The 56,596-nt window shown below is 46.2% G+C and carries 60 protein-coding genes (2 of these 60 cut by a window edge); 39 read left to right on the forward strand and 21 right to left on the reverse strand.

All coding sequences use genetic code 11. The features are described from left to right. The 18 genes from recG to A7sIIA15_RS02835 form a co-directional block, all read left to right on the forward strand. Positions 1-1,559: the 3' portion of an ATP-dependent DNA helicase RecG gene (gene recG, locus A7sIIA15_RS02750; protein WP_095685681.1), read on the forward strand. The gene continues 613 nt to the left of window position 1, outside the view; only the last 1,559 of its 2,172 coding nucleotides appear in the window; its start codon lies off the left edge, out of view; the stop codon is at positions 1,557-1,559. Between the two features lie 4 nt (positions 1,560-1,563). Then, positions 1,564-2,142: a 16S rRNA (guanine(966)-N(2))-methyltransferase RsmD gene (rsmD, locus tag A7sIIA15_RS02755; protein ID WP_095685682.1), complete on the forward strand. Its 579-nt coding sequence runs from the start codon at positions 1,564-1,566 to the stop codon at positions 2,140-2,142. Positions 2,143-2,171: 29 nt separating this feature from the next. Further along, positions 2,172-2,651 carry a pantetheine-phosphate adenylyltransferase gene (coaD, locus tag A7sIIA15_RS02760; RefSeq protein WP_095685683.1) on the forward strand — a complete coding sequence of 160 codons (480 nt, stop codon included), beginning with the start codon at positions 2,172-2,174 and terminating at the stop codon, positions 2,649-2,651. Positions 2,652-2,654: 3 nt separating this feature from the next. Then, on the forward strand, positions 2,655-3,137 hold the full coding sequence (locus A7sIIA15_RS02765; protein WP_095685684.1) for an ATP synthase subunit B family protein: 483 nt from the start codon (positions 2,655-2,657) through the stop codon (positions 3,135-3,137). A gap of 5 nt (positions 3,138-3,142) precedes the next feature. Continuing rightward, on the forward strand, positions 3,143-3,709 hold the full coding sequence (locus tag A7sIIA15_RS02770; protein ID WP_095685685.1) for a YceD family protein: 567 nt from the start codon (positions 3,143-3,145) through the stop codon (positions 3,707-3,709). 92 nt (positions 3,710-3,801) lie between these two features. After that, positions 3,802-3,975 (forward strand): 50S ribosomal protein L32, encoded by a 174-nt coding sequence (rpmF, locus tag A7sIIA15_RS02775; protein ID WP_029168532.1) that lies wholly within the window; start codon positions 3,802-3,804, stop codon positions 3,973-3,975. A gap of 11 nt (positions 3,976-3,986) precedes the next feature. Continuing rightward, complete coding sequence (rnc, locus tag A7sIIA15_RS02780) at positions 3,987-4,664, forward strand: ribonuclease III (RefSeq protein WP_095685686.1); 678 nt, start codon at positions 3,987-3,989, stop codon at positions 4,662-4,664. A 55-nt stretch (positions 4,665-4,719) separates the two neighbouring features. Beyond that, positions 4,720-8,241 carry a chromosome segregation protein SMC gene (smc, locus tag A7sIIA15_RS02785; protein ID WP_095685687.1) on the forward strand — a complete coding sequence of 1,174 codons (3,522 nt, stop codon included), beginning with the start codon at positions 4,720-4,722 and terminating at the stop codon, positions 8,239-8,241. Between the two features lie 13 nt (positions 8,242-8,254). After that, the gene (ftsY, locus tag A7sIIA15_RS02790) at positions 8,255-9,091 is read left to right on the forward strand and encodes a signal recognition particle-docking protein FtsY (RefSeq protein WP_095685688.1); all 837 of its coding nucleotides are present in this window, start codon (positions 8,255-8,257) and stop codon (positions 9,089-9,091) included. Between the two features lie 135 nt (positions 9,092-9,226). Further along, a complete protein-coding gene (locus tag A7sIIA15_RS02795; RefSeq protein ID WP_095685689.1) occupies positions 9,227-10,528 on the forward strand; it encodes an ammonium transporter in 1,302 nt (433 codons plus the stop codon). After that, positions 10,528-10,866: a P-II family nitrogen regulator gene (locus tag A7sIIA15_RS02800; protein ID WP_095685690.1), complete on the forward strand. Its 339-nt coding sequence runs from the start codon at positions 10,528-10,530 to the stop codon at positions 10,864-10,866. Before A7sIIA15_RS02795 ends, A7sIIA15_RS02800 begins: the two co-directional genes overlap by 1 nt. Before the next feature lie 87 nt (positions 10,867-10,953). Next, positions 10,954-12,390 carry a signal recognition particle protein gene (ffh, locus tag A7sIIA15_RS02805; protein ID WP_095685691.1) on the forward strand — a complete coding sequence of 479 codons (1,437 nt, stop codon included), beginning with the start codon at positions 10,954-10,956 and terminating at the stop codon, positions 12,388-12,390. Between the two features lie 163 nt (positions 12,391-12,553). Continuing rightward, entirely contained in the window at positions 12,554-13,108 is a 555-nt protein-coding gene (gene rpsP, locus A7sIIA15_RS02810) for a 30S ribosomal protein S16 (RefSeq protein WP_095685692.1), read from the forward strand. Positions 13,109-13,110: 2 nt separating this feature from the next. Continuing rightward, on the forward strand, positions 13,111-13,350 hold the full coding sequence (locus tag A7sIIA15_RS02815) for an RNA-binding protein (RefSeq protein ID WP_017955926.1): 240 nt from the start codon (positions 13,111-13,113) through the stop codon (positions 13,348-13,350). A 2-nt stretch (positions 13,351-13,352) separates the two neighbouring features. Then, positions 13,353-13,856: a ribosome maturation factor RimM gene (rimM, locus tag A7sIIA15_RS02820; RefSeq protein WP_095685693.1), complete on the forward strand. Its 504-nt coding sequence runs from the start codon at positions 13,353-13,355 to the stop codon at positions 13,854-13,856. Next, a complete protein-coding gene (gene trmD, locus A7sIIA15_RS02825; protein WP_095685694.1) occupies positions 13,853-14,521 on the forward strand; it encodes a tRNA (guanosine(37)-N1)-methyltransferase TrmD in 669 nt (222 codons plus the stop codon). The genes rimM and trmD overlap by 4 nt, the downstream gene beginning before the upstream one ends. A gap of 38 nt (positions 14,522-14,559) precedes the next feature. Then, positions 14,560-15,528 carry an acyl-ACP desaturase gene (locus tag A7sIIA15_RS02830; protein ID WP_095685695.1) on the forward strand — a complete coding sequence of 323 codons (969 nt, stop codon included), beginning with the start codon at positions 14,560-14,562 and terminating at the stop codon, positions 15,526-15,528. Positions 15,529-15,538: 10 nt separating this feature from the next. Then, on the forward strand, positions 15,539-16,267 hold the full coding sequence (locus A7sIIA15_RS02835) for a type 1 glutamine amidotransferase (protein WP_095685696.1): 729 nt from the start codon (positions 15,539-15,541) through the stop codon (positions 16,265-16,267). On the opposite strand, the gene A7sIIA15_RS02840 is transcribed toward A7sIIA15_RS02835, so the two are convergent. From A7sIIA15_RS02840 to A7sIIA15_RS02850, 3 genes are all read right to left on the reverse strand, one after another. Beyond that, positions 16,268-17,626: an aldehyde dehydrogenase family protein gene (locus A7sIIA15_RS02840; RefSeq protein WP_095685697.1), complete on the reverse strand. Its 1,359-nt coding sequence runs from the start codon at positions 17,624-17,626 to the stop codon at positions 16,268-16,270. A 6-nt stretch (positions 17,627-17,632) separates the two neighbouring features. Next, positions 17,633-18,991, reverse strand: a complete 1,359-nt coding sequence (locus tag A7sIIA15_RS02845) for a glutamine synthetase family protein (RefSeq protein WP_095685698.1) — start codon at positions 18,989-18,991, stop codon at positions 17,633-17,635. A 95-nt stretch (positions 18,992-19,086) separates the two neighbouring features. Next, on the reverse strand, positions 19,087-20,643 hold the full coding sequence (locus A7sIIA15_RS02850; protein ID WP_420021906.1) for an amino acid permease: 1,557 nt from the start codon (positions 20,641-20,643) through the stop codon (positions 19,087-19,089). Between the two features lie 56 nt (positions 20,644-20,699). On the opposite strand from A7sIIA15_RS02850, the gene A7sIIA15_RS02855 reads away from it, so the two are divergent. From A7sIIA15_RS02855 to A7sIIA15_RS02880, 6 genes are all read left to right on the forward strand, one after another. Continuing rightward, on the forward strand, positions 20,700-21,440 hold the full coding sequence (locus A7sIIA15_RS02855; protein ID WP_223298288.1) for a class II glutamine amidotransferase: 741 nt from the start codon (positions 20,700-20,702) through the stop codon (positions 21,438-21,440). A gap of 22 nt (positions 21,441-21,462) precedes the next feature. Next, on the forward strand, positions 21,463-22,884 hold the full coding sequence (gene miaB, locus A7sIIA15_RS02860) for a tRNA (N6-isopentenyl adenosine(37)-C2)-methylthiotransferase MiaB (protein WP_095685700.1): 1,422 nt from the start codon (positions 21,463-21,465) through the stop codon (positions 22,882-22,884). Then, entirely contained in the window at positions 22,881-23,786 is a 906-nt protein-coding gene (gene miaA, locus A7sIIA15_RS02865; protein ID WP_095685701.1) for a tRNA (adenosine(37)-N6)-dimethylallyltransferase MiaA, read from the forward strand. Before miaB ends, miaA begins: the two co-directional genes overlap by 4 nt. Before the next feature lie 5 nt (positions 23,787-23,791). Then, positions 23,792-24,589, forward strand: coding sequence for a diaminopimelate epimerase (dapF, locus tag A7sIIA15_RS02870; RefSeq protein WP_095685702.1), 798 nt, complete (start codon positions 23,792-23,794; stop codon positions 24,587-24,589). Then, positions 24,582-26,048, forward strand: a complete 1,467-nt coding sequence (hflX, locus tag A7sIIA15_RS02875) for a GTPase HflX (RefSeq protein ID WP_095685703.1) — start codon at positions 24,582-24,584, stop codon at positions 26,046-26,048. Before dapF ends, hflX begins: the two co-directional genes overlap by 8 nt. Before the next feature lie 95 nt (positions 26,049-26,143). Then, positions 26,144-26,440: a DUF4193 domain-containing protein gene (locus tag A7sIIA15_RS02880; RefSeq protein ID WP_018206714.1), complete on the forward strand. Its 297-nt coding sequence runs from the start codon at positions 26,144-26,146 to the stop codon at positions 26,438-26,440. Here the strand turns inward: A7sIIA15_RS02880 and A7sIIA15_RS02885 are convergent. Beyond that, positions 26,437-26,871, reverse strand: a complete 435-nt coding sequence (locus tag A7sIIA15_RS02885; protein ID WP_095685704.1) for a DUF3093 domain-containing protein — start codon at positions 26,869-26,871, stop codon at positions 26,437-26,439. The genes A7sIIA15_RS02880 and A7sIIA15_RS02885 overlap by 4 nt on opposite strands. A 31-nt stretch (positions 26,872-26,902) precedes the next feature. Here A7sIIA15_RS02885 and A7sIIA15_RS02890 point away from each other — a divergent pair, with 31 nt between their 5' ends. The 3 genes from A7sIIA15_RS02890 to A7sIIA15_RS02900 are packed head-to-tail and all read left to right on the forward strand — an operon-like array spanning position 26,903 to position 28,545. After that, positions 26,903-27,487: a PaaI family thioesterase gene (locus tag A7sIIA15_RS02890; protein WP_095685705.1), complete on the forward strand. Its 585-nt coding sequence runs from the start codon at positions 26,903-26,905 to the stop codon at positions 27,485-27,487. Further along, the gene (gene dut / locus A7sIIA15_RS02895) at positions 27,488-27,931 is read left to right on the forward strand and encodes a dUTP diphosphatase (RefSeq protein ID WP_095685706.1); all 444 of its coding nucleotides are present in this window, start codon (positions 27,488-27,490) and stop codon (positions 27,929-27,931) included. Continuing rightward, entirely contained in the window at positions 27,928-28,545 is a 618-nt protein-coding gene (locus A7sIIA15_RS02900; RefSeq protein ID WP_095685707.1) for a DUF3159 domain-containing protein, read from the forward strand. The genes dut and A7sIIA15_RS02900 overlap by 4 nt, the downstream gene beginning before the upstream one ends. Here the strand turns inward: A7sIIA15_RS02900 and A7sIIA15_RS02905 are convergent. Together A7sIIA15_RS02905 and A7sIIA15_RS02910 are read right to left on the reverse strand one after the other, a co-directional pair. Then, on the reverse strand, positions 28,538-29,197 hold the full coding sequence (locus tag A7sIIA15_RS02905; RefSeq protein ID WP_095685708.1) for a potassium channel family protein: 660 nt from the start codon (positions 29,195-29,197) through the stop codon (positions 28,538-28,540). The genes A7sIIA15_RS02900 and A7sIIA15_RS02905 overlap by 8 nt on opposite strands. Further along, a complete protein-coding gene (locus A7sIIA15_RS02910; RefSeq protein WP_095685709.1) occupies positions 29,194-29,862 on the reverse strand; it encodes a potassium channel family protein in 669 nt (222 codons plus the stop codon). The genes A7sIIA15_RS02905 and A7sIIA15_RS02910 overlap by 4 nt, the downstream gene beginning before the upstream one ends. A gap of 44 nt (positions 29,863-29,906) precedes the next feature. Between A7sIIA15_RS02910 and A7sIIA15_RS02915 the strand changes: the two genes are divergently transcribed. The 3 genes from A7sIIA15_RS02915 to dxs are packed head-to-tail and all read left to right on the forward strand — an operon-like array spanning position 29,907 to position 35,730. Beyond that, the gene (locus tag A7sIIA15_RS02915) at positions 29,907-31,109 is read left to right on the forward strand and encodes a class I SAM-dependent RNA methyltransferase (RefSeq protein WP_223298289.1); all 1,203 of its coding nucleotides are present in this window, start codon (positions 29,907-29,909) and stop codon (positions 31,107-31,109) included. 34 nt (positions 31,110-31,143) lie between these two features. Further along, positions 31,144-33,792 (forward strand): aconitate hydratase AcnA, encoded by a 2,649-nt coding sequence (acnA, locus tag A7sIIA15_RS02920; RefSeq protein WP_095685711.1) that lies wholly within the window; start codon positions 31,144-31,146, stop codon positions 33,790-33,792. Between the two features lie 18 nt (positions 33,793-33,810). After that, positions 33,811-35,730, forward strand: coding sequence for a 1-deoxy-D-xylulose-5-phosphate synthase (dxs, locus tag A7sIIA15_RS02925; protein ID WP_095685712.1), 1,920 nt, complete (start codon positions 33,811-33,813; stop codon positions 35,728-35,730). On the opposite strand, the gene A7sIIA15_RS02930 is transcribed toward dxs, so the two are convergent. The 5 genes from A7sIIA15_RS02930 to A7sIIA15_RS02950 form a co-directional block, all read right to left on the reverse strand. Next, complete coding sequence (locus A7sIIA15_RS02930; RefSeq protein ID WP_095685713.1) at positions 35,672-37,780, reverse strand: 3-hydroxyacyl-CoA dehydrogenase NAD-binding domain-containing protein; 2,109 nt, start codon at positions 37,778-37,780, stop codon at positions 35,672-35,674. The two genes, dxs and A7sIIA15_RS02930, sit on opposite strands and share 59 nt — an antisense overlap. Beyond that, on the reverse strand, positions 37,781-38,971 hold the full coding sequence (locus A7sIIA15_RS02935; RefSeq protein WP_095685714.1) for a thiolase family protein: 1,191 nt from the start codon (positions 38,969-38,971) through the stop codon (positions 37,781-37,783). 66 nt (positions 38,972-39,037) lie between these two features. Then, complete coding sequence (gene efeU, locus A7sIIA15_RS02940; RefSeq protein WP_095685715.1) at positions 39,038-39,856, reverse strand: iron uptake transporter permease EfeU; 819 nt, start codon at positions 39,854-39,856, stop codon at positions 39,038-39,040. A 53-nt stretch (positions 39,857-39,909) separates the two neighbouring features. Beyond that, positions 39,910-41,199 (reverse strand): HRDC domain-containing protein, encoded by a 1,290-nt coding sequence (locus A7sIIA15_RS02945; RefSeq protein ID WP_095685716.1) that lies wholly within the window; start codon positions 41,197-41,199, stop codon positions 39,910-39,912. Positions 41,200-41,207: 8 nt separating this feature from the next. Then, positions 41,208-41,786, reverse strand: coding sequence for a DUF3000 domain-containing protein (locus A7sIIA15_RS02950; RefSeq protein WP_095685717.1), 579 nt, complete (start codon positions 41,784-41,786; stop codon positions 41,208-41,210). 61 nt (positions 41,787-41,847) lie between these two features. On the opposite strand from A7sIIA15_RS02950, the gene A7sIIA15_RS02955 reads away from it, so the two are divergent. Continuing rightward, positions 41,848-42,687 (forward strand): DMT family transporter, encoded by an 840-nt coding sequence (locus tag A7sIIA15_RS02955; RefSeq protein WP_095686432.1) that lies wholly within the window; start codon positions 41,848-41,850, stop codon positions 42,685-42,687. Here A7sIIA15_RS02955 and A7sIIA15_RS02960 read toward each other — a convergent pair. Further along, the gene (locus tag A7sIIA15_RS02960; RefSeq protein ID WP_095686433.1) at positions 42,684-43,175 is read right to left on the reverse strand and encodes a dihydrofolate reductase family protein; all 492 of its coding nucleotides are present in this window, start codon (positions 43,173-43,175) and stop codon (positions 42,684-42,686) included. The genes A7sIIA15_RS02955 and A7sIIA15_RS02960 overlap by 4 nt on opposite strands. Before the next feature lie 92 nt (positions 43,176-43,267). Between A7sIIA15_RS02960 and A7sIIA15_RS02965 the strand changes: the two genes are divergently transcribed. Together A7sIIA15_RS02965 and A7sIIA15_RS02970 are read left to right on the forward strand one after the other, a co-directional pair. Then, positions 43,268-44,272 (forward strand): C40 family peptidase, encoded by a 1,005-nt coding sequence (locus A7sIIA15_RS02965; RefSeq protein ID WP_095685718.1) that lies wholly within the window; start codon positions 43,268-43,270, stop codon positions 44,270-44,272. After that, on the forward strand, positions 44,253-45,404 hold the full coding sequence (locus A7sIIA15_RS02970) for a glycosyltransferase family 4 protein (protein ID WP_095685719.1): 1,152 nt from the start codon (positions 44,253-44,255) through the stop codon (positions 45,402-45,404). The genes A7sIIA15_RS02965 and A7sIIA15_RS02970 overlap by 20 nt, the downstream gene beginning before the upstream one ends. Here the strand turns inward: A7sIIA15_RS02970 and A7sIIA15_RS02975 are convergent. Genes A7sIIA15_RS02975 through A7sIIA15_RS02985 form a run of 3 tightly spaced genes read right to left on the reverse strand, consistent with a single transcriptional unit; the run spans position 45,390 to position 48,272 of the window. After that, the gene (locus A7sIIA15_RS02975) at positions 45,390-45,998 is read right to left on the reverse strand and encodes a response regulator transcription factor (protein WP_095685720.1); all 609 of its coding nucleotides are present in this window, start codon (positions 45,996-45,998) and stop codon (positions 45,390-45,392) included. The two genes, A7sIIA15_RS02970 and A7sIIA15_RS02975, sit on opposite strands and share 15 nt — an antisense overlap. Then, positions 45,995-46,504: a sensor histidine kinase gene (locus A7sIIA15_RS02980; RefSeq protein WP_190279147.1), complete on the reverse strand. Its 510-nt coding sequence runs from the start codon at positions 46,502-46,504 to the stop codon at positions 45,995-45,997. The genes A7sIIA15_RS02975 and A7sIIA15_RS02980 overlap by 4 nt, the downstream gene beginning before the upstream one ends. Continuing rightward, on the reverse strand, positions 46,482-48,272 hold the full coding sequence (locus A7sIIA15_RS02985) for an AMP-dependent synthetase/ligase (RefSeq protein ID WP_095685722.1): 1,791 nt from the start codon (positions 48,270-48,272) through the stop codon (positions 46,482-46,484). The genes A7sIIA15_RS02980 and A7sIIA15_RS02985 overlap by 23 nt, the downstream gene beginning before the upstream one ends. A gap of 54 nt (positions 48,273-48,326) precedes the next feature. Between A7sIIA15_RS02985 and A7sIIA15_RS02990 the strand changes: the two genes are divergently transcribed. Further along, complete coding sequence (locus A7sIIA15_RS02990) at positions 48,327-48,764, forward strand: SRPBCC family protein (protein ID WP_095685723.1); 438 nt, start codon at positions 48,327-48,329, stop codon at positions 48,762-48,764. Positions 48,765-48,774: 10 nt separating this feature from the next. Beyond that, complete coding sequence (locus tag A7sIIA15_RS02995; RefSeq protein ID WP_095685724.1) at positions 48,775-49,719, forward strand: ROK family glucokinase; 945 nt, start codon at positions 48,775-48,777, stop codon at positions 49,717-49,719. Here the strand turns inward: A7sIIA15_RS02995 and A7sIIA15_RS03000 are convergent. After that, positions 49,716-50,699 (reverse strand): Gfo/Idh/MocA family protein, encoded by a 984-nt coding sequence (locus tag A7sIIA15_RS03000; protein WP_223298290.1) that lies wholly within the window; start codon positions 50,697-50,699, stop codon positions 49,716-49,718. The genes A7sIIA15_RS02995 and A7sIIA15_RS03000 overlap by 4 nt on opposite strands. Next, the gene (locus tag A7sIIA15_RS03005) at positions 50,696-50,962 is read right to left on the reverse strand and encodes a hypothetical protein (RefSeq protein ID WP_095685725.1); all 267 of its coding nucleotides are present in this window, start codon (positions 50,960-50,962) and stop codon (positions 50,696-50,698) included. Before A7sIIA15_RS03005 ends, A7sIIA15_RS03000 begins: the two co-directional genes overlap by 4 nt. A 44-nt stretch (positions 50,963-51,006) precedes the next feature. Between A7sIIA15_RS03005 and A7sIIA15_RS03010 the strand changes: the two genes are divergently transcribed. Continuing rightward, a complete protein-coding gene (locus tag A7sIIA15_RS03010) occupies positions 51,007-51,708 on the forward strand; it encodes a lysophospholipid acyltransferase family protein (RefSeq protein ID WP_223298291.1) in 702 nt (233 codons plus the stop codon). Here A7sIIA15_RS03010 and A7sIIA15_RS03015 read toward each other — a convergent pair. Both A7sIIA15_RS03015 and A7sIIA15_RS03020 read right to left on the reverse strand, forming a co-directional pair. Continuing rightward, positions 51,705-52,388 (reverse strand): PD-(D/E)XK nuclease family protein, encoded by a 684-nt coding sequence (locus A7sIIA15_RS03015; RefSeq protein WP_095685726.1) that lies wholly within the window; start codon positions 52,386-52,388, stop codon positions 51,705-51,707. The genes A7sIIA15_RS03010 and A7sIIA15_RS03015 overlap by 4 nt on opposite strands. A 15-nt stretch (positions 52,389-52,403) precedes the next feature. After that, complete coding sequence (locus A7sIIA15_RS03020) at positions 52,404-53,048, reverse strand: LysE family translocator (RefSeq protein ID WP_190279148.1); 645 nt, start codon at positions 53,046-53,048, stop codon at positions 52,404-52,406. A 210-nt stretch (positions 53,049-53,258) separates the two neighbouring features. Here A7sIIA15_RS03020 and A7sIIA15_RS03025 point away from each other — a divergent pair, with 210 nt between their 5' ends. Further along, positions 53,259-53,789 (forward strand): PadR family transcriptional regulator, encoded by a 531-nt coding sequence (locus A7sIIA15_RS03025; RefSeq protein ID WP_095685727.1) that lies wholly within the window; start codon positions 53,259-53,261, stop codon positions 53,787-53,789. Between the two features lies 1 nt (position 53,790). Continuing rightward, positions 53,791-54,888: an inositol-3-phosphate synthase gene (locus tag A7sIIA15_RS03030; protein WP_190279149.1), complete on the forward strand. Its 1,098-nt coding sequence runs from the start codon at positions 53,791-53,793 to the stop codon at positions 54,886-54,888. Positions 54,889-54,967: 79 nt separating this feature from the next. Here A7sIIA15_RS03030 and A7sIIA15_RS03035 read toward each other — a convergent pair whose 3' ends face one another. Beyond that, entirely contained in the window at positions 54,968-55,546 is a 579-nt protein-coding gene (locus tag A7sIIA15_RS03035; RefSeq protein ID WP_095685728.1) for a hypothetical protein, read from the reverse strand. A gap of 162 nt (positions 55,547-55,708) precedes the next feature. Further along, positions 55,709-56,029: a helix-turn-helix domain-containing protein gene (locus A7sIIA15_RS03040; RefSeq protein WP_095685729.1), complete on the reverse strand. Its 321-nt coding sequence runs from the start codon at positions 56,027-56,029 to the stop codon at positions 55,709-55,711. A 75-nt stretch (positions 56,030-56,104) separates the two neighbouring features. On the opposite strand from A7sIIA15_RS03040, the gene A7sIIA15_RS03045 reads away from it, so the two are divergent. Continuing rightward, positions 56,105-56,596, forward strand: the 5' portion of a protein-coding gene (locus A7sIIA15_RS03045; protein WP_095685730.1) for an enoyl-CoA hydratase-related protein. It continues 255 nt past the right edge of the window; the window shows 492 of its 747 coding nt (coding positions 1-492); it begins with the start codon at positions 56,105-56,107; its stop codon lies off the right edge, out of view.

Here is a 56,596-nt window from a genome sequence, read left to right on the forward strand (position 1 = left end):
ACCGCCCAGCTGATCTTGATTCAGCAGAAAGTGCACGTGAGCGTTTAACTTTCGATGAAGCTTTCTTGCTTCAATCACTTCTGGTCTTGCGCCGCAATGAGTTAAGAAAGCTCAACACTGCATCTCGCAAAGTGATCAAAGGTGGAATTCTTGATTCCTTTGATGCCTCATTGCCTTTCCAATTAACTGGTGGACAAAAGAGCGTATGCGCTGAAATTGAAGCCGATTTAGCCCAAGACCATCCGATGCATCGCTTGCTGCAAGGTGAAGTTGGTTCAGGTAAAACTATTGTGGCGCTGCGTGCAATGTTGGCCGTTGTTGATAGCGGGGGACAAGCAGCTCTGCTTGCACCAACTGAAGTTCTAGCTGCCCAGCATTTGCGCACAATAGAAAAACTCTTAGGTCCGCTGGCACAAGGTGGAACTCTGGGATCGCACGAAGGTGCAACGCAAGTAACTCTCATTACTGGATCCCAAAACGCTGCAGCACGCAAAGCAGCCCTTGCGCTAGCTGCATCTGGTGATGCAGGAATCGTTATTGGCACACATGCATTGCTCGGTGAGAAAGTAGAGTTTAAGGATTTAGGTCTCATTGTCGTTGATGAACAGCACCGCTTTGGTGTTGAACAGCGTGATGCTCTAAAAGAGAAAGCACAAAAGCCTCCACATCTACTTGTCATGACTGCAACGCCAATTCCTCGCACAGTTGCAATGACAGTCTTTGGTGATTTAGATGTTTCAACGTTGCGCGAGCTTCCACTCGGACGCCAGCCCATCACAACACATGTCATTCCTGTCATGGAGAAGCCAACGTATTTAGAACGTGCTTGGGCACGCATCCAAGAAGAAGTAGGACAAGGTCATCAGGCATACGTTGTTGCACCACGTATTACTGCCGGAAGTGATGAGAACGCCGATATTGATTTCCTCTTTGGCACAGAATCCAGTGATATTGCATCGGTTGAAGAGCTGGCACCTCGCCTGCATGGGGGAGATTTAGCAGGATTGCGCGTTGCAATGTTGCATGGGCGCCTTAGCAGTGAAGAAAAAGAAAGCACCATGAAAGCCTTTGCTGCCGGTGAGATAGATGTATTGGTTTCGACCACAGTAATTGAAGTGGGCGTGGATGTTGCAAATGCAACGATTATGGTGATTATGGATGCTGATCGATTTGGTGTTTCACAGCTTCACCAGTTGCGCGGTCGTGTGGGACGCGGAACTTCACCGGGGCTGTGTTTACTAGTAACAAATGCCATTGCCGAAACTCCCGCACGCGAACGCTTAGATGCTGTGGCTGGCACTGTTGATGGATTTGAACTCTCTCGTATCGATCTAGAACAGCGACGAGAAGGAGATGTTTTAGGTGCATCCCAATCTGGAACTCAGTCACACTTGCGCTTACTTCGAGTACTACGCGATGAGGAATTAATCGAGAAGGCTAGAACTGCTGCCCAGGATTTGATTGCGACATCATTGGATTTAACAAGTTATCCTGCGCTTAAGAAAGAATTGAGCGCTATGGCTAATGATATGGCCGTGGATTATTTGGATAAGGGTTGATGCGTTGAGAATCATTGCAGGCGTTGCTAAAGGTCGCACTCTGGGCACAGTTGCCGGTGCTACACGCCCAACTTCAGATCGCGCGCGCGAAGGCTTGTTCTCCTCCCTGTTATCTGAGTTCGGTGATTTTCTAGGGCTTCACGTTCTAGATTTATATGGAGGATCTGGGGCAATAGCACTTGAGGCTCTCTCACGCGGAGCAACTCTTGTTCATATCGTTGAAAAAGATCCCGAGGCGCAAAAGACAATTGAGAACAACTATGAGCTGGTCAATAAAAATAGGCCTGCAGGAAAGTTTCATCTCTACTCAATGTCAGCTCAAAGATTTGTGAGCGATGCACCAAAAGAGAAATACCACATTGTTTATGTTGACCCGCCCTTTGATTTTTCAGATATTGAGGTTCAAGAGATTTTAAGTAAGTTACATGCAGGCTCTTTCCTTAAAGATGATGCAGTGATTGCAGTTGAGCGCACGGCAAAGCGTTCAAATTTTTCATGGCCAGAAGGCTTTAGCGCAGTGCGCGAACGCAACTATGGGCAGGCCACGATTTTCTATGGCAATTACACGCCTGAGAATGGATAACTGACCCATCTCTTGCTAGCGTTTAGACCATGAGACGCGCGGTTTGTCCTGGATCCTTTGATCCAATCACTTTTGGTCATCTCGACATCATTGCTCGCGCAAGTGCTCACTTTGATCATGTTGTGATTGCAGTGCTTGAAAATCGAACAAAATCCTCTCTATTTTCAGTTGCTGAGCGCATTGAGATGATCCAGGAAACTACCTCTCACTTATCTAATGTGAGCGTTGATTCATGGTCAGGTTTACTCGTTGACTACTGCAAGAGCAATTCGATTCAAGCCATCGTCAAGGGATTGCGCGCAGTGAGCGATTTTGATTACGAACTTCAAATGGCCCAAGTAAATCTGCAAGGCTCAGGGGTTGAAACCATGTTCATGGCAACCTCACCAGTCCATTCATTCTTATCTTCATCATTAGTGAAAGAGCTCGCCCACTATGGGGGAGATGTTTCTACGATGGTGCCAGCATCGATAAATGCAGCACTCAAACTTCGAGTAGGCGGGAAGTAAAAAATGGATTCAGTTGAAAAGTTAACATCTGCAATCACTATGGTTGAAGAGGCTCGTGGTGTTCCACTTTCTGCTAGCTGTGTAGTGCACCGCGGTGAAATGCTAGAACTGCTCGATGAAGCACGTGCTGCACTTCCTAACGATCTTGAATCGGCGCAAAAACTTATCGCTGCTCGTGATGCCATCATTGAAGAAGGCCGTGTTAGTGCTGAGCAGATGATCGCTATGGCTAGAGAAGATGTGGCCAGAATGGTTGAACAGACCTCAATCGTTCAAATGGCACGTGATGAAGCTCGCAAGATTCTCGATGAAGCTCGCACATTAGGTGATCAAGAGAAGCAAGAAGTTGAGGAATATATCGATGGTCGTTTGGCCACGTTAGAAGTAATTTTGAATAAGACTCAAGATGCAGTTGCACGTGGCCGTGAGCGCCTTGCTGGTGCAAATGATAAAGATGTTCTTTCGCAACTCTCAGATGCCGACTAACTCCTATGGCACGCCTACCGGAGCCTTTTAAGTTCAACACCCATGAACTTGCACGCCGTGCAGGGGAGATGAAGGAGTATGAACTCGACATCGAACTTCTAGAAAAACTGGGAGTTGAGCTCATATCCGTTCCTGCCGGAGAAGTAATTGAGGTAGATGCCCGCCTGGAATCAGTTACAGAAGGCATATTGCTCACTGCAGATATCTTTGCAATCGCTAAAGGTGAATGCACCCGCTGCTTAGATCCAGTTGAAATAGAGATTGAACGTAAGGTGCAAGAGCTCTACTACTACGCACAGAAGTTAGAGCGACCAAAGAAGAAGAAAAGAAACGATGATGAGGATGATTTAGGCGAAGATGATGAGTTGATGATGGATGGCGACATTATGGATTTAGAGCCACCTATCCGAGATGCCATCGTTCTCGACCTTCCGATTAATCCACTCTGCAGTGATGATTGCCCTGGGCTATGTCCTGAGTGCGGTGGTAAGTGGGCCGAGCTGCCAGCAGAGCACGCTCATGAGGTTATCGATGCCCGCTGGGCCTCCTTAAATGGGCTGGATCTGGAGTAAGGCGGCCGATTTCAAGAATTAGCCCTTTTGGGGGATACTTACCCCTTGCAGCCACCGCTGCTTTTAGAAATAGATAAGAAGAGGTTCGAACCGTGCCAGTACCAAAGCGAAAAATGTCGCGTTCAAAGACGCGCTCACGCCGTAGCCAGTGGAAGACAACTGCTGCCTCTTTAGCAACATGCGGACAATGCCAATCACCAAAGCTTCAACACACAGCATGTCCAACATGCGGTACATATAACCGCCGCCAAGTTCTAGAGGTTTGATCGTTAGTTCTATGCTCAATGAAGCGTTGGGGGTTGAACTTGAACCCTCACTTCTGGAGTTAGCTTTTACACATCGCTCATTTGCTTATGAATCTGCAAGCAAAGAAACTAACGAGCGTCTTGAATTTCTTGGAGATTCCGTTCTCGGTTTAATTGTTACCGAAGAACTCTACAAACGTTATCCCGATTTAGATGAATCACGTTTATCACCGTTGCGCTCAGGTGTGGTTAACATGCGTGCGCTCGCAGACATTGCGCGCACATTAGAACTTGGTCAATATATTCGCCTTGGAAAAGGTGAAGAAGTTACAAATGGCCGTGATAAAAACTCACTCCTTGCCGATGCGCTAGAAGCCTTAATTGGAGCCATTTATCTTCAGTGTGGCTTTGAGAAATGCACTGAAATTGTGCGGCGATTGATTTCATCAACTATGGATTCAGCCGTTGCGCGCGGAGCAGGTTTAGATGGCAAGACGGCCCTTCAAGAGTTAGCGGCCAGCCTTGGAAAAGGTGCACCTGAATACGTTGTTACTGAACAGGGCCCAGATCACGATAAAGATTTCACGGCTACGGCAATGGTTGCTGGAAACGCTGTGGCGGTGGGAACCGGAAAGAGCAAGCGAGAAGCTGAGCAAGTAGCTGCCCGTATTGCATATGAAACTCTAAAAACTGAGCTGCCCGAGCAGTAATATCGCCAAAAACAAGCAGGCGGCGCGATAGGTTTACCGCGTGTATCTCAAGAGCATGACCTTAAAGGGCTTCAAGTCCTTTGCCTCCAGCACTACCTTGCGTCTTGAGCCAGGAATTACCTGCGTTGTCGGTCCTAATGGTTCAGGTAAAAGTAACGTTGTTGATGCTCTGACATGGGTTATGGGTGAACAGGGCGCAAAATCCCTTCGCGGCGGCAAGATGGAAGATGTTATTTTCGCTGGAACTAGCGGACGTGCACCACTTGGACGCGCAGAAGTTTCATTAACAATTGATAACACTGATGGCGCACTACCTATCGATTACACCGAAGTAACTATTTCTCGCATTCTTTTCCGTAATGGCCAATCTGAATATCAAATTAACGGTGAAGCTTCCCGATTGCTCGATATTCAAGAACTACTCAGTGACTCAGGTATTGGCCGCGAAATGCACGTCATTGTTGGCCAGGGCCAGCTAGATGCAATTTTGATGGCAACGCCTGAAGAGCGTCGTGGATTTATTGAAGAAGCTGCAGGCGTTCTCAAGCACCGCAAGCGTAAAGAAAAAGCTTTGCGCAAACTTGATTCTATGCAAGCCAACATGGCACGTGTTCAAGATCTAACTGTTGAACTTCGTCGCCAACTTCGCCCACTAGGTAAGCAAGCAGAAGTTGCCAAGAAGGCAGCAACTATTCAGGCCGATCTTCGTGATGCAAAACTACGTTTGTTTGCCGATGACTTTATTTCGATGTCTCGCACACTCGATGCAGAGGTAGCCGATGAAACTGCATTACGTCAAAAGCGTGCGGAAGTTGATAGAGAACTTGAAACAATTCGATCTCGTGAAGAAGCATTGGATGCACAGTCGGCAGTTGAAACACCACTACTTGTACAAGCACAAGAAACGTATTACCAGTTAAATTCTTTACGGGAAAAGTTCCGTGGAACACAAAGCCTGGCACAAGAGCGCTCACGCTTTCTTAATGAGGAAGCAGAAGAAGCCCGTTCAGCTGGTCGCGATCCAGAGGCCTTAGAAAAAGAAGCTCAAGTTCTGCGCAATGAAGAAAACGCGTTGAGAAACAACATCAATGATTCTCGCACGGCGCTAGCCGCAGCAACCACTGCACTTGCAAATGCCGAACAAGCGCTAAAGATGGATGAAGACAAAATCGCTGCAGCAATGCGCGCTATCGCCGATGCTCGCGAAGGAACCGCCCGCCAAGAGGGTCATATCAAATCCCTCCAGGCCCGTCTTGAAGCTATCGCAGAAGAAATCGCACGCCTTACAAAAGCCCGTGATGATGCCCAACATCGCGCCGATAGTGCATCACGTGAATACGCATCCTTTGAACTTGAAATTGCTAGCGCTGACTCTGGTGAACTAGGTCTTGATTCTGCTTTTGAAACCGCTAAGTCTGCACTGGATGCTTCAAAGTCTAAATTAAATGCTCTGGTTGATTCTGAGCGTGCTGCAGATCGTGAGCGAAATACCGTTGAATCTAAGTTAGAAGCGATGAAGTTAACTTCACAAAATCGCGATGGGGCATCTGCTCTTATGCGCGATTCACGCGGAGTTCATATCCTGGGCTCCATTGCTTCCCTGATTGAAATTGATAACGGTTGGGAGTCAGCAGCAGCTGCAGCTCTTGGATCATTAGCCGATGCCATCGTGGTTCAAGATTTATCATCAGCAGTAACTGCGTTAACAACTTTGCGCGATCAAAACTTAGGCCAGGCTGATGTCTTGGTATATGAAGCCGGCAATAGTGGAAACTCAAATATTCCTGCCGGTTTGAACGCTCTTGCTTCCCATATACGCTCACATTCAATTGGTGATCTCATTTCATCTTTACTTGCTTCAACAGTGGTTGCTGAAAATGCACGTGATGCTGAGGCAATTCTTCGCTCTCATCCATCAGTAACCGTTGTTACACGCGATGGCGATGTAATCACTAAGGCCAGAGCGCGTGGTGGTTCTAAATCTTCATCTTCACTCATTGAAATTAAGGCTTTGATTGAGAGTCTTGAGACCAAGTTGACTGAGATTACTCACACATGTGATCGTCTGAAATTCGAGATTGCAACTGCAACTACTGAGGTTGCAGATCGCCAGAGCTCATTTGATGTTGCACTCTCTAAGCTCAATGAATCAGATGCTCGTATTGCATCCATAACTGAGCAGCTTGCTGTTTCTGGACAGAATATGAAATCTGCTTTAGCTGAAGTTGAGCGCCTTAATACCTCTATACAAGAAGCAAGTTCTGCCAAGAGCCGTGATGAGGGTGAATTAGTCATTGCACAGAACCAGTTGCATCAACAAGGCGCAGTTGCAGAGCCCGATCACACGTTCACTGAAAACTTACGCAATGCTGTCTCACTTGCTCGCACAACCGAAGTTGAGGCTCGACTAGCCGTTAGAACAATCGAAGAGCGCGTGGATTCAGTTGCAGCACGTGCTAAAGCACTTGAAGATTCAGCGCGCAATGAGCGTGAAGCATCTGAGCGGGCAATCGTGCGTCGCGGTGCTCGTGCCCGAGCAGCAGTTATATCTCAAGCCATTGCTGAATCTGCTTACGAAGTACTCATTCATATTGAGCGCTCTATCGCTAAATCTGCAACAGAGCGTGCTCGTTTAGAAGAATCACGCACTGCTAGAGATGGTGAAACTCTCACTGTTCGCACACGTGGCCGTGAATTAACTGCTGAACTTGAACAACTTACTTCTAGTGTTCACAAGGATGAAATTGCACGTGCTGAACAACGCATGCGTATTGAGACGCTTGAGAATAGAACGATGGAAGAGTTTGGCATTGACACAGTTGTACTCGTATCTGAATATGGCCCTGACAAAGATGTTCCAACATTCTTTGAAAATGAAGCTGGGGAGATTGTCACAACCGAGCTCATCCCATACCGCAGAGATCAACAGGAAAAACGCTTGGCTTCAGCTGAGCGCTCTCTGACATTGCTCGGCAAGATTAATCCTTTGGCCTTAGAAGAGTTCTCTTCACTAGAAGAGCGCTTGAAGTTCTTAGCTGAGCAGTTAGAAGATTTGAAGAACACGAAGAAGGATTTGTTGGACATCATTAAAGAAGTTGATGATCGAGTGCAGTCAATCTTCATGGAAGCCTTTGAATCAACAGCAACACATTTTGAAGATATCTTCTCTCGCTTGTTCCCAGGTGGCGATGGTCGCTTGATTTTGACCGATCCAGATAATCCACTGACAAGTGGTGTTGATGTGGAAGCTCGACCACCAGGAAAGCGTATTAAGAGATTGTCTCTGCTCTCTGGTGGAGAGAAGTCATTAACAGCAGTTGCTATGTTGGTTGCAATCTTTAAAGCGCGCCCTAGTCCGTTCTATGTGCTCGATGAAGTTGAAGCGGCCCTTGACGATACTAACCTTGGACGTTTACTAGTGATTTTGGAAGAGCTTCGAGCAAGTTCTCAGCTCATCATCATTACTCACCAAAAGCGCACAATGGAGATTGCTGATGCACTCTATGGCGTGACTATGCGTGGTGATGGAGTAACTGAAGTTATTTCTCAGCGTTTGCGCGAATCTGACGCAAGTTAAGTAACGCTTTCTCATGGGTTTATTTAGCAAATTTATTGCCAAAATCAAGGGAACAAATGATTTTGCACCTGCCGACTGGAAAGAGTTAGAAGAAGAGTTACTTCTCTCTGATTTGGGTCCATCACTGACCAAAGAGTTCTTAGAACAAGCCCGTAAAGTCAAGAGTGAGAACGCTCAAGAGGCACTTTCTCAAATTCTTTCGACGCATCTATCAACTAAAGATCGCGGCGCACTTTTGGGTCAAGAGACAACTGTCATCATGGTTGTTGGCGTTAACGGGACAGGCAAAACAACAAGTGTTGCAAAGCTTGCTGCAAATCTAAAAAAGAGCGGCAAGAATGTTGTGATGGCAGCTGGAGATACTTTCCGAGCCGCAGCCGTTGAGCAGTTGCAAACGTGGGGGATGAGAATTGGTGTTGAGGTAGTTTCGGGTAAAGCAAATGGTGATCCAGCGTCAGTTGCATTTGATGCTGCAAAGAAAGCTCAAGAGAGCAAAGCTGATTTTCTGATTATCGATACAGCAGGGCGTTTGCATAATAAAAATGATTTGATGGCAGAGCTTGAAAAAGTTAAGCGTGTAGTTGAGAAAGTCTTCCCAATCAATGAAGTCTTGTTAGTAATTGATGCAACAACTGGTCAAAATGGTTTGCAGCAAGCAAAGATTTTTACTGAAGCAGTAAAAGTGAGTGGAATTATCCTGACCAAGATTGATGGAAGCGCCCGTGGCGGAGTTGCCCTGGCAATTGAGAAAGAACTCGACATCCCGATTAAATGGATCGGCACGGGGGAGTCTGAATCAGATTTCGCCCATTTTGAAGCCGATAGCTACATCCAGGGCCTGCTTTCGTAACTTAGCCGTAACACTGGAGCGAAATTGTCACGCCCCCGCAATAGTTCACATCATCAGCCGTAACCGGGTCCAGAGAAGGTATGGCCATCTCAAAGGCGAGAAATTTCAAAAACAATCTCGAAAGCAGATGAAAATATGACAGATATTGCGTTGAACTCAGGTGATACAGCCTGGATGTTAGCAAGTACCGCTTTGGTTCTTCTTATGACACCTGGACTTGCCTTTTTCTACGGCGGAATGGTTCGCACTAAGAGCGCACTAAATATGATGCTGATGTCGTTTATAACTATCGGCATAGTTAGCACTCTCTGGGTTATTTACGGTTTCGAATTAGCTTTTGGTTACAAAGCCGATTCACCTTGGTATGGAAATCTTTCGCTCTCTGGCCTAGGTGGAATGGTTAATGATTTGACTAACAATGGTGGTGTTTATCCCATTCCAGTTTTGGTCTTTGCGGCATTTCAATTGATGTTTGCAATCATTACTCCAGCTCTCATCTCTGGCGCAATTGCAGATCGCACAAAGTTCACTGCTTGGGCAGTATTCGTTGCCATTTGGTCAACTATCGTTTACTTCCCAGTTGCACACTGGGTATTTGCATTCGGCAACAAAGTTGGTGACACAGTTACTGGTGCTGGCTTCCTTGCAAGTCAAGGTGTTCAAGACTTTGCTGGTGGCACTGCAGTTCATATCAATGCAGGTGCTGCAGCTTTAGCACTAGCAATTATTCTTGGTAAGCGCGTTGGTTGGCGCAAAGAGTCAATGCGGCCACACTCACTGCCACTAGTTCTTCTTGGTTCAGGTTTGCTTTGGTTTGGTTGGTTTGGTTTCAATGCCGGGTCAGCACTTGCAGCTAATGGAATTGCAGGCCTTGCCCTCCTTAACACTCAAGTTGCAACGGCCGGAGGCCTTGTTGGCTGGTTGTTAATTGAAAAGATTCGCAACGGACATGCCACATCCCTTGGCGCAGCTTCTGGAGCAGTTGCTGGACTCGTTGCAATTACTCCTGCATGTGCTTTCGTTGCACCATGGGCAGCAGTAGTTATCGGACTATTTGCAGGTATTTTCTGTGCACTTGCCGTTGGGTTGAAGTACAAGTTCGGACTTGATGATTCACTCGATGTCGTTGGAGTTCACCTCGTTGGTGGAATCTGGGGATCTTTGGCGGTCGGATTATTCGGCACACAGGTTGTCAATAGCGTTGGCGTGGATGGTCTGTTCTATGGCGGTGGCACAGAGCTACTTACCAAACAAGCTCTAGGTGTTGGCATGGTTGCCCTTTATTCATTCCTAGTCACATTGGTCCTTGGATTCATTATTGAAAAGACAATAGGATTCCGTGTGTCTAAAGATGCTGAAGTGGAAGGTGTGGACTTGTCTGAACATGCCGAGACTGCTTACGAAATGTCTAGTTCTTCCCGAGGAGGTTTATTCTAATGAAGTTGATTACAGCGATTTTGAAACCATCTAAGTTAGAAGATGTAAAAAATGCTCTGCAGGCACATGGTGTTGCCGGAATGACGGTCTCAGAAGCTAGTGGCTTTGGTCGTCAAAAAGGACATACTGAGGTTTATAGAGGTGCTGAATACACAGTGGACCTCATTCCAAAGGTTCGACTTGAAGTTCTTGCAGATGATGCAGAAGCAGCCACAGTTGTCGATGTCATTGTTAAGGCAGCATCAACAGGAACAATTGGTGATGGAAAGATATGGACTACGCCAGTTGATCAAGTAGTCCGTGTGCGCACTGGAGAACGTGGGCCAGAGGCAATCTAAGTTGCTTGTAGGTGAGATTTAAACTAAAGGCGGGCCAGCAAAGTTGGCTCGCCTTTAGTGCAACTGCTCAAGTACTCTTAGCGCCTTATGTTTGAGTCACTCACCTCCAGATTTAGTAGCGCGTTTTCATCGCTGCGCTCTCGCGGCAAGATAAGTAGTGCTGATATCGATGCAACCTGTGCTGAGATTCGACAAGCTTTACTTGAATCAGACGTTGCCCTATCTGTCGTGGAAAGCTTCGTTGAGCAGATACGTGAGAAATCTTTAGCTGCACTGCCAACAATGCAATCTGGAACTAATCAGGGTCAAGCAATATTTGAGATTGTTAACGCATCTCTTATTGAAATTCTCGGGGGAGAAGCGCGCAGGGTTCGCTTTGCAAAGAATCCTCCAACAGTGATTATGTTGGCAGGTTTGCAAGGTGCTGGTAAAACTACTTTGGCCGGAAAGCTTGCCAAGTTTTATGCCGATCAAGGAAATACGCCTCTTCTCGTTGCCTCTGATTTACAACGCCCTAATGCTGTCACCCAACTCCAAGTTGTTGGTGAAAGCATTGGCGTTCCAGTATTTGCACCAGAACCTGGAAATGGTGTTGGCGATCCAGTAAAGGTTGCAAAGAGTGGTATTGAGTTTGCCAAATCAAAGCAATACAACATGGTTATTGTCGATACTGCAGGTCGTTTGGGTATTGATGAAGAGTTAATGAAACAGGCATCAGATATTCGAGATGCCGTTAATCCAGATGAGATTCTCTTTGTAGTTGATGCAATGATCGGTCAAGATGCGGTGAGAACGTCACAAGCATTTTTAGATGGTGTTGGCTTTGATGGTGTAGTTCTAACAAAGTTAGATGGTGATGCTCGCGGTGGTGCGGCGTTATCTATTGCTTCAATCACTAAGCGCCCGATTATGTTTGCATCTACTGGTGAAAAGCTCAGTGATTTTGACATCTTCTATCCAGATCGTATGGCCTCTCGTATTCTTGGTATGGGCGATGTTGCAACTCTTGCCGAGCAAGCCAAAAAGGCTTTTGATGGCGATACATCTGCAAAGCTTGAAGCCAAGTTTGCAAGCGGTGAAGATTTCACATTGGAAGATTTCTTAGAGCAACTTCAGGCCATGTCCAAGATGGGCTCTATGTCTAAGTTATTGGGCATGTTGCCAGGTGCTGGGGCGATGAAGAAACAGATTGAAAACTTTGATGAAGGCGAAATAGTTCGCACAAAAGCAATTGTTCAATCAATGACTCCAATTGAAAGGCGTGATCCAAAGGTTCTCAACGGCTCACGTCGCGCTCGAATTGCACTGGGTTCTGGTCGTAAAGTCTCTGATGTGAACAACTTGGTTGATCGCTTCTCTGCTGCGCAAAAGATGATGAAGCAGGTGAGAAATGGCGGCATGCCACAAGGTATGGGCGGTATGGGTCTTCCTGCGATGCCTAAGGCCTCTATTAAGAGCGCTCCACCCAAGAAGAAGTCCAAATCAGGTAATCCAGCCAAACGCGCCCTGGAAGAGGGGCAGTAAAGCTCGATTTCACCTTTGCCACCCTTAGATGGCAGAATTGGGCACCTGTTGATGGGGCCCTCTACCCCCGTTCAACATCCACGACCGATAGTTGTATGTAATTGATTGCGCACCCCGCTGCGATTGATTTTTATGACACACATAAACAGGAGCACAACCTCACTTGGCTACAAAAATTCGTTTAATGCGCATGGGTAAAATCCGCACACCATTTTTCCGCGTAGTTGTTACAGACTCACGCAAGGCACGTAACGGTCTTTCAATTGAAGAAATTGGCCGTTATGTTCCAGGACAAGAACCATCACTTATTGAGATCAACTCACAGCGTGCTCAGTACTGGCTCGGTGTTGGTGCACAACCATCAGAGGCTGTAGAGGCTCTTCTGAAGGTCACTGGAGATTGGCAAAAATTTAAGGGTCTTCCTGGAACTGAAGGCACACTTCGTGTTGCAGCTCCAAAGGTCGGCAAGCATGTTGCTTACGAAGCAGCTATGAAGCAGGCAATGGATGAACCAAAAGAAGGCGCAACTACTCTTAAGAAGAAAGCACAAGAGAAGTTAGCTGCAAAGGCAAACCCAGTTGTTGAAGAAGCAGTAGTTGCAGCACCAGTTGCTGAAGCTGCAGCGGAGGAAGTTGTTGAAGTAGCAGCAGAGGCAGTAGTTGAAACTCCTGCAGAAGCTGTTGTTGAAACTCCAACTGAAGAAGCGGCTGCCGAATAACAATGATGGATGAAGCCCTAGAGCATTTAGTAAAGGGAATCGTCGATAATCCCGATGATGTAGTTGTTGCTGAAAAGAATCATCGTCGTGGAACAACTCTTGAGGTTCGTGTGAACCCTGAAGATATCGGCAAAGTTATTGGTCGTAATGGTCGCACTGCAAAGGCGCTTCGCACGGTCGTGAGTGCAATTGCAGGACGTACTGTTCGCGTCGATCTCATCGAGACCGACGAAGCACGATAGCAATGCGTTTACTCGTGGGGCGCATCGGTCGCGCCCACGGAATTCTTGGAGAAGCGACGATTGAGGTTCGAACTGATGAACCTGATCGTCGTTTTGCCATTGGTAACAAAGTTCAAACAGATGCCCACGGTGAGCTAACAATTACCTCTGGCCGTGTCCATAACGGCATTTTATTGCTGGGTTTCAATGGCATCACTGATCGCAATGGAATTGAAAAGCTACGTAACACTTTGATTTATTGCGATGTAGATATCAATGAGCCAGGAATTGATGAAGATGATTATCACGTGCTCCAGCTCGTTGGGTGTTCGGCTGAACTTGAATCTGGTCAAGTATTGGGTGAAGTAACTGATGTTGTTAATCTTCCAGGACAGGATTTGTTAGCGATTAAGACGGAAACTGGCGAGGTTCTTATTCCCTTCGTGCATCAGCTAGTTCCGATTGTTGATATTGCAGGGCGTAGAGTTGTTGTCATTCCACCTGATATGTCAGGGGAAGTTAAATGAGAATTGATGCTGTAACTATCTTTCCTGAGTATTTTGCACCGCTTAAGCTTTCACTTTTAGGTAAAGCACAAGAGAGTGGAATCGTTGATTTTGGAATTCACGATCTACGCAGCTTTGCTACAAATGTTCATAACCAGGTTGATGACACACCTTACGGTGGAGGCGCTGGAATGGTCATGATGCCTGAAGTGTGGGGACAAGCCTTAGACCCATTGATGAGTACTGAAACAGATTTGATCATTTTGACTCCTGCAGGCAAGCGCTTTGATCAGCCAATGGCAGCGAATTTTTCCAAGGCATCACACCTAGTTTTTGCTTGTGGACGCTATGAAGGCATTGATGATCGAGTGCGCCAGCATTATCTTTCTAAGAATCACCGTGTGCATGAAGTCTCAATTGGTGATTATGTATTAGGTGGGGGAGAAGTTGCATCCCTTGTGATGATTGAAGCTATTACTCGATTAATCCCAGGAGTTCTCGGAAATCCTGAATCACTTGCTGAAGAGTCACATAATGAAGAGGGATATCTTGAATATCCCAATTACACAAAGCCTCAGAATTGGCGTGATATCCCGGTTCCAGAGATTTTGTTGAGTGGAAATCACGGAGAAATCGCAAAGTGGCGCGCGGCACAAGCAATTGAGCGTGCGAAAGAGAATTTCTAACTGGGCAGTAACCCACGTACTGCCGTAGCGTTGCGCCTATGACTTACGACAGCAAGGCGATTCAAGCTCGACTTATTCGAGACCTAGAACCTGTCGTTGCTGTCGAACTCGATCGACATTTAAAGGTTCAAAAAAATTGGTATCCCCATGAGTATGTCCCATGGTCTGAAGGCCGCGATTTTGCTGGACCTCTGAACGGTGATGCATGGGAAGCAAAAGATTCACGCCTGACTCCTGTTGCACAAGACTCTTTAATTCTTAACTTATTAACTGAAGATAACTTGCCGAGCTACCACACCGAAATTGCTCTCTCTATGGGCCGTGACGGTGCATGGGGGACCTGGATTGAACGTTGGACGGCAGAAGAGGCGCGTCACAGCATTGTTATCCGAGATTATTTAATGGCAACGCGTGGTGTTGATCCATATGAGCTTGAAGATTTACGTATGGCACATATGTCATTGGGTTATCAGACTCCATATGAAAACGACATGCTGCACACCATCGCCTATGTTTCTTTCCAAGAATTAGCCACGCGCATTTCCCACCGCAACACCGGCAAGATTTCAGATGATCCGATTGCAGAATCAATGATGCAACGTGTCTCTTTGGATGAGAACCTGCATATGCTTTTCTATCGCAACACATTAGGCGCTGCCCTTGATATGGAACCGAATGCGTCCATGCGCGCAATTGCTGATGTTGTAACCAATTTTGATATGCCAGGTGCGAACATGCCAGGCTTTGGTCGAAAAGCTGTGCAGATTGCGTTGGCTGGAATTTATGACATGCAGCAGCATTTAGAAGAGGTAGTTGCTCCGGTCCTTCGTGCATGGAATGTCTTTGATCGAACGGACCTGAGCGGTGATGGCTTAGCTGCTCGCGATGAGCTTTCAGCATTCTTGGCCAAGGCCACAGCAGAGTCCAACCGCTTTAATGAAAAGCGTGAACTTCATTTTGAGCGTTTAATTGCACGTGGACAAGAACCACTGCGAATCATTAAGTAGTATTACCTGCATGTCCAAGCGCGTTCTCTTCATCGAGCATGACCATGTCTCTGCTGGTGGTCCAATCTGGAAACAGTTTGAAAAGCGAGGCTATGAAATTTCTCGTTTTATCATCGTTGATGAAGAACATGCAAAGACTCCCAATGTCACACCGGTATGGCCAGATCTACTTTCATTTGATGTAGTAGTTGTTATGGGTGCGCCATATGCTGCATATGATGATGGCGCAATTGGTAACTGGTTAATTCCACAAATGGCAAAGATGCGCGAAGTTCATAACGCTGGAATTCCAGTGTTAGGTATTTGCTTTGGGGGACAGTTAATGTCGCGCGTGTTAGGCGGAACTGTTTCTCGTTCTCCTCATGCAGAGCTTGGTTGGTATGAAGTAGATAGCGATGATGAGACTTTGATTCCAAAAGGCCCATGGTTTCAGTATCACTGGGATCGATTCACTGTTCCACCAGGGGCGACAGAGATTGCCCGAACCGAACTATGCCCGCAGGCATATCACTTTGGTCGCACATTAGGCCTGCAGTTTCATCCAGAGATTGATTCTGAAGTTTTAGATATGTGGCTCGCAATGGATGGCGGGTGCGCCGAAGTTGAATCTGAAGGCGTAGTCGTAGAACAACTACGGGCAGAGACTAGAAAACTCGAAGCGCAAAGCAATCAGCGCGGTTACGATTTAGTTGATCAATTTCTTGATCGCATCGCAACCGCGCCAATTCGCACTATCTAATTAATCGTTAGAGATAAATACGTTCTTTAACTCTGTGTAAGAATCAACTGCATCTGGACCTAAACCGCGCCCAAGACCTGATTGCTTGAAGCCACCAAATGGTGTCCAGAAACGCACTGAAGAATTTGAATTCACAGATAGTGCGCCTGATTCAATTGCGCGAGAAACACGAAGAGCTTTTCCAACATCGCGTGTCCAGATAGAACCAGATAAACCATATTCGCTGTCGTTTGCCATCTTGATGCCTTCTGCTTCATCTTCAAAAGTTAAGATTGAAACAACTGGACCGAAGATCTCTTCACGCCAAGACTTAGCTTGAGCATTCTTAGGAAGCAAGACAGTTGGCGGCATCCAATATCCAGGCCCTGATGGGGCTGAACCTTGGAAAGCGATTTTTTCATCAAGATAAGATTCAACAACATCAAACTGCTTCTTTGAAATCAGTGGTCCCATTTCAGCAGTAGCAAGATTTGGATCTTCGCAGCGGAACTTCTTAACCGCGACTTCAAAGTGCTCCATGAACTTATCAAATGCCGACTTTTGCACAAGGATTCGTGAACGAGCACAGCAATCTTGGCCAGCGTTATCAAAGACTGCACCAGGTGCTCCGGCTGCAGCTTTTTCAATATCTGCATCAGCAAAGATGATGTTGGCGCTCTTGCCACCAAGCTCAAGAGTCACGCGCTTCACCTGATCGGCGCATCCAGCCATGATCTGCTTACCAACTTCAGTCGAACCTGTGAAGCCAACTTTTCGAACTAGGGGATGTGTAACAAAGCGATTGCCAACAACACTTCCCTTGCCGGGCAGAATGTTGAGAACACCTTCAGGAATTCCGGCGAGCAATGCAAGTTCGCCGAGGCGGATAGCAGTTAGCGGTGTGTATTCGGCTGGCTTTAGAACAACAGTATTTCCAGCAGCTAGCGCTGGAGCAAAACCCCAACCAGCAATTGGCATAGGAAAGTTCCAAGGCACAATGATTCCAACAACACCCAAAGGCTCTTTGAAAGTTATATCTATTCCGCCTGGAACTGGAATTTGCTTACCGAATAAGCGCTCTGGTGCTGCTGAGTAATACATCAGCGTATTGGCAACGTTGTCTGCTTCCCAGAGTGCATTGCCTCGTGTGTGGCCAGCGTTAGTGATTTCTAACTGCGCCAACTCTTCACGGTGATCAGTTACAACTTGGGAGAAAGCACGAAGTAAGCGAGCTCGCTCACCAGGGGTAACGTTTTTCCAAGTTTCAAAAGCTTTAGCTGCCTTTGCAATGATCGCATCAGTTTGTTCCAAATCTAAGTGCGGAACATTCTTAACAATCTGTTCAGTGGCAGGGTTGATTACATCGTATGAAGTGGACACGGTTGTTTAGAACCTTTCGAAGTTGCGGACTAATTCCCAATCGGTGATTGCCTTGCCGTATGCAGCAATTTCAATCTTGGCCATATTTGCATAGTGTGCTTGAACTTCAGCGCCAAAGGTTTCCTTAACCCAAGCAGAGCCCTCCCACAGTGCAAGTGATTCATTCATTGATGAAGGAACACGTTGTGAGTCTGAGGCGTATGCATTTCCTGTGAATGCTGGTTCTAAAACCATCTTGTTCTTAATTCCATCAAGGCCTGCTGCGATGATTCCTGAAACAGCTAGGTATGGATTCACATCTCCACCTGCAACACGATTTTCAAGGCGAAGGCTTGCACCCTTTCCAACTAATCGAAGGGCGCATGTGCGGTTATCGCGACCCCAGCGGATAGCTGTTGGAGCAAATGAGCCTGGAACATAACGCTTATAAGAGTTGATGTTTGGCGCAAAGAGCAAAGACATCTCACGCATGTGGGCAATCTGTCCAGCAATGAACTGGCGACCTAGATCGCTAAGGCCCTGCTCTTTATCTGAATCATCAGCCATCACCATGGAGCCATCTAGACCACGGAATGAAAGGTGAATGTGTGAAGAGTTACCTTCTTTTTCATTTGGCTTAGCCATAAATGTAAGTGCATAGCCATCTTGTGATGCAATTTCTTTAGCACCGTTCTTATAAATGACGTGGTTATCACAATTTGATAGAGCATCGGAGTACTTAAAAGCAATTTCATGCTGGCCAAAGTTACATTCACCCTTAACGGACTCAACAGTCATTCCAGCTTTTGCCATAGACAAACGGATTCTGCGCAAAAGAGGCTCAATGCGTGATCCACCTAAAATTGAATAGTCGACGTTGTATTGGTTAACAGGGATCAGATTCTTGTAGCCCTTGTTCCAAGCCTCCTCATAAGTGTCTTTGTATACAACGAACTCAAGCTCGGTTCCACACATGGCTTCCATGCCAGCATCTTTAAGCGCTTTGACTTGCTTGCGCAAGATCTGGCGGGGAGAGGCGACAACATCTGTGTGATCTAGCCACTGCACATCAGCTAACACAAGTGCAGCACCTTCTTGCCAATCAATCATGCGCAACGTGTCCATATCTGGAACCAATGCGAAATCGCTATAGCCGCGTTCCCATGAGGACATCTCATATCCATCAACGGTATTCATATCGACATCGACTGCTAGAAGGTAGTTGCAACCTTCAGTTCCATGCTTGAGCACTTCATCAAGGAAGAAAGTTCCATGGATGCGCTTACCAGTTAAGCGGCCCTGCATATCGGTCATTGCTACTACGACGGTATCTACTTCACCGCTCTTGATCTTGGCTGTTAAATCAGCAATCGTCATTGATGTCATGCCCAATAGCCTAACGATTTACGGCATTAAAATCTAGGGTAAAAAAATCCCCCCGCACTTTGTGTGCGGGGGGATTTATGAGAGTTATTACTCTTTTATAGGTTTGTTCGAGGTCCTGTGTACCACTTCTTAGCAGATAGGTTCCACCAGATCCACAGAATGATTAACGCTCCGCCAGTAACAATCGGTGCGTAGTTCACTGCTGTCCAAGTAAAGCCTTCATTTCCTGGAACACCAGCTGGTGAGAATGGAAGAATAAAGTAAACCGAAATAACTGCGATTTCGGCAACTGCAATCGTACCCATCCACTTGTACTTAGACCCAAGGTTCCATTCACCAACTTTGAACTTATCGCCAGCCTTGAGGCGTAGATAAATTGGAATTAAGAACGCTAAGTAAAGAGAAATCACACAAACAGATACAACTGCATAGAACGCAGTTGGTGCACCAGTTGGTGACTTCCATAGAGCTGGAAGAGTCAAAACAATGCCGCCTACTGCAGATGCAAGTACTGCATTTGCAGGAACTTGGTGCTTGTTAACTTTCTTCCAGAGATTTCCTCCAGGTACGGCGCCATCGCGTGAGAATGCGAACATCATGCGTGAGCAAGAGGTTAAGCACGCTGTAACGCAGAAGATTTGACCGACTGTAGTGATGAGCATAATGATCTTAAATGATGCGCCACCACCAAGTGCGCTGTATAGCAACGCAATGATTGAACCGCCACCGTAAGGGTTCACGGCTGGATCAAATGAGTTGATGTAATCAGTGTTAGTTGCAACATAAAGGAAGGACATCAAAAGGATATATCCACCAATTGCTGAGTAAGCGATTGACTTCCAGATGCCCTTAGCTGCTGCTAAGTGAGCGCTGTGAGTTTCCTCTGACAAGTGAGCTGAAGCGTCAAAACCAGTAATTGTGTACTGAGTAAGTAAGAATCCTAGTGGAAGCACAAAGTACCAGTAAGCGTTGTCACCAAAACCTGAGTTGTTTACTTGTGTAGTAAACATCCAGTTAAGTGATTGATGCTTATCTGTACCAAATACCAGAATTCCAACAATGAGCGCAGCGCCGAATACGTGCCACCACACTGAAATGTTGTTAAACATAGCTAGAAGCGGACCACTGTAAACGTTTACCAAGGTTGCAAAAGCTATAACAAAGAGGAAGAGCATGAACTGTTGCTTGATGTAATCCCCACCCATAAAGCTTGTTGCATATGAAGGTGAGTACAAGCCAATGAGATTGTTAAGGAATCCAGTCACGCCGTAACCCACAGATGCTGTTACAGAGACGAGACCAATCAGGTTTAGCCAGCCTGTGTAGAAACCAGCTTTAGCTCCACCTAGCTTTGATGACCACCAGTAAATACCACCTGATGTTGGATATGCGGAAGCAAGTTCTGACATACAAAAGCCGATGACCAAAATGAAAAGTGAGATGAGGGGCCAGCCGATTGAAATTGCAACCGGACCACCGTTATTCCAAGCCTGCGCAAATGTTGTGAAACAACCTGCAAGAATTGAAATGATTGAGAATGAGATCGCGAAGTTCGAGAATGAACTCCATGTTCGGTTAAGTTCTTGCTTATAACCGAGTTCGTTTAAGCGTTGTTCGTCTGTTAGTGCCAAGATGTTCTCCTCCTGAGCCATTTGGGGTAATCTTTCTACTCCACAGTGTGACTGAAATGGAAGGGGTTTTCTCAAAAATGTGCCGTCTTATGGGCTACGTGTCGCAGGCCGAATCCTCATTTCCCGCACAAGTGGGTAAAGATTTTGAAGAATTCATCGCCCTGTCATCTGTCCACTGCGATGGCTGGGGAATCTCCACAAATGATAGACAGCACGCACACGCAGTGCTAGAGAAAAAAGTTGAAGCTGCAGCCGAAAGCGCAACTTTTCAAAAAGTAATTGCTGACAATGCAGCCGATGGTGCTTTACTGCATCTTCGTTGGGCGACCAAGGGCTTATCAATTAGCGAGAACAACACACACCCATTTGTATATGGAGACTATTCATTTATCCATAATGGATCTATTTTTCCTCCAGATTCTTTTTCTGACTTCATTGATGAAAAATTCAAAAAGTTAATTGTTGGTGACACCGATAGTGAGCGCTATTTCTATTTGATGATGACTCAGATCGAAAAATTAGGTTTGGCTGAAGGAATCAAGACGACTCTTGCGATTATCAAAGAACATGGAAAGACAACATCTTTAAACTTCATGTTGATGAACAAAGAGAGCTTTGTTGTTGGTAGCGAGCACAACTCTGAAAAGAAACCTGATTGGGCACCTGCTGACTATTACGTCATCAAGTATAAGAAAGACGCTGATGGGGTTCTCTTTGCATCAAGTGGATGGAACCAACCAGGCTGGCACACCTTAGAAAATCACCATGCGGCCATCGTGAACCGTTCAACCTTTGAGATTGACGTAATCAACCTCTAATTTCCCCCATTACGATAGGTGCATGAACCGCACCTATGCCGTTGAAACTTACGGCTGCCAGATGAACGTGCATGATTCAGAGCGCATTGCTGGATTACTCGATGAGGCAGGCTTTATTCCAGTCGAGCCTGGTAAACAGGCAGACATTGTTGTTTTCAATACCTGCGCAGTGCGTGAAAATGCAGATAACAAATTGTATGGAAACTTATCTTTCTTAGCGCCTATCAAAAAAGCTAACCCCAATATGCAGATTGCAGTCGGTGGATGCTTAGCTCAAAAAGATCAGGCAACAATCTTAAAAAAGGCACCCTATGTCGATGTGGTCTTTGGAACTCACAATGTTGGCTCACTCCCGGTCTTACTTGAGCGAGCTCGAATAGAAGAAGAGTCTCAGATTGAGATTCTTGAATCTTTGGAGCATTTCCCGTCAACTCTTCCAGCAAGACGCTTATCAGCCTTCTCTTCCTGGGTATCTGTCTCGGTTGGGTGTAATAACACCTGCACTTTTTGCATTGTGCCAACTTTGCGCGGTATTGAAAAAGATCGAAGTGCGATAGATATTTTGAGTGAAGTTCGAGCGCTAGTTGATCAAGGCGTTATAGAAATTACGTTGCTGGGTCAAAATGTGAACGCCTATGGAGTTGATTTTGGAGATAGAAGTGCATTTGCCAACCTGCTTAAAGAATGTGGCAAAGTTGATGGATTAGAACGAGTGCGTTTCATGTCTCCGCATCCACGTGATTTCACCGATGATGTAATTGAAGCAATGGCCACAACAGCCAATGTCATGCCACATCTTCACATGCCGCTTCAATCAGGTTCCAATTCAATTTTGCAGTCGATGCGTCGCTCCTATAGAACCGACAGATATTTAGGAATTATTGATCGAGTCCGCACTGCGATGCCACACGCTGCAATTACAACTGACATCATCGTTGGATTCCCAGGTGAGACTGAAAGTGACTTCCAGGCGACAATGGATCTTTGTACGCAGGCTCGCTTTGCAGCTGCCTATACCTATCAATACTCAAAGCGTCCTGGAACACTAGCCGCTTCGATGCCAGATCAAGTTTCGGCAGAAGTTGTTGGTGAGCGTTATACGCGTTTGCATAATCATCAACAAGCAATTTCTCTCTCTGTAAATGAAGAAGCAGTAGGTAGGAATTTCAAAGTATTAGTTGGCGACTATGAAGGCCGCAGAGATGAAGCACAGGAACGCATGACTGGGCGAAGTGAGGATTTCAGATTAGTTCATTTCTCAAACAGCATCGAAGCACGCCCAGGTGATGAAGTTGAGGTATCTATTACTCAAGCTTCAGCGCACTACTTAATCGGAACTCCAGGAAAAGTGAGAGCCACACGCGGGGGAGATGCCCATGCAGCACGAACTGCAGAAAAGAAGAGTGCAGCGACATTACTAGGAATGCCGACGTTAAAAGTATGAAATTGATTGTCATTTGCGGAGCAACTGCAACCGGAAAGAGCGATTTAGCAATCTCGCTGGCTCAACACCTAGGCGCTGAAATCATTAATGCTGACTCGATGCAGATCTATAAGGGCATGGATATTGGTACCGCAAAACTTACCGTGAGTGAGCGAGCAGGAATCACCCACCACATGCTCGATGTTTTGGAAGTCACGCAGGATTCAACGGTTGCTTGGTATCAAGAACAAGCACGTAATGCAGTAAGTGAAATCCATAGCCGCGGTAAAGATGTCATCGTCGTTGGTGGCACTGGACTCTATATAAAGGCAATTCTGGACGATCTGAACTTTCCAGATACTGATCCTGTCGTTCGGGCGTCGTTAGAACTTGAATTAGCAACTATTGGGTTGAATGCACTGTTTGAGCGCTTAGAAAAACTTGATCCAGCAGCGGCCATTGCAATTGATCGCGCTAACTCTCGGCGAGTAATTCGCGCCCTAGAAGTAATTGCAATTACAGGTAAACCATTCACAGCTAATCTGCCACGAGAGGCAAGCACTCGTTATCCCAATGCAGTTCAGTTCGGATTAGTAATGGACCGAGATCATCTCAGTGAGCGAATAAGTGCACGCGTTGATCGAATGTGGGAGTTAGGTTTTGTTGAAGAAGTTGAGCAGTTACTCAAAGATGGAATTACTTCCGGGCGCACAGCTCAGTTAGCTTTAGGGTATTCACAGCTCATTGCTATGAAAAATGGGCTATGGAGTGAGGAAGAAGCCAAAGAGGACACAAAGCGGGCCACACGCCAATACGCCCGTCGCCAAGAGACTTGGTTTTCGCGTGATGATCGAATTAAGTGGATATCACAAGCCCAACCGCGTCTTGAAACTGCACTGCAACATCTAGAGAAGATAAACTAACGCTAATGATTGCAACGTATGGTCACGGGACTGAAAATGACTTTGTTCTCGTTTTTGACCCAAAAGATGAACAATCCATAACAACTGCCCAGACCGCTGCCATTTGTAACCGCGAATCAGGTATAGGTGCAGATGGATTAATACGAATTATTAAACGCGATGAGAAGTGGTTTATGGATTATCGCAACGCTGACGGCTCATTGGCAGAAATGTGCGGCAATGGCATAAGAGTGATGGCCAGATATTTAGTGGAACGTGGCCATGTGCCCGAGGGCATTTTTGGGATTAATACACGAGATGGAATGAAGCATTTACGCGTGCCGATGGTTGGCGATATCTCGGTAAACATGGGCAAAGTTAGCGATGAAGAGATAGCAATAACTGCAGCAAATAATGGACATATCTGGAATGGCTACAACATTAATGTTGGTAATCCCCATGCAGTTGTATTTGTTGATGATATTGCTCAGGTAGGCGCTCTAGATGATGCTCCTATTGTGCGCCCTAAAGACACATACCCAGAAGGTGTAAACGTTGAGTTTGTTCAGATCACGGGAGATAACGAAGTAACAATGCGTGTATTTGAAAGAGGAAGTGGTGAAACGCGCTCATGTGGCACAGGAACATGCGCTGTTGCACTTGCTGCATCCCTTTATACAAAGCAACGACTTCCAGCACATTGGATTGTCAATCCACCAGGGGGACGTCTAGAAGTTTCCATTGATGGACACTCCAACGCCACATTAATTGGTCCTGCAGTTCTAGTGAAAGATGTGGATATTTCGGAGTTTCTACTTGCCTGATAAAGAGTTTGATGACGAGTTTGAAGCTCTGCTTGCTGAAAGCGCACGCGTTGCCGCTGAATACGACGCCAGCGATGAGGATGAGTTAGTAGATCCAACCCAGGAACTCTCAGAGCGTCATTCGTTAAGACGCGTAAAGGGTTTTTCTACACAGCTCCAAGATATTACTGAGGCTGAAAATCGTGAATTACAACTTGAAAAAGTTGTTTTAGTAGGCGTCTGGACTGAGGGCACTTCAGAGATGGCTGAGAATTCTTTAGCAGAACTTAAAGCATTGGCTGAAACTGCAGGTTCAGAAGTTATGGAAGGCATTATTCAACGTCGCGATAAACCAGACCCAGCGACATATATTGGTTCTGGAAAAGTTGCTGAGCTAAAGCAGATTGTTGTTGCAACTGGGGCTGACACCGTGATTTGCGATGGAGAACTTTCTCCTTCCCAGCTTCGACAGTTAGAAGAGAAGATCAAGGTAAAGGTTGTGGATCGCACCGCTTTGATTCTAGATATTTTTGCTCAGCACGCTAAAAGCAAAGAAGGTAAGGCACAAGTAGAGCTGGCACAAATTGCATATCTACTCCCACGTCTACGCGGTTGGGGTGATTCACTCTCACGCCAAGCAGGTGGTCGCGCAGCTGGTGGTGCTGGAATTGGTGGACGTGGTCCAGGTGAAACAAAGATTGAAACCGATAGACGCAAAATCCGCGACAAGATGGCAAAGCTGCGCAAAGAGATTGCTGAGATGAGAGTCGCGCGCGATACCAAGCGTCAGGAGCGCAAGCGCTTTAACATCCCCTCCGTTGCTATTGCCGGATATACCAATGCTGGTAAATCATCGCTACTCAATCGCCTCACTGATGCCGGTGTCCTTGTTGAGAACGCACTCTTTGCAACACTGGATCCAACTGTTCGTAAATCGCAAACAAGCGATGGCCGTGTATACACATTAAGTGACACGGTGGGATTCGTTCGACACCTACCTCATCAGTTAATTGATGCCTTTAAATCAACACTTGAAGAAGTATCTGGATCTGATGTCATTGTGCATGTTGTCGATGGATCTCACCCAGATCCATTTGAACAAATTCGCGCAGTTCGCGAGGTAATTGCAGAAATTGGTGGGGGAGATATTCCTGAAATTATCGCGATTAACAAAGTTGATGTCGCTAATCCTGAAGTTGTCATGGAGATTTTGCGGAAAGAACCAAATAGCTATGCATTTTCAGTCAGAACTGGCTTTGGTATCGAGGGTCTTGTTTATGCAATTGAGCGTTCATTGCCAAGGCCATCAGTTGAAATCAATGCAGTGATTCCATATGACCGAGGCGACTTAGTGCATGAGATTCATGAGCGTGGAGAAATCTTTTCTGAGGTGTATGTAGAGGGTGGGACTGCTGTTCATGGCCGGGTCGATGCAACACTGGCTGCGGCGATAGAAAAGGTGCAAGTGAGGGGGGAATAACCCCGACACGCCGAGCGTTATAGCAACAGTAAAGCCTGATGTGCGCCATGATGCCCCCGCAGGAACTAGTCAAGTGTGGAATCGAGGTGAGAGCAATGGCAACAGATTACGACACACCCAGAAAAACCGATGAAGAACTACATGAAGAGTCGTTAGAAGAATTAAAAGCTAAACGTGTCGATGCTCAATCCGGCCAGATCGATGTTGATGAAGCAGAAGCTGCTGAAAGCCTAGAGCTACCTGGTGCAGATTTATCCGGTGAAGAATTAGCAGTTCGAGTAGTACCAAAGCAGGTTGATGAATTCACATGTTCACGTTGCTTCCTTGTGCATCACATCACTCAGCTTGCAAAAGGCGAAGGTGCCAAGGCTGTTTGTAAAGAGTGTAATTAATTCTCTTTTAAAGCTTTAACCAGTTGATTCGCCTTATTACTAGAAATTAACCAATAAGGCGTTTCATCTCGTTCATCAAGTACTTCTACTTTCACCCCCGTTGATGACCAAAACCTAAATGCTAAAAAGGCCATTGGATTTGCATCACGAGATCTGATGGCTTTCATCGCTGCGGTATCTAACTCTGTGACCTCACCTATGTATCTAAACTCTATGTGAGCTCGGCCCACCATGAGTTCAGAGTGATCAACTTGGATAATTAAGCGCGTGCGGATGGAAATCAAAACCAATAGGGCGCTCAGAGCAAGAAAGGTAACCAGCGCTGCAGAGTTTCCGAGTGCAGCCCACACTGAGAGAACAAAGGAGAGAAAAAAGAAGTAAATAAGTGCGAGTAGCCATAGTGGCATACGGATCACTTCGCGGTATCGCATAGGTCATACGCTATCGGATAGTCTTTGCTTCATGAGCCGTATCGCTTCGACCGTGCCACCTGAAGGTGCCATCATTCCAGAGCGACATCCAAAAGCTCCGCCAGTTGGCTCAAAGATTCCTTCACATTTTGGTCACTGTTTTGGTTGCGGTGAACTTCATCCCACTGGTTTACATCTTGTTGCTTATGCCGGAGATGGCGCAGACATAACTGCGCAATTTACTGTTACTGAAAATCATCAAGGAGCACCTGGTTTAGCTCACGGAGGATTACTTTCACTCGCCTTTGATGAAGCACTTGGAAAGTTGATGTGGTTACTTCGTGCGCCTGCGGTTACTGCCCGCTTAGAAACAGATTTCCTAAAACCTGTTCCAATGGGTTCAACCTTGCACATCACCGCCAAAATTACTGGTCAAGTAAATCGCAAGGTTTATTCCTCTGCCGAAGGTCGACTAGACACACCAGATGGTCCTCTAGCTGTTCGTGCAGCTGCTTTATTTGTCATTGTTCCAATGGATCACTTCCTCAATAATGCGCCTAAGGAGTACTTAGACCACATTGCAAAAAGTCCTGAGATTTTGGCATTTGTTGATCCTGATTTTGAGATTAATCCGTAGATGAGCCAACTAAAGGTATTGATCAAGCGCTTGGATCCTTCGGTTCCGCTTCCGCACTATGCAAAAGGTGGCGATGCTGGAGCTGATTTAGTCACAACAAAGGATTTCACTTTGGCCCCAGGGGAGCGCGCGCTCATTCCAACTGGCATATCAATCGCACTTCCTGATGGCTATGTGGCCTTGGTACATCCTCGATCTGGTTTGGCAATTAAACATGGAGTTACATTGGTGAACACTCCTGGAACTATAGATGCTGGCTATCGTGGTGAAATTGCCTGTATTTTGATTAATCATGATTCTAAAGAATCAATTGCATTTAAAAAGGGCGATCGCATCGCCCAATTGGTTATTCAACAAGTTGAACGAGCCGAATTCATCGAAGTAGAAGAACTGCCTGGCTCCGGGCGAGGTAGCGATGGTTTTGGATCAACGGGAGTGGCATGAGCGAACATAATCAAGATAAAGAGACTGTAATAAAAGCCCTTGGTGGAAAGAAAGGGCTTATTGATTCGGGTCTTCCAGCTGTAATTTTCCTTGTAACTTTTAACCTCAGAAACAATCTACGAGAAGCCATAATTGCGGCCTTGAGCCTTTCAATCTTTCTAGCAATTTTACGTTTAGCCAAAAAAGACACGATTCAGCATTCAGTCTCGGGTATTTTGGGTGTTTTGCTTTGTGCTTATTTTGCCAATCGTTCCGGAAATGCCTCTGACTTTTACATTCCAAAACTACTAACAAATCTTGCATATGGCACTGCGTATTTAGTCGCAAATCTTGTTGGGTGGCCATTACTTGGAATTGTTCTAGGCCCATTGCTAGGTGAAAACTTTGAATGGCGCAAAAATCCAGCACGCAAGAAGGTATACACACGGGCTAGCTGGATCTGGGTTGCCATGTTCTTCTCACGCATTGCAGTCCAGTATCCAATTTATCGCAGTGGAAATGTGAACTTACTTGGCACAGTCAATCTTGCGATGGGCTATCCGCTATTTTTTGCTACTGCCTACGCAAGTTGGTTAGTGATTAAAACCGCTCCGCCTGTGATTAAATCTAGCTAGTTATAAAGCAAGATTTAATGCGGGCTTCAGCATCAGATGAAGCAACAAATAGAAGCTCATCTCCAGCAGCAAAAACATCATGGGCTTTGGCAGTGATTACACGGCCGTCTCGAACAATTGCTGCGAGAGCTGCATCTTCTGGAAGTTCAATCTCTTCCACTGTTTTACCAATACAAGAAGATCCATCAGGAAGAGTTAACTCAACAAGATTTGCTTGACCCTTTTTAAATGAGAATAAGCGAACAACATCACCAACACTTACAGCCTCTTCAACAAGGGCTGCAATGATGCGAGGAGTTGATACGGCTACGTCTACACCCCAAGAGGAGTCAAAAAGCCATTCATTCTTTGGGTGGTTAATTCGGGCAACAACACGTGGCACGCCATACTCAGTTTTTCCCAATAGTGATGTCACTAAATTTGCTTTGTCATCACCTGTTGCAGCGACTAAAACCTGGCATGTATTGAGGTGGGCATTATCTAACGATGTAATCTCGCAAGCATCTGCCATCAGCCATTCAGCATCTGGGACACTCTCAAGTTTTAGGGCTTTAGGATCTTTGTCGATGAGTAAAACTTGGTGTCCGTTATCAAGAAGTTCGCGCGCAATGGCTCGACCCACATTTCCTGCACCAGCGATTGCAACTCTCATTGACGCTCTCCATCTGGTGAATTAGCAAGGACTTCTTCAGTCTTAGCAATATCTTCATCGCTAACCATCACATGGATGAGATCGCCTTGCTGCAAAACGGTGTGTTCATCAGGAATGAGGCCAACTCCAAGGCGAGTAATAAATGCAACACGAGCTGGAGTGAGTTCATCGATAAGAAGAATTTGGCGTCCATACCAATCATTGTGTGGGTGCATTTCACACAGTTGGACAGTTCCGCTGGCATCGCGCCATTCAGAGCGAGAACCTTCTGGGAGCAATCTGCGCATGATTTGATCTGTTGCCCAAAGAACTGTCGCAACAGTTGGAATACCTAAGCGCTGGTAAATTTCAGCACGACCTGGATCATAAATGCGAGCTACAACGTTTTGAACGCCATAAGTTTCTCGCGCAACGCGTGCGGCCAGAATGTTTGAGTTATCACCATTACTAACAGCGGCAAATGCATCGGCATCTTGAATTCCAGCTTCGCGCAGAACATCTCGGTCAAAGCCAACACCAGTGACAGTTTTGCCTTTGAAGTTTGGACCTAAGCGGCGAAAAGCCTCACGTGCTTGGTCAATGACAGCGACGGTGTGGCCAGCTGCTTCAAGATCAGTGGCCAGTGATGAGCCGACTCGACCGCATCCCATGATGACTACGTGCATATGTATTAACTTACACCCATAAGGTTAGTTCCGTGGCACCAACTATGAAAAGAACCCTTGTGGTCGGCGAAGTTATCGAGGTAACAATAGAAAAGGTTGCCCATGGCGGCCACTTTATTGCCCGACACGAAGGCTGCGTGATTTTCGTGCGCCATGCCATTCCCGGCGAAAAGTGCCGTATCCAAATCACTTCGGTAGGAAGTTCCTTCAACCGCGCAGATGTTGTTGAAACATTGGAAGCATCGACCGACCGTGTTGTTGCACCATGTGAATACTCAAACCGTAACGGGTGCGGAGGTTGCGATTTTCAGCACATCACTATCGAGCGGCAACGAAAACTAAAAGCTGATGTCATCACTGAGCAATTTGCACGTATTGCGAAAATGGAAATGGCCGTTGAAGTTGAGAGTGTTGGACCAGAACTTGGTTGGCGCTCTCGGATCACTTCTACAACCGATAAAAATGGACGCCTAGGATTTATTGGCTCTCGAAGTCACACAGTGATCCCAGTTTCTAATTGTTTAGTTGCGGCTAAGGAAATTAGATTTTCTGAATTAGCTGCCAGAACGTGGAAAGGGGATATGCGCGTTGAGATAGCTGCCTCTAATAGTGATGAACGCTCTATTTCACTTATGCCAACTCGCGGAGAAAGCAAGTCTCGCTTGAGCGAAGGACCGGCAATATTGCATGAAAAGGTTTTGGATAAAGCTTTAGAGGTTAGCAATAACTCTTTTTGGCAAGGCCATGTCAATGCTCCTAGTGTGTTGAGTGAAGTTGTCCGAGATTTTGCTGGAGTTAAGAACGCCGACCATGTTTTGGATCTTTATGGAGGTGTCGGACTTTTTGCCGCAGCGCTGATTGACATGGTTGGTTCAGAGGGAAGAATTGAACTCATCGAAGGTAGCAAAAGTGCAACCTCTGATGCTTCTAGAAATTTTGCTGAAAATACAAATGTTAAAGTTATAACTGGAGATGTAGCCACACACCTACCAAGAATCAATTCGGCAGATGTTGTAGTTCTAGACCCGCCCCGCGATGGTGCTGGAAAAATAGTGGTCAGCGAAATTGCCAGACTCAAGCCACGAACAATTGTCTATGTGGCATGCGATCCAGCGGCATTAGCGCGTGATACTGGTTACTTTTTGGAACGTGGATATTCACTCGTAAAATTGAGAGCTTTTGATCTCTTTCCAATGACACATCACATCGAATGTGTTGCGCGCTTTGAGCCCGCTAAGGTATCTTGACGCTCAAGAAAGCGAAGATTTATTAGGGGAGATGATGAGTAAGAACTCTTTCAACGCAAAGAAGAATCTAGAAGTTGCGGGCAAGAGTTATGAGATTTTCGATATCTCTGGCATTCAGGGTGCAACTAGCCTTCCATTCTCACTGAAAGTTCTTTTAGAAAATCTTCTTCGCACAGAAGATGGCGCTAACATCACAGCCGATCACATCAAGGCGCTAGCTAATTGGAATCCAGCAGCAGAACCAGATACTGAAATTCAGTTCACTCCTGCTCGCGTAGTAATGCAGGACTTTACGGGTGTGCCCTGCATTGTGGACCTTGCAACAATGCGTGAGGCAATCGTGGATTTGGGCGGAGATCCTTCAAAAGTTAACCCTCTTGCTCCAGCAGAGTTAGTAATTGATCACTCAGTTATTGCAGATGTTTTTGGAACAAAAGATTCTTTTGAGCAAAATACTGATATTGAATATGAGCGCAACCAAGAGCGTTATCGCTTTTTGCGTTGGGGCCAAACCGCCTTTGATGAGTTCAAGGTGGTACCGCCAGGAACTGGAATTGTCCACCAAGTAAATATTGAGTACCTAGCTCGCGTAGTCATGACTCGCACAGTTGGTGGCGTGTTACGTGCCTATCCAGACACCGTGGTTGGAACAGATTCACACACAACGATGGTGAACGGCTTAGGAGTTCTTGGGTGGGGCGTCGGCGGAATTGAGGCAGAAGCAGCCCTCCTTGGTCAACCAGTTTCAATGCTTATTCCACGCGTTGTTGGATTTAAGTTAACCGGCCAACTTCCTCTTGGAACTACCGCAACAGATATGGCCTTGACCATTACTGAAATCTTGCGCAAGCACGGAGTTGTTGGAAAGTTTGTTGAGTTCTATGGCCCAGGTGTGGTTTCAGTCCCTATGGCTAATCGCACAACTATTGGAAACATGAGTCCTGAATACGGATCAACATGTGCAATTTTCCCTATCGATGAAGAAGCTTTGCGTTACTTGCGCCTAACTGGGCGAAGTGATGATCAAGTTGCTTTGGTTGAGCAGTATGCAAAGAAGCAAGGCCTATGGCATGACCCATCTGTTGAGCCACGTTTTTCTGAGCAAGTTGAGTTAGATCTCTCGACCGTGGTGCCATCTATTGCAGGACCTAAGCGTCCACAAGATCGCATTTCTCTAAGTGACTCAAAGTTAGCTTTTGAAAAGACTTTGCCTACTTATTTCTCAGACAAAACATCTAGAGAAGAAGTAAAAGCAGGGTCAACACGTGTGAAAAACGGAGATGTAGTTATTGCATCCATTACCTCGTGCACAAACACTTCAAATCCCTCAGTAATGATTGGTGCGGCACTTCTAGCAAAAAAGGCCGTTGAAAAAGGTTTGAAATCAAAGCCTTGGGTCAAAACAACTCTAGCTCCAGGCTCAAAAGTTGTGACTGATTACTATGACCGTGCTGATTTAACTAAATACATGCAAGCGTTGGGCTTCCACTTAGTTGGTTATGGTTGCGTGACCTGTATTGGTAACTCAGGCCCACTGCCTATTGAAATTAGCAAGGCCGTGAATGACTCAGATTTGGCAGTAACCGCTGTCCTGTCTGGTAACCGAAATTTTGAGGGCCGCATTAGTCCTGATGTGAAGATGAACTATTTGGCTTCACCACCATTAGTTGTGGCTTATGCAATCGCCGGCACTATGGATCATGATTTTGAGAAAGACTCTCTAGGGCAAGATCAAAATGGTAAAGATGTCTACCTAGCCGATATTTGGCCAACACCAGCGGAAATTCAATCAGTAATTGACTCTTCAATTTCATCTGCCATGTTTACAAAAGATTATGCCTCAGTCTTTGATGGTGATCACCGCTGGAAGTCATTGGCTACACCAGTTGGAAAAGTTTTTGAGTGGGATCCTAAATCTACCTATGTGAGAAAGCCTCCGTACTTTGATGGAATGCCAAAAACCCCAACTCCGGTTGTAGATATCTCTGGAGCGCGCGTCTTGGCAGTTCTAGGGGATTCAGTAACAACTGATCACATCTCACCTGCAGGAAACATCAAAGCTGATTCACCAGCAGGTAAGTACTTAGCAGAGCATGGAATTGATCGTAAAGATTTCAACTCTTATGGCTCTCGCCGAGGAAATCACGAAGTAATGATTCGTGGAACTTTTGCCAATATTCGTCTGAAGAATTTGTTACTAGATGGCGTTGAAGGTGGATTCACTCGCAACTTCGCAACTGATGGAAGGCAATCAACGATTTATGATGCATCAGTTGCTTATCAAAGCGCTGGAACACCATTAGTTATCTTGGCAGGTAAGGAATACGGCTCTGGTTCTTCACGTGACTGGGCTGCCAAGGGAACTGCACTTCTTGGAGTGCGCGCAGTAATCGCTGAAAGCTTTGAACGTATTCACCGTTCCAACTTAATTGGAATGGGAGTCCTACCTCTCCAATTTAAAAATGGCGATAGTGCTCAGTCTCTTGGCCTCACAGGTGAGGAAGAATTCTCAATCAGCGGCATCACAGCTCTCAATACTGGGGGAGTTCCTAAGGAGCTCACAGTGACTGCTGGAAGCAAGAGCTTTGTTGCAACTGTGCGCATAGATACTCCAGGAGAAGCCGATTACTACCGCCACGGTGGAATCATGCAGTACGTTCTTCGCTCGCTCTTAAACGCATAAGCATCTAAACTTAACCCCATGTTGAGCCAGATTAACTCCCCAGCCGATTTGGCTGCTCTCTCTCACGAGGATCTCATTGAACTCAGTGCAGAGATTCGTGGCTTGCTCATTGAAAAAGTTTCAAAGACAGGTGGCCACTTAGGTCCAAACTTAGGTGTTGTCGAACTGACAGTTGCAATTCACAGAGTTTTTGAATCACCAAAGGATGTCATTGTCTTTGATACAGGACATCAGTCCTACGTTCACAAGATGCTAACGGGCCGTGGTGGAGCTTTCGATACTTTGCGCCAACGTGGTGGTATCTCTGGATATCCAAATCGCAGGGAAAGTGAACACGATGTCATCGAGAATTCACATGCATCAACGGCGCTTTCATGGGGCGATGGAATTTCTCGAGGTTTCTCATTACAAGGAGCCAAGGATCGACATGTAGTCGTCGTGGTTGGAGACGGCGCCCTAACTGGTGGAATGTCGTGGGAGGCGTTAAACAATATTGCTCCTGAACAAAAGAGAAACCTAGTTATTGTCGTTAATGACAACGAGCGTTCTTATTCACCAACAATTGGTGGAGTAGCTACCTATCTTTCAACTCTGCGTGTTACAAGCGGTTATGAGAAGTTCCTGGATTGGGGCAAAGAGGTTCTCCATAAGACTCCAGTTGTTGGAATGCCAATTTATGAGACTTTGCATGGAATGAAAAAGGGAATCAAAGACATTGTCGCTCCGCAAGGAATGTTTGAGGATTTAGGGCTTAAGTATTTAGGCCCAATCGATGGTCACGATATTGCTGCAATGGAAAGAGCGCTGCAACAAGCTAAAGAGTATGGAGCGCCAATTTTGGTTCATGCCATTACTGAAAAGGGTAAGGGCCACAAGCCGGCAGTTGCCGATGAAGCAGAGAAGTTCCATGCAGTAGGCGTTATTGATCCTGAATCAGGGGAGCCTTTGGCCAAGAGTGGAACATCGTGGACGAAAGTCTTTGCACAAGAGTTAGTTGAGATTGGTAAGACCCGCACAGATATTGTGGCAATCACTGCTGCGATGCTTGGCCCAACTGGCTTAGATCAATTCCAAGCTGCTTATCCAGAGCGCACAATTGATGTGGGAATTGCAGAACAACATGCAGTAACTAGTGCTGCTGGTTTAGCTTTCACTGGACTTCATCCAGTTGTTGCCGTGTATTCAACCTTCCTTAATCGCGCTTTTGATCAATTGCTCTTAGATGTTGCCCTTCACAAGGCCGGAGTCACATTTGTCCTAGATCGCTCCGGCGTGACAGGTGATGATGGACCATCTCACCATGGTATTTGGGACTTAGCTTTAACTGGAATTGTTCCAACAATGCATGTTGCAGCACCTAGAGATGGTGCGCGACTTAAAGAACTATTGCGTGAAGCTGTTTCCATTAACGATGCTCCATCTATGGTGCGCTTTCCAAAGGGTGCAGTGCAAGAAGATATTCCTGCATTCGAGCGACGTGATGGCATAGACGTTCTCTATCGCGGTGAGAGTGCTGATGTTTTGATGATTAGCGTTGGGGCTATGGCTGCAATTGCAGTTGAAGCTGCATCTTCTGCATATCGTGAAGGCGTTGGAGTAACTGTCATTGATCCACGTTGGGTCAAGCCATTGCCAGAGTCATTGGTACGTATGGCAGAGCGCTATAAGAGTGTTGTTGTTCTAGAAGATGGCATTAGACATGCAGGTATTGGAAGTGCCATCTCTGAGATGTTTAGAGATGCAGGAGTGTTAATCCCACTTCATTCCATAGGCGTTCCGCTTGAGTTTATTGAACACTCTAAGCGTGGCGAGATTTTGAGCGATATTGGTATTACAGCTCAAAACATTTCACGCAGCGTTGTTGAATGGAGCAGCACTCTTAAGGAAGAGATGCAACTCCCTTCGGATGAAAACGCTGACCGCAAGCAGCCTCGCTAATACCTTCACGATCCAAGTACGGCAATATTCCACCTAGGTGCATTGGCCATCCTGCGCCCATCAACATGCAGAGATCAATCTCAGCAGCAGTTGAAACAACACCTTCATCAAGCATCATTCGCGCTTCAACGGCAAGTGCGGTTAATGCACGGCTGCGAACTTGCTCAGCCGTTGATGGTGAATCACCTTTATGAATAAGGGCTAAGGCTGCTGGGTTTGCACCGTAACTTCCATCTTCATTTTTAACATAGAAGTTTCGAACGCCTTCTTTAACCATCGCAGCCATTGTTGGGGAAATACGGTAGCGATCTCCAAGATTTGCGTGCAAGGTTTCAGATACGTGTAATGCAACTCCAGGACCGACTAGGTCTAGAAGTTGGAATGGTGACATCGGGAAACCAATAGAGCGCATAGCGTTATCGGCAACCTCTGGTGAAGTGCCTTCATCTACTGCATCGGTGATTTCGCCCATGAAGCGAGTCAACAATCGGTTAACAACAAAACCAGGCGCATCTTTGCAGATGATCATGGTCTTCTTGAGTTCTTTACCCACAGAGATTGCTGTTGCCGTAGTTGCATCATCGGTCTTACTTGTTCGTGCAACTTCAAGTAATGGCATGACAGCTACTGGGTTAAAGAAGTGGAAACCGACAACTCGCTCAGGATTTTTAAGTCCTTCACTCATACGCTCAACTGAAAGTGATGAGGTATTCGTGGCCAAAACACACTCAGGAGAGACAATTGTTTCAAGCTTCTTGAAAAGCTCCTGCTTGAGAGATAGTTCTTCAAAGATAGCTTCGATGATGAAGTCGCATCCTGCAAAAGTGTTTTGATCTGACGATCCTGAGATAAGTAGTGACAAACGAGCGGCAGATTCAGCGCTCATTCGCTTCTTCTCAACTAATTTAGCCAACTCATTCTTAACCCAGGCCACACCCTTATCGGCGCGCTCTTGATCAATATCTGTCATAACAATTGGGCACTTGAGATTACGTAGAAGAAGTAGTGCTAGTTGTGAGGCCATGAGGCCTGCGCCAACAACTCCCACTTTGCCTACTTTGCGAGCAAGAGCTGGCTTTGGGGCGCCCTCTACTTTTTTACGCTTCTTTTGAATGACATTGAATGCATAGAGAGATGCACGCAGCGGATCACTCATTGTTAAATCAGCTAGAGCTAAATCTTCTGCATCAAAGCCAGCACCTAATGTGTTGCTCTTGGCTGCGCTAATGAGTTCAAGGGCTTTCATAGGTGATGCTATTTCAGCGCCGCCATACTTCTTGAGTGCAGCAGCTTTTCCAGTTGCAAGAGCGCTTTCCCATGCTGGATCTTGGCTGTAGTCCTTGCGCTCAACTTTAGTTACTCCATTGAGAACATTTGCGGCAAATGCAATGGAGCGCTCTAGGAAATCAGAAGGTTCATACACAGCATCGACAACACCAAGTTTGAAAGCATCTTTAGCTTTCATCATGGTGTTGTTATTAAGAGCATTTAACATGATTACCTGAACAGCACGCTCAGGGCCAATCAACTTAGGCAAAATAGTTGCACCGCCCCAACCAGGAACTAAGCCAAGGAATACTTCAGGCAATGCAGTAAATGCTGTGGAGGCAAGTGTGCGGTAGTGGCAGTGAAGTCCAACTTCAAGACCGCCACCCAGTGCCAAACCGTTGATGAATGCAAATGTTGGAATCTTTGATTCACCTAAGCGGCGAAAGACATCATGGCCCAATTTTCCGATACCCAGTGATTGCTCTCGGCTAGTAATAAATGAAAGAGCAGATAAATCAGCTCCTGCGGCAAAAATAAAAGGCTTACCAGTCAGTGCAATTGCAACTGGATTTAGCGCAGTAGCTGCCGTAATAGCTGCATCTAATGCAAGTAGAGACTGTGGGCCAAAAGTATTGGGGCGATTATGATCGAGTGAGTTATCTAAAGTGATCAGAGCTAAGACGCCTTTGGTGCCGAACGCGCTTAAATCAACCTGTCGCACCAGAGCTTGCGTGACAACCTCTTCAGGTGCACCTTCTGGAAGTTTGATATCTACGCTCATTTATTTCACCTGACCATTAAAGTGTGGGTTTTCCCAAATAACAGAACCACCCATACCAAGACCGATACACATAGTTGTTAAGCCATAGCGCACCTCTGGATGGGCTTCAAAAGATCTAGCTAAATTGAGCATCAGGCGAACACCAGATGATGCAAGTGGGTGTCCAACGGCAATTGCTCCGCCAAATGGATTAACGCGGGCGTCATCATCGGCAATTCCAAAGTGCTCAAGAAAAGCTAAAACCTGCACGGCAAAGGCTTCATTGATTTCAAAGAGTCCAATATCTTCAATACTCAATCCAGCTTGTGCAAGTGCTTTAATCGTTGAAGGAACTGGTCCGAATCCCATTACTTCAGGTTCCACTCCAGCAAATGCGTATGTAACCAATCTCGCCTTAATGCTTAGACCTAACTCTTTTGCTTTGTCTTCACTAGCAAGAAGCGCCGCAGTTGCTCCATCATTTAATCCAGAGGAGTTACCGGCAGTGACTCGACCTGCTGGACGAAAGGGAGTCTTTAAACCTGCTAGACCTTCCATTGTTGTTGTTGGACGAGGTGCTTCATCAACTGTTGCAATTGTCCAACCCAACTCTGCGCTACGTGCAGCCATTGGAATGAGATCTCGTTGAATCAACCCAGCTTCATATGCCTTTGTTGTCTTGAGTTGTGAGTTAAGTGCATATCTATCTGCACGTTCTTTCGTAATTGTTGGGAAGCGATCATGGAGTCTTTCAGCTGTTGAACCCATTGCAAGTGCATCTTGCTCAACAATCTTTTCAGCCAAGTAACGAGGATTAGGATCCATGAGTTCACCCATTGGGTGATTTCCCATATGTTCCACGCCCCCGGCAATAGCAATATCATTTGAGCCAAAGGCAATTGCGCCTGCAATTGTTGTTACTGCAGTTAATGCACCTGCACACCAACGATCAATTGAATAGCCAGGGACAGTATTTGGTAATCCAGCTAGGAGAGTGGCACTGCGGCCGATGTTCATTCCCTGATCACCTGTTTGTGTTGCAGCAGCAATGGCAACATCATCAATTGCGCTATGGGCAACATTTGGATTTCTATCTAAAAGTCCGCGAATTGCGCGCACCATCAAATCATCGGCACGTGTACCTGCATACATCCCCCCTGCTTTTCCAAAAGGGGTACGAACGGCATCGACTAAGACAACTGAGCGAGACATAGTGATCCTTTACTAGGGGTGGATATAGCGGTTATGTTACCCGCCAGTAAGGATTTGTGACAGCGCTTAGGCTGGAGTTAGCGCACGCGTGCGAGGCTTTGAGAGATAGGCCCCAAGGACAGTGGTGAGATAGATCGTCCAGATGCCTAGTTGTAGCCATGAGGTTGTGTTATCAAAGCCCACAAGGCCACCCAGTGTTGCGCCAAGCAATGAGTCCTTAGGAATCAGGCTTGAAACATCCCAGGCATATGACTCTCCACCAGGAAGCCAGCCGAGCTCTTGGAACTCATGCACTCCATATGAGAGAACTCCTGCTGCAACGACAACGAGAGCAACTCCGGTGTAGCGGAAGAATTTGCTCAAGTCGAGTTTGATTGCAGATTTGAAAATCAAATATCCAAGAGAGATTGCAACTGTAAAACCGAGAATCAATCCCAGTGCAGCACTACGAGTGTCTGCAATAGTTTTAAAGTTTGTGTAAACAAATAAAGCAGTTTCTAAACCTTCTCGAATAACAGCGAAAAACGCTGCCCCAGCAAGGGCTAGAGGCCCTGTGCGCAAAGCTAAATCAACTTTGCCATGTAGATCTGCCTTTAGAGTGCGAGCAGTGCGCTTCATCCAAAAAACCATCCATGTAACAAGTGCTACAGCTAGGAATGATGTTGTTCCTACAAAAAGCTTTTCAGCGCGCTCGGTTAACTCCTCAGAAGTTTTAGAAAGAATTAATCCAAGGCCAATACTTCCAACAATGGCTGCAACTACTCCGCTCCATAGTGGGGCTAATAAATGTCTGCGGTCGGTTTTTAGAATATAGGCGACCAAAATGCCAATAATCAGGGCAGCTTCAAGGCCTTCGCGAAGGGCGATGATAAATGTGCTCAACATGGGAGAAAATCTAGAGGGTGGGGGGTATTTACGCAACTCTTATGTTGCGTAATTCAGGCTTCCTCTGGTGTGGTTTCTGGCACAGGTTCAGGCGTGGGAAGCGCCTCTTTCTCCAGCAAGGAGGCCGTAATCGCCTCTGAAACCAGATCCGCTTGCCATTTTCTGGCACCGAGTGAGAGCAAATGCTCCCTGACAATCTCTGGAGAGGATTGCGATGTTGATGGTGTTGGCGGAGCCCAACAAATGCGGCGAACCAGCTCTGGAGTGATCAGGTTTTCTACCGGGATGTTGTTCTCTTGAGCAATGATTTCTATGCGAGCTCGAGCATGAGAAAGCGGTGCGTATTTTTCCGGGAACTTATCTCTCCACAGTTTAATTGGCGGCAAAGTATCTGCATTAGTGCGAAGTGCTGGCCAGTCTTTTTCTTCAAGAGCAACTGCGCGTGCCACGGCATCTAGCCACGCCTTGAGATTCTCTAGCCAACGTGCCCGAAGTCCAAGAGGGCGTAGAACTTTCTCAAACTCTTTTTTAGTTGTAACTGGATTGAGTGCTATTTCAACTATTGCTGAATCATTGAGTAGTTTTCCGCCCGCAATGTCTAGTGACTTTGCAATCTCATCTCGCGTAATCCAGAGTTCACGAATAATTGCTAATTGATCTTTTCGCTTAATCTTGTGCATTCCAGAGGTTCTACGCCATGGGTCCACGCGAGGAGGTGCAGGAGGGGCTAAAAGTATTGAAGCAAACTCTTCTTTGGCCCAGGAGTCTTTTTTAGCATCAACTAACAGCGCTTCAACTTTGTCGCGCAGCTCTACAAGTAGTTCAACATCTAATGCTGCATATGTCAGCCAGTCTTGAGGCAGTGGACGCACAGACCAGTCTGCAGCACTGTGTTCTTTTGCAAGAGAAACACCCATCAAAGATTCCAGAAGTGGGCCAAGACCAACACGGGGTAGGCCTGCAATTCGCCCCCCTAATTCAGTATCAAATAAGCGCTTTGGGTTGATTCCTAATTCTCGAAGACAGGGCAGATCTTGTGTACTGGCATGGAGAATTACCTCATCTGTATTGAGAAGATCATTGAGCTCAAGCATCAGTGAGTGACCTGGACCAAAGGGGATTGGGTCAATCAGATGTAATCCACCATTGGTGCGCTTAATTTGAATGAGATATGCACGTGCGCTGTAGCGAAAACCTGATGCACGCTCTGCATCAACGGCAAATGGACCGCTTCCCTTTGACAGTTGTTCTAATGCAGATTTAAGAGATGTCTCATTATCAATAACAGCAGGAGTACCACCGGCGGGAGTGAGCAGTGGTGTTGCAGTTACCTCTTCAGACATCAGCGGGCTTAACGACGTCTGGCAGATGAAATAGTTGAAACGCCATCAGGAATTGGTTCGAGTCCTGCGACATCAGTAATCAAGCGACACCATCCAGCGATGTGTTTGATGATTTCAATGGGATCTGTAATTGCAGGTGTCCAAGAAGCACGAATCTCAATTTCTGATTCATCATTTCGTGGGGATAGTTTTCCGAAAGAGGCACTTGATACACGAGTGACAGTTCCACTTGGTGCAGCTAGTGCGCACTCTTCACTTTCTAGCGCTTCAAGAAACCAACTCCAGCCGACCTCTGGCAGAAGTGGATCCTGTTGCATCACTGGATCAACATCTGCACGGACGAAAGTTACGCAGCGAAATTCACCTTCCCAGGTGTCTTGTCCGCCAGGTTCGTGTAATAAGACAAAGCGACCTGAAGCTATTTCATCTTCGTCATCGCCTAGTAAGCCATTACTGACATCGGCTGAGAATGCGAAAGAGTACGTAGCTAGTTTTTGTGGGGCTGGAACCTCTTCTAAAACGATTTCAGCACGCGGTGTAAAGGTACGTAAGGAGTTGACTAAATCTTCAAATCCTCTGGCATCCACTGCTTAAGAATAAACAGTAAGGAGTCCTTTTCATGGGAGGCAGGGCGGTATCCTTGTGCATATGGCCTCACTACTTGCAATTCTTTCAAGCATCTTGTGGGGAACTTCAGATTTTGAAGGTGGTCGTTTAAGTAAAAAGCATGCACCTTTGGCAGTACTCGGATTCACGCAAGTTCTTGGTTTAGTTTTTGGCATAGTTTTAATGCTTGCCTCTGGTGCTTGGAGTGCACAGGCACTTGGATCTGGCGGATATTTAGTCCCTGGAATTATTGCTGGGTTATTTGGTTACTTTGGATTGTTTTGTCTTTATGCAGGTTTATCAACGGGCCGCATGGGTGTTGTTTCTCCAATTAGTTCTATGGGAGCAATTGTCCCTTTAACGTATGCATTGATTAACGGTGACAGACTTTCAACAATTACTTCAATCGGCGTAGTACTTGCTTTGGTGGGAGTTTTTTGTGCCAGTGGTCCAGAGCTCTCCCAAGGTCTTCCTCTAAAGCCTTTGCTTCTAGCGATAGGTGCAGCACTTGGATTTGGCACAGCACTAACCTCAATGTCGATTGGTTCGCAGTCAAGTGCACTCATGACAATGGTCTCCATGCGTGGGGCAACTTTCTTTGTAACCATCTCCATAGCACTCAAGTTCCGCACGATGGGTGGGTTTACTAAAAAGGAATACCCATCACTTATTTTCATCGGTGTCGCAGATTTCTTAGCCAACGTGTTGCTGGGCGTTGCATGCACTAAGGGCTTGGTTTCAATTGCGATGGTTCTGGGCTCACTCTTTCCAATAGCAACTGCGCTTCTCGCATTTAAGTTCTTGCGCGAGCGTTTACAGAGGGTTCAATACATCGGAATTGCCTTAGCTGTTGCAGGCGTGGCGCTTATTTCAGCTTTCTAGTTACGGGCAACGTAGAAATCAGTTCCATCAACATGAGTGTGAGTATGGTTTTCAAATCTATTGAGGAGAGCTTGCCAATCAATAGGATCATCACCACCGGTTACTGGTGTAACACTGAGCTCTAGTTGATCAATTAAACCTTGATCAATAAGTTCAAAAATAATTGATGTTCCCGCTTCTACTAAAATTCTTTCACCAAACTGTGATTTAGCTTTTGCTAGGGCATCTGCAGGAGACATGTTCCATAAATGTGATAAATCATTGCCAACAACTGGATTAATCGTTGATCGCGAAACAATTACTAAAGGTACTGGGCTCTGCTTGTAAGGCTCATGGCGAGCAGTATTTCCACCAATTAATATGCAATCGACTTTGCGTCGCCTAGTTAGAAAAGCTTTTCGATCGGCATCGGATGAAACTCCGTTAGAACTCTTATCTTTTGATGTGGACCCATCTCGCCCGACCACTAGCGATGCAACTGTGCTCATTTGTCCTACTATTGCAGATTCTGTGAGAATTCTCAGGCGTAAATCACGCTCATAAGTTGAGATGTCGCAATAAACCTCGTTAGCCTTAAACCATGTATCGCCGCATTCTTCCTTGCGCACTCGTGGCTTTGGCCATGGCAGTTGGCTTAATGGCCCCTGCCAACGCGGCTCCATCACTTGCCGAGATTCAGGCAAAGGTGCGATATCTAGAAGAAGAAGCAACCACGGCAGCTGAAGGTGCTCAGGAAGCGAAAGTGAAGTTAATTGCCCTGACTCGCACACTCAACGGCATCAAAGCTAAAGCTGCCGTCCAGGGAGAAACTCTTTCAGCACTCCAAAAATCTTTAGGAACTATTGCAATCGAGCAATACAAGGCCGGGGGACTCGGTCAATCACTTGAACTTCTCTTTTCTTCAGATCCCACTCTGTATTTGTCCTCAGCCGGTGCACTCGATGCAATCAGTCGACGTAAATCTGCCCAACTTCGAAAGTATGAAGCGGCTCAGCAACGCTTAAGTGCAACTACTCTGACCGTTAACGACAAGTTGGCGCTAGTAGTTGCAGCTGAAAAGAAATTTAAAGCCCAATCAGCAAAAGCCCAAGAGAAACTGGCAGAGGCTGAGGCTCTACTTTCAAAGTTAACTAAAGCCGAGCGAGAGCGATTGGCAAAGTTGGCTGCACAAGAAGAAGATGCTGACCAGGCAAATTCTCAGGCAGCAGCACGTGCCTTGTCTGGGATTTCAGGTCGCGCAGGAATTGCAATCAAGTATGCACTTAAGCAAATTGGTGATCGCTATGTGTTTGGATCGGCTGGTTTAGTCACCTGGGACTGTTCTGGTCTAACAATGCGTGCATACCAAGCCGCAGGAGTTTCACTTCCACATTCATCTGCTGCCCAATCGCGCCTGGGTAAGCAAGTCTCAACTAAGTCTCTAAAGCCAGGTGATCTTCTGTTTTATGGTCGTCCAGTTTCACACGTTGGAATGTATATCGGTGGTGGAAAGATGGTTCATGCACCACGTTCAGGATCACGTGTGAAAATCACAACGAGTGGTTCTCTTGGAAGAAAGCCTTTAGTTGGAGCACGCCGTTTCTAACAAAACTCTATTTGTAACTAATGATTTTGGCCCACGGGCTGGAGGCATAGAAACCTTCATCATTGGTTTGATTGAACGATTACCAAAGTCCAGCATTATTGTTTACACCTCGGCACAAGAAGAAACTGCGCACTATGACGCTCAATGGCTGAGCGATTTTGGTGTTGAAGTCATAAGAGATAAAGCAAAAATACTATTGCCGACTCCACGAGTAAATCGCGCAGTTGCCAGAATTGTTAGCCAGCGAGGAATCAAAACCGTAGCATTTGGCGCAGCAGCACCTTTAGGTTGGATGTCTTCAACATTGCGCAAAGCGGGAGCACTGCGCATCGTTGCACTTACTCATGGACATGAAGTCTGGTGGGCCAAGGTTTTTCCATTCAACTTGATTTTGCGGCGCATCGGATCTACTACTGATTCACTCACGTATCTTGGTGATTTCACTCGAACAGCAATTTCAAAAGCTCTCACAGCTAAGAGTGCATCAGCTATGCAGAAAATTGCTCCTGGCATTGATGTTGAGCATTTCACGGCAGTAGATGCAACTTCCCTACGTCAATCTCTGGGACTGCGTGAGAAGAAAGTCATTGTTAGCGTGGGCCGCCTTGTGCATCGCAAAGGTCAGGATTTTCTCATCGAATCTATGCCACAAATTCTTACTCAAGTTCCAGATGCCCATCTTTTGCTTGTCGGTCAAGGTCCGTATCGCGCTCACTTAGAAAAGCTAGTCACTAAACATTTGCTACAAGAAAATGTCAGCTTCATTGGACGAATCCAATACAAGGATTTACCGGGCTATATCTGCGTGGGCGATATCTTTGCGATGCCATCGAGATCGCGTTTTGGTGGCCTAGAGGTCGAAGGTTTAGGAATTGTTTACCTTGAAGCAAGTGCATGTGGTTTACCAGTTATTGCAGGTGAATCTGGGGGAGCACCTGATGCGGTTATAGAAGGTGTAACAGGATTTGTCATTGATGGAACTAACACAGAACAGATTGCACAAAGAGCGATTCAACTTTTGCGTAATGAAAAACTGCGCCGGGATATGGGTAGCGCAGGCCGAGCATGGATTGAAAAAGAATGGCGCTGGCAGATCTGGGCCAGCAAGTTTTCTGAACTACTTGCCAGATAATCCCTGCTCATGCATGGCATGAATTGCCGCAGTTCTGTTAGTCACTTCCAGCTTTCTATAGATTGAAGCCAAATGAGTTTTAACAGTGGCAGGACTAATAAATAGACTCTTAGAAATTTGCGCAGTTGTTTGACCGCGCTCTAACTGAGCCAGAAGATCAAATTCACGGGCCGTAAGAACGTTGTGAGTGTTCTTAAATACTTTCTCTAATCCCTTGGCACTAAAGCTAAGTGGAGCGACAAGGCTATGTTTAATCGCGGCCACGAGAGAAGGAATGGGTTCAGATTTGCAGACGAAGGCGCTTGCACCAGCTTTCATGGCAGCACGAATGTAATTCTCATGATCATTGAGTGTTAAGACAACAACTCCCATCTCTTGGGAGATGCTTCTGATCCAGCTCACTAATTCAAAGCCGCTACCATCTGGAAGGTTTATATCGATAGTCACAACATCGGGTTGTAGGGCTGCGATAGAGGCACGGGCTTCAAGAACAGATGAGGCTTCTGTGATGTCACTAAAGCCTTCATGGGTAAGTGCGCGCTTTAATCCCTCACGCACTAGGGCATGATCATCAACGATCAATAACCTGCTCATGGAGTAAGTAAGTCCAATGAAATTGCAACGTTAGTGCCGGTGAAATCAGAGTGAATATCAACATGACCACCTAAAGCCATAATCCGCTCGGAGATCCCTGGTATTCCATAATGATTCTCGACCTGTGTAGCTCCACCAATTCCATTATCAATGAATGTCACATCTAGGCGAGTCGCATGCGAATGCTCAGTCACATTGTTGATGATTTCGCTAAAAACCTTATTGAGCTCATAGGTTAATTCTGGTTGAGAACCAAGAAGCTCTTGCTCGTTGCGTTCTGTGCGAAGTTCTAGAATCTCACTACGTACTTTTTCTATCAATGTGTTGATATCAAAGCGCACAGAGCGCAAAGCGGCGCGCTTAGTCTCATCATCTTCTTGAAACAACAAAGAATCCAACCCATAGCCCAACCCCACGAGATCTTGGGCTATGCCATCGTGGAGCTCTTGTGCGAGTTTTACCCGCTGTGTAAGGCTCACATAATTACTTTGTGAAGAGCTGGTCAATCTCCTTTGCGAATTCCTTCGCAACGACGTGTCGCTTGATTGAGAGTTTCTGAGTTAAGTGCCCACCAGCGATTGTGAAATCTGTTGTAAGAATTGTGAACTTACGGATTGATTCCGCCTTGCTCACTGCCTTATTTGCATCATCAACTGCAGTTTGGATAACAGCAATCAAATCAGGGTCATTAGCAAGGTCGGCCATTGAAGCACCTTCCTTCTTGTGATTTGTTACCCAACCCTTAAGTGAATCCTGGTCAATAGTTACAAGTGCGGCAATGAATGGTTGATTATCGCCAACTACCAAGCACTGGCTCACTAGTGGATGTGCACGCAGGCGATCTTCTAGAACAGCAGGGGCAACGTTTTTTCCACCTGCAGTAACAATAAGTTCCTTTTTGCGGCCGACAATGTACAGGAAGCCTTCATCATCGAGCTTTCCTAAGTCACCTGACTTAAACCAACCTTCAGAGTCAAATACTTCAGCGTTTGCAGCATCGTTTTGCCAGTATCCGCGCATAACAATTGCGCCACGGATAAGAACTTCGCCATCTTCAGCAATCTTGATTGAAGTGCCTGGGATTGGACGTCCAACAGAACCAACGCGGTGTGCACCAGTTAAGTTCAAAGTCGCACCAGCAGTTGTTTCAGTTAAACCGTAGCCTTCTAAAATTGTTACGCCAGCACCACGATAGAAGTGGCCTAAACGCACACCTAGCGGTGCACCACCGGAGATTGCAGCTTCAACGCGTCCACCCATACCCGCGCGAATCTTTGAGTAGACCAACTTGTCAAAGAGTCCATGCTTGAGTTTAAGGACAGGAGAGATTCTCTTTTTATCCAATGCCTCTGAATAAGCGATTGCTACATCTGCTGCTTTTCTAAAAATCTTTCCCTTACCAGCAGCTTCAGCGCGAGCTTCAGCTCCGTTATAAATCTTTTCGAAAATACGTGGAACTGCCAAAACAAATGTTGGCTTAAAGGAAGCTAGATCAATTGGGAGACGTCCAAGTGGGTCACTGCAGTGCGCAAGGTGTAGACCTGAATTAATTGCACCAATTTGAACCATGCGACCAAAGACGTGAGCAACAGGTAGGAAAAGCAAAGTTGATCCGCCTGGTTTTAGGAATAGATCACTTGCACCCTGCACAACATTTCCGCATTCAGCTAAGAAGTTGCCATGTGTGAGTGAAACACCCTTTGGTTTTCCAGTTGTACCTGATGTGTAGATAAGTGTTGCCAAAGTATCTGGGCCAAGTGCTGTACGACGACGTTCAATTTCATCATCTGATACTTGAGCACCTGCATTGCGAAGCACTGTAAGAACATCCTCAGTCATCACCCAGACATGCTTAGTGTGTGCAGGTTGAACTGTTTGGACTAATTCACGCAGTGCTGGAGTTTCAACAATGATGCCAACAGTTGAAGAGTCGTTGAGAATCCAATCAATTTGCTCTGCAGATGATGTGTCATAAATTGGAACTACGACAGCTCCTGCATACCAAATCGCAAAATCAAGAATGGTCCACTCATAACGAGTACGGGCCATGATTGCCACACGATCACCGATTTGAATACCTGCAGCGATTAAGCCTTTGGCAGTTGCTCGCACCTCCTCGTCAACTTCACGGGCAGTGACACTTTGCCATCCATCGCCGAGTGGGCGAGACATGGTGATGCGCTCTGGCTCAAACCAGGCGCGTTCAGCAATCAGATTTGTCAGATTGCCAGCAGTAGCTGAAGGGACGAGGGCGGGTGTTGTGACTTCATTCATGGGGCTAACGCTAGCGTGAGAAATATGAAATACGGAAGAGGGTAACCTTGTCCCATGAGCGATTTGAGCAGTTCAACAATCACGATCGATGCCCCATTAGCCGATGTTCAAGGAGCCCTTTTTGCCCTTGGCCAATATCCAACCTGGTCGAGTGCGATTAAGTCCAGCGAGGTCGTTGAAAGTGATGACCAGGGCCGGGCCACCAAGGTGAAAATGACTATTGATGCAGGAATGATGAAAGACCGTGTGATTTTAGATTACGACTGGAGCAAAGCACCTGGTCAACTTACTTTCTCACTCGATGATGCAGATTTACTCACTGGAATGGATGGTTCTTATTCCATTAAGGCAATCGATGAAGATACGACCCAAGTTACCTATGAGTTGGGTGTTTCACTCTCAATGCCAATCCCAGCGATGATGCGTCAAAAGGCTGAGAAGGCGACAATTGATCAAGCACTTGCACAACTTAAAGCTGCGCTAGAAGCTTAATCAAACGTTAATGTCATTAACAATTGGTATCGATGTTGGTGGAACTAAGGTTCTGGGCGGCGTTGTTGATGAAGCTGGAAAAGTTCTCACTACTGCAAGAAAAGACACGCCTCGTCAAGGTGGAAGTGCGCTAACACAAACGATTGCCGATGTAGCAAAAGAATTACTCGCACAACATTCAGTCGCATCTGTTGGAGTTTCTGCTGCAGGTTTTGTTTCCTCTGATCGAAAAACCATGCTGGCAACCCCCAATATTGCTGATTGGAATGGTGTTGATTTAGATAATCAACTTACTAAACTCATCGGTCTTCCTGTTGTCATTGAAAATGATGCAAATGCAGCAGCGTGGGGTGAAGCAAAGTTTGGTGCAGGCAAGAATCAAGATCACATGATGATGCTTACAGTTGGAACTGGAATTGGTGGAGGCATTGTTGTCAATGGTGCGCTCTACCGAGGCGCATTTGGAATTGCAGCAGAGTTTGGACACATGCGCGTAGTTCCAGAAGGACATATCTGTGGCTGTGGTGCTCGTGGTTGTTTTGAGCAATATGCCTCAGGAAATGCATTACTTCGCCATGCACGAGAAGCTATTAACGCCAGTCCTGAAATTGCACGAAACTTGCTCTCTCGCGGAGATGGCACTGTTGCAGGCTTAACCGGCCAAGCTATTACTGATGCTGCGCGCGATGGTGATCCTGTGGCGTTGGCTGCTTTTAATACAACTGGGCAGTGGTTAGGCGCCGGTATTGCATCACTTGCAGTTCTTCTAGACCCTGCATGCGTTGTTATTGGTGGGGGAGTAATTGATGCAGGTGAGATTCTTCTAAAGCCAACACGTGAATCACTAGAGCGCAATATGCCATTTGCTGGCAAACATCCTTATCCGCAGATAATTGCTGCGCAGTTAGGCAATGAAGCTGGACTTGTTGGAGTTGCTGACTTAGCTAGAAGTTAATTCTCAAATGGGTATTTCAACCCGATTTGAGAGCGCACGGTATCCATAATCTCCATAATTGCGATGGTGTCTGCCCATGTGAGAATCGGGGATTCTTTAGCTCCGCTTTTAACTACACGGGCAAATTCAACCGCTTGTTCGCGCAATCCATGGCCTTTGTAATCAGATGGATAGTCGGTAATGGTTCCATCAAAGAGTGTGAGGCGCATAGATGTTGGGTTATAGAAGGTTCGGTTAACTTCTAAATATCCATTGAGCCCTGCAATAACTGCTGTGCAGGGTGTCTGCACAATCATTGTCGTATTGAGTACGGCTTGTGCTCCGTTGGAGTAATCAAAAATCATAGAGCTTTGCGCATCAACACCTTTGTCGGTGAAGACTGCAGTGGAGGTTATTGATTGTGGAACTCCTAAAATCATGTGGGCAAATGAAATTGGATAGATTCCAAGATCAAGTAATGCCCCTCCAGCAAGAGAGGGCTCAACAAGGCGCGCAATGTTTTGATCAGCTAAGCGCTGCCCGTGATCAGCATGAATAGTTGTGAGCTGTCCTAAAACTCCACTTGCAACAATTTCGCGAATCTTTGCATAGTGAGGTAAAAAGCGTGCCCACATCGCTTCCATCAATGCCACGTTATTTGCCTTAGCCGCTGCCACCATTTCTTTTGCCTCTGCAGCATTTACAGCAAATGGTTTCTCGCACAGAACCGGCTTACCTGCATTAAGAGTTGCAATCACATTTTCTTTATGGGAGGGGTGCGGGGTTGCAACATAAATGGCATCGATGTGTGAATCGTTTAATAGTGCGTCATAGCTTCCATAGGCCTTTGCACCCGGAACACTCTTAATAAAGCTTTCTGCTTTTTCTAAACTTCTAGATCCAACTGCAGCCACGACGTGATCACCAAGAAGTGCAATGTCAGTTGCAAAAGCACGAGCAATGCCGCCCGTACCAATGATTCCCCATTTAAATTGACTCACAACGTTGCTCCATCATCTTCGTGATATCCGCGATGAAACCAACGCTTCACTGCGCGCTTAACTGCCTGCCACATTGCACGTGGTGATTGTCGTGGGGGATTGGGTGGAATAAATCGATTTGAATCTTGTATCGCATCAAGATCATCTAAATATGTTGTGGGTGCTGATTCATCCAGGGACAGGCCAGAGACGATGGAATCAAATTCGCTACGAATAAGTTCCTCTTCATCGAACTCATCAGGGCCTGGACGGGGATTGTTCACCCTCAGATAGTGTCATATCTGGCAATAGCGACTAAATTAGACCCGTGCTCAACAACCTGCCGTATGGAACTTTGCGTGCGTTCCTGACGCCTTTCTTGATGGCAGGCTTTCGTCCCAAAGTTAAAGGGCTTCGAAATGTTCCGGCAAAAGGCCCAGTGATCATCGCGTCTAACCATCTATCTTTTAGCGATTCCATCTTTATGCCATTGGTAGTCCCACGAAAAGTTACCTTCTTAGCAAAGAGCGAATACTTCACCTCACCTGGACCTAAGGGATTGCTCAAGAAGTTAACTTTCATAGCCCTAGGCCAAGTCCCGGTTGATCGCTCAGGCGGGCGCCGAAGTGAAGCAGCCCTGATTACTGGATTAAAAGTTTTGGCAGAAGGTGATTGTCTAGGAATTTATCCAGAAGGAACACGCTCACCAGATGGGCGCCTTTATAAAGGTCGCACAGGAATTGCCCGTTTAGCAATTGAATCAGGGGCACCAGTTATACCTGTTGCAATGTCCAACACGGACAAGATTCAACCCACAGGAAAAGTGATCCCTAATCTTCATCGCGTAGGAATGCAATTTGGAAAGCCCATGTATTTTGATGGTGACTCCACAGATTTGCTCTATCTGCGCGATGTGACCGATCAAATCATGAATGTCATTCAAGCTATGTCAGGCCAAGAATATGTTGATACATATGCGCCTAAGAAATCAAAGCCAGATGATATTAATGTTGCTGGCGAGGAAGACTAGAGAAGATCTAAACCATTTCTTGTAGTTAAGAATTGGCATGTGGTGCAGGTTGGACCAGCTTCTGGTATTTCACCTTCTAGAACTTGAATGAAATCTCCAATCACTCTCATGAAGTTATCGTGATCACGTTCAACTGCCACATACTTTTGATAGACACCAAAGCCACTGTTATCTGGATTATCACCAACGGTGTGGGTTGGTTTCCACACAAGCAAGCCCATGGATGCAACTTCAACAGCCTTGCCAGCAGCTGGGTTTTCTAAGGCAAAGGCATATGCCTCTAACTGAGGTGAGTAGAAAGCCCCGCTATCTCGCTCTGAATCAGAGACTTTGCAATCGATTAATCCGACGGTGCCATCATCATTAGTTGATACAAGATCGTATTTTCCTAGTATGCGCCAGCGTGTGTCCTGGCCATTGATTTGAATGGGCTTGCTCTTAACGAATTCGCCCCATTTTGTAACAGTTCCAGGGCGAAGTGATGGATCGATAGTTGGCATATCTGCGCGCTGAAAGTACTCCTCTTGCAGTGAAGATAATGTGCCAACAAGTGGCATGGTCATAGGAGCGGTGACTTTGTACCAGTACTTAACCCATAAGCAACGTTTGCATGTTGATAGTCCAAAAGTTAAATCCGAAGGGGAGATGTTTTCGCGCGCTGGCTTTATAGGTTTTTTCATATGCCTATTGTGTCTCTAGCCACCGACAATTGCTAAGTACAAAACCGACAGACCTAGAAGGATCATGATGCTTCCCCCAGTTGCGCGTAGTTTTTCCAGGCGGCTGGAGTCTTTAGCTAGCCATGCACGGGCCGTGCCCGCTAATAATCCCCAGGTGCCATCAGAGAAGAAGGCAAGAATGGAAAAAATTGCGCCGAGCAAAATCAACTGTGAGGTGATCTGCCCTTTCTCACGATCGATGAACTGAGGAAGAACGGCTGCATAGAAAACTATCGCTTTGGGGTTCAGTGCTCCAACCCAAAACCCATCTCGCATGGAGCGAAGGGCAGTAGGAGAGACATCTCCCTGATTGGTCATATCCGATGCATGAGCTTTGCGTTGCCTGATTGCATCAATACCTAAATAGATTAAGTAAAGGCCGCCGCCCCATTGCACTGCGATGTATGCAAGATCTGATCTTTGCAAGATAGGGCCAAGACCAAGAGCCACAAATACTGATAAAACAAAAGAACCGGAGACATTGCCTGCAACGGTGAAAACTGCAACTTTGCGACCCCAGGCGATGGCCCGAGCGATTACGAATAAAACGCTCGGGCCAGGCGCCAAGATAATAATCATCGCGGCAACGATGTACTCAGCTAAGCGCGAAGGAATTACCACAGGTCAGATAGTAGTTAGAGTCGCTACTCAGCGGGCAGTGAGGGCTCAAGTGCCACGTCTGGATCGCTGGCGTGGCCTTTTCTACACCTTTGCCCTAGGGGAGATCTGAGCGTGAGCGTGTTGGAAGTTGCGCCTGCCTACCTATCCCAATAGATTACGGCTGTATATATCGAATGGATACATAGCCCGATAGGTAGAAAGGAGTAAGCGATGCGCTCACGCAGTGAATCACTTGAGTTCGCCCTCCTTGGTCTTTTATCCCAGACCCCGCTTCATGGCTATGAGCTTCGAAAGCGCATGGGCACAATCTTTGGACCCTTCCGCGCACTCTCCTTTTCAGTTCTCTACCCACAGCTGCGCAGAATGTTGGAAGCCGGCCTTATTGAAGAGAGCGTGGTGGATTCTCCATCTCGGCGCTCGCGAATCGTTTATGACATTACAGATAAAGGTCAGGCTCGCTTTGAGAACCTGACAGAGACCGTTAGCCCTGAAACATGGGAAGACGAAGGATTTGAAATCCGCTTTGCATTTTTCTCTCCAACATCTTCAAAGAACAGAGTAAGAATTCTTGAGGGACGCCATCGTCGCCTTAAGGAGAAAGCAGAGATTCTGCGCGGTGAACTCGAGAAGTCACCGATTGGAATCGATAAATATCTGGAGGAGTGGCGACGTCACTCACTGGACTCAGCTGACCGAGAGATTGCTTGGCTGGAAAAAATGATCAAAACCGAGAGGAAATAGAGTGAACATAACAACCGGTAAAGGCGACATCCGTGTTGCAATCGTTGGCGTAGGAAACTGTGCCAACTCTTTAGTTCAAGGCGTTACTTATTATAGGGATGCCGCCCTTGATCAAGAGATCCCAGGTCTTATGCATGCAACAGTTGGGGCGTATCACATTTCAAATGTGAAGTTCGTAGCAGCCTTTGACGTTGATGCAAAGAAGGTCGGTCTAGATCTAGCTGATGCCATTTGGGCCAGCGAGAACAACACCATCAAGTTCACTGACGTAGCAAAGACTGGTGTCCCAGTTCTACGAGGTGTAACAAATGATGGTCTTGGAAAGTACTACCGCGAGACAATCAAAGAATCCGATGCCCCTGCAGTGGACGTCGTTGCAACGTTGAAGGCAGAGCAAGTAGATGTTTTAATCTGCTACCTACCAGTGGGATCAGAAGTTGCCGCTAAGTACTATGCACAGTGCGCAATTGATGCAGGATGTGCCTTTGTTAACGCACTTCCAGTCTTTATCGCATCAGATCCAGTATGGGAAAAGAAGTTTGCTGATGCTGGTCTTCCAATCGTGGGAGATGACATCAAGAGCCAGGTGGGTGCAACAATTACTCACCGCATCATGGCTAAGTTGTTCCAAGATCGCGGTGTTCACCTCGATCGCACATACCAATTAAACGTTGGTGGAAATATGGACTTCAAGAACATGCTCGAGCGTGATCGCCTTGAATCCAAGAAGATTTCAAAGACTAACTCTGTAACATCACAGTTAGAGCATGACTTGGGTGAGAAGAATGTCCACATCGGACCTTCTGACTACATTCCATGGCTAGATGATCGCAAGTGGGCCTACGTTCGCCTCGAAGGCCGCGCTTTTGGCGATGTTCCTCTTAACTTGGAATACAAGTTAGAAGTATGGGATTCACCTAACTCTGCTGGTGTAATCATCGATGCACTACGTTGCGCCAAGATCGGCCTTGATCGCAAGATTGGTGGAGCTCTGCTCTCACCTTCTAGCTACTTCATGAAGACACCACCTGTTCAGTACACAGATGAGCAGGCACATGTTAAGACTGAAGATTTCATCAACGGAAAGATTGAGCGCTAAAGAAAAAAGAAGTAGAAATGAAAAGGCCCCCCGGTATTAACCAGGGGGCCTTTTCTAACCCCTCACGGAGAGTTGAGGGTTAAATCGTCGCATCCTCAGGAGTGCGACGAATGTGCATTAACCCGGCGATACCTAGCAAGAGGAATAGAACTCCGCCAACTAAAGATGCGATAGCTGCATATCCTGCAATGACACCCAGAGTTCCAAATGCATACGCCTCAAGGAGCATGCCACGAAGAGTGTTACCCATGAAAAGTGTTTGGCGAAGATCCCCATACTGCTTAATCTTTTCTACGTCAGTGCTTCCACCACGCACAAGGCCCATGTAAACACCTGAGACCTCAGAGTAAGTAGCTGGCTTACCCATTACTGCAATTGCAGAGCCTTTCATGTGCTCCCAGATGTATAGGTCTGAGTAATCTCTAGCCATTTCTCCTGTAACTACTTTCATGCCAGCCCACTTGGCTAGTTGATCCTTAGTTTCACTTGGCATTGCATCTTCAGCTGGGAAGGAAATGTTTTGATTTTCCAACTGGCTTGCAACAGAATCGTTAGCAAAGTTTGCTCCGAAGTTAAGTAAGCCTGCAAATATCAATAGAAGTGCTGCTAGGCCAAGACCTACGAAAGAAACCAGCTTGTCAAAAGTTCTACGTTTCATTTAATTACTCTCCTTTTAGGCATCATGTGTATTGATGCACTTCATAGTTAACTCTTCTAACTATGTGTGAGAGTTCGAAAGTGCGAGGGTCACCACTCGATGACTTGAAAAAATGAATCTGAGAGAGTTAGCCCTCAGAAACTGTGATTCAACAGACAGGAATTAATCAACGTGACGGTTGCACATAGCCTTGCCGTCTGGTCCAACTTCCAGATGCGCACAAGGCACATTTAATTCATCAAAAGCTTTATCTCCATAATGCGCTCTGAATGCAAGTGCAAGAAGAACTCTCAAATTAGTTTCGCTATCAGATTTAATTCCAAATACCTGGGCACTTCGGCTGACAGTATTTTCAATAACTTTTTCAGTATGCGCTGTTTCATTAGCGATAGCGGAGTTGGATTTACCCTCACATAAAAGATTGAGGACTAACTGTTCAAAAGGGGATAGTTCTCGTGATGCAATAGTTATGTCTCTTGCCATCGTAAATGACCACCTCTCCGCGGTGTTTCCATTGTCCTACTTTGTTCAAGGGAATATCACCCCTAAGATGGGCCAATGAGTGAAATCTTGACCACCCAGTCAGGCTCAATCCTGACTCTGTCCTTCAATAGGCCCGCAAAGATGAACGCTCTTACGCGGGCGATGTATGCCAGCTTAGCTAAAGGTCTCAATGATGCCGCTGGAGATTTTGGTATCCGTGCGGTCATTCTTACAAGTGAAGGTGATCATTTCACTGCAGGAAATGACATCGTCGATTTTATGGACAATCCACCCACAAGTGATTCATCAGAGGTTGCCCAATTCTTAGCAGCGTTACTTAACTTTCCTAAACCACTCATTGGTGCAGTTAAAGGTAATGCAGTTGGGGTTGGCACAACGATGCTTTTGCATTGCGATGTTGTCGTTGCCGCACCTTCTGCCAACTTCTCTATGCCTTTTGCATCTTTAGGTTTGGTGCCTGAAGCAGGTTCAAGTTTCCTCTTTCCTGCATTAGTGGGATATCAAAGAGCTGCCAAGATTTTCTTTACCGGTGAATCTTTTGGCGCA

The organism is Candidatus Planktophila vernalis (genome assembly GCF_002288185.1).
GTDB classification, from domain to species: Bacteria; Actinomycetota; Actinomycetes; order Nanopelagicales; family Nanopelagicaceae; genus Planktophila; species Planktophila vernalis.

Coding starts and splice junctions, on each gene's coding strand:
- A7sIIA15_RS02955 (WP_095686432.1), top strand. CDS start 41,848: ATGGCCTCACTACTTGCAATTCTTTCAAGCATCTTGTGGGGAACTTCA.
- A7sIIA15_RS03040 (WP_095685729.1), bottom strand. CDS start 56,029: ATGGCAAGAGACATAACTATTGCATCACGAGAACTATCCCCTTTTGAA.
- coaD (WP_095685683.1), top strand. CDS start 2,172: ATGAGACGCGCGGTTTGTCCTGGATCCTTTGATCCAATCACTTTTGGT.
- A7sIIA15_RS02800 (WP_095685690.1), top strand. CDS start 10,528: ATGAAGTTGATTACAGCGATTTTGAAACCATCTAAGTTAGAAGATGTA.
- A7sIIA15_RS02770 (WP_095685685.1), top strand. CDS start 3,143: ATGGCACGCCTACCGGAGCCTTTTAAGTTCAACACCCATGAACTTGCA.
- miaA (WP_095685701.1), top strand. CDS start 22,881: ATGAAATTGATTGTCATTTGCGGAGCAACTGCAACCGGAAAGAGCGAT.
- trmD (WP_095685694.1), top strand. CDS start 13,853: ATGAGAATTGATGCTGTAACTATCTTTCCTGAGTATTTTGCACCGCTT.
- A7sIIA15_RS02960 (WP_095686433.1), bottom strand. CDS start 43,175: ATGAGCACAGTTGCATCGCTAGTGGTCGGGCGAGATGGGTCCACATCA.
- A7sIIA15_RS02835 (WP_095685696.1), top strand. CDS start 15,539: ATGTCCAAGCGCGTTCTCTTCATCGAGCATGACCATGTCTCTGCTGGT.
- A7sIIA15_RS02900 (WP_095685707.1), top strand. CDS start 27,928: ATGAGCGAACATAATCAAGATAAAGAGACTGTAATAAAAGCCCTTGGT.
- A7sIIA15_RS02935 (WP_095685714.1), bottom strand. CDS start 38,971: ATGTCTCGCTCAGTTGTCTTAGTCGATGCCGTTCGTACCCCTTTTGGA.
- A7sIIA15_RS02965 (WP_095685718.1), top strand. CDS start 43,268: ATGTATCGCCGCATTCTTCCTTGCGCACTCGTGGCTTTGGCCATGGCA.
- A7sIIA15_RS02765 (WP_095685684.1), top strand. CDS start 2,655: ATGGATTCAGTTGAAAAGTTAACATCTGCAATCACTATGGTTGAAGAG.
- A7sIIA15_RS02915 (WP_223298289.1), top strand. CDS start 29,907: ATGAAAAGAACCCTTGTGGTCGGCGAAGTTATCGAGGTAACAATAGAA.
- A7sIIA15_RS02995 (WP_095685724.1), top strand. CDS start 48,775: ATGTCATTAACAATTGGTATCGATGTTGGTGGAACTAAGGTTCTGGGC.
- A7sIIA15_RS02830 (WP_095685695.1), top strand. CDS start 14,560: ATGACTTACGACAGCAAGGCGATTCAAGCTCGACTTATTCGAGACCTA.
- A7sIIA15_RS02975 (WP_095685720.1), bottom strand. CDS start 45,998: ATGAGCAGGTTATTGATCGTTGATGATCATGCCCTAGTGCGTGAGGGA.
- A7sIIA15_RS02985 (WP_095685722.1), bottom strand. CDS start 48,272: ATGAATGAAGTCACAACACCCGCCCTCGTCCCTTCAGCTACTGCTGGC.
- A7sIIA15_RS02855 (WP_223298288.1), top strand. CDS start 20,700: ATGTGCCGTCTTATGGGCTACGTGTCGCAGGCCGAATCCTCATTTCCC.
- dut (WP_095685706.1), top strand. CDS start 27,488: ATGAGCCAACTAAAGGTATTGATCAAGCGCTTGGATCCTTCGGTTCCG.
- rimM (WP_095685693.1), top strand. CDS start 13,353: ATGCGTTTACTCGTGGGGCGCATCGGTCGCGCCCACGGAATTCTTGGA.
- efeU (WP_095685715.1), bottom strand. CDS start 39,856: ATGTTGAGCACATTTATCATCGCCCTTCGCGAAGGCCTTGAAGCTGCC.
- A7sIIA15_RS02930 (WP_095685713.1), bottom strand. CDS start 37,780: ATGAGCGTAGATATCAAACTTCCAGAAGGTGCACCTGAAGAGGTTGTC.
- A7sIIA15_RS02885 (WP_095685704.1), bottom strand. CDS start 26,871: ATGCGATACCGCGAAGTGATCCGTATGCCACTATGGCTACTCGCACTT.
- A7sIIA15_RS02910 (WP_095685709.1), bottom strand. CDS start 29,862: ATGCACGTAGTCATCATGGGATGCGGTCGAGTCGGCTCATCACTGGCC.
- A7sIIA15_RS03035 (WP_095685728.1), bottom strand. CDS start 55,546: ATGAAACGTAGAACTTTTGACAAGCTGGTTTCTTTCGTAGGTCTTGGC.
- A7sIIA15_RS02880 (WP_018206714.1), top strand. CDS start 26,144: ATGGCAACAGATTACGACACACCCAGAAAAACCGATGAAGAACTACAT.
- A7sIIA15_RS02890 (WP_095685705.1), top strand. CDS start 26,903: ATGAGCCGTATCGCTTCGACCGTGCCACCTGAAGGTGCCATCATTCCA.
- ftsY (WP_095685688.1), top strand. CDS start 8,255: ATGGGTTTATTTAGCAAATTTATTGCCAAAATCAAGGGAACAAATGAT.
- A7sIIA15_RS02990 (WP_095685723.1), top strand. CDS start 48,327: ATGAGCGATTTGAGCAGTTCAACAATCACGATCGATGCCCCATTAGCC.
- A7sIIA15_RS02845 (WP_095685698.1), bottom strand. CDS start 18,991: ATGACATCAATGACGATTGCTGATTTAACAGCCAAGATCAAGAGCGGT.
- A7sIIA15_RS02815 (WP_017955926.1), top strand. CDS start 13,111: ATGATGGATGAAGCCCTAGAGCATTTAGTAAAGGGAATCGTCGATAAT.
- A7sIIA15_RS03015 (WP_095685726.1), bottom strand. CDS start 52,388: ATGAAAAAACCTATAAAGCCAGCGCGCGAAAACATCTCCCCTTCGGAT.
- acnA (WP_095685711.1), top strand. CDS start 31,144: ATGAGTAAGAACTCTTTCAACGCAAAGAAGAATCTAGAAGTTGCGGGC.
- ffh (WP_095685691.1), top strand. CDS start 10,954: ATGTTTGAGTCACTCACCTCCAGATTTAGTAGCGCGTTTTCATCGCTG.
- A7sIIA15_RS02945 (WP_095685716.1), bottom strand. CDS start 41,199: ATGTCTGAAGAGGTAACTGCAACACCACTGCTCACTCCCGCCGGTGGT.
- A7sIIA15_RS02795 (WP_095685689.1), top strand. CDS start 9,227: ATGACAGATATTGCGTTGAACTCAGGTGATACAGCCTGGATGTTAGCA.
- smc (WP_095685687.1), top strand. CDS start 4,720: ATGACCTTAAAGGGCTTCAAGTCCTTTGCCTCCAGCACTACCTTGCGT.
- A7sIIA15_RS03025 (WP_095685727.1), top strand. CDS start 53,259: ATGCGCTCACGCAGTGAATCACTTGAGTTCGCCCTCCTTGGTCTTTTA.
- A7sIIA15_RS02850 (WP_420021906.1), bottom strand. CDS start 20,643: ATGGCTCAGGAGGAGAACATCTTGGCACTAACAGACGAACAACGCTTA.
- miaB (WP_095685700.1), top strand. CDS start 21,463: ATGAACCGCACCTATGCCGTTGAAACTTACGGCTGCCAGATGAACGTG.
- dxs (WP_095685712.1), top strand. CDS start 33,811: ATGTTGAGCCAGATTAACTCCCCAGCCGATTTGGCTGCTCTCTCTCAC.
- A7sIIA15_RS02905 (WP_095685708.1), bottom strand. CDS start 29,197: ATGAGAGTTGCAATCGCTGGTGCAGGAAATGTGGGTCGAGCCATTGCG.
- rnc (WP_095685686.1), top strand. CDS start 3,987: ATGCTCAATGAAGCGTTGGGGGTTGAACTTGAACCCTCACTTCTGGAG.
- dapF (WP_095685702.1), top strand. CDS start 23,792: ATGATTGCAACGTATGGTCACGGGACTGAAAATGACTTTGTTCTCGTT.